This is a genomic window from Glutamicibacter sp. AOP38-B1-38, assembly GCF_052377485.1.
Lineage (GTDB): Bacteria > Actinomycetota > Actinomycetes > Actinomycetales > Micrococcaceae > Glutamicibacter.
On the sequence record NZ_JBQSWU010000001.1, the window covers coordinates 173,015 to 230,685 of the forward strand.

A 57,671-nucleotide genomic window follows, 5' to 3' on the forward strand; every position below is an offset into this window, starting at 1 on the left:
TGCATCCTGGCTTGGATCGAATGGGCTCGTGGGCGCGGCACCATGGCCATCGCTTTGATCGATCGAGTCCTTAGCGAGCGGGGAGACTACCGGCTAGCCCAGCTCCTTCGAGAGCTAATGAATCGCGGATCGATGCCCGAATGGGCTACGGACGAACTGCGTGCATGGCGTGCCCAGCTGGGTTAGCAGACGCGCGGGTGACCGGGTCAAGTGGTGTCTGTGGGCGAATTAGTGGATAATGAAAAAACAGACCCGGTTAGGTTCGAGTTGTCTAGGTTCCAGAAACGTAGTTTTTGGGAACATTAGACGTGGTTGGTGCGTTGTAATCAATGTACCCACCGTCGCGTTGAGTCACTGATACAGCGCATTCGGACTTGACAGGGTCATAGTGGTGTTACCGGCAGGTGCATCCGGAACGCATCGTTAGAAAGGTTATTCGTGTCATCTTCTGAGACGAACGCTAATCGTAAGGTTACTGAGGCTGAGGCCGCAGAGGCCGAGGAAACGGCAGAAACTCCTGTCGCGAAAAAGCGCGCTACCCGTGCGAAGGCTAAGCCTCGCGCAAAGAAGACTGCAACTTCCGAGGAGTCGGACGTCGAGCAGGGTTCTGAAGAGTCCGAAGACGATGCTGAGTCGGGTGCCGCTGACGCAGCTGGCGCCAAGGACGGCTCGGCAAAGCCGGAAGAAGAATCCAAGGGATTCACCTTGTCTTCCGCCGATGATGATGCTCCGCAGCAGCAGGTCATGGTTGCAGGTGCAACCGCCGACCCGGTCAAGGACTACCTGAAGCAGATCGGTAAGGTCGCACTGCTGAACGCAGAGCAGGAAGTCGACTTAGCTCTGCGTATCGAAGCAGGGCTTTTCGCTACCGATAAGCTTTCCAAAGATGACGGCTCAATCGACCAGCGCTTGCGCTGGGACTACGAGCAGATCATTCACGACGGAAAGATCGCAAAGAATCACCTACTTGAGGCGAACCTTCGTCTCGTTGTCTCGCTGGCAAAGCGCTACACCGGACGTGGGATGCTCTTCTTGGACTTGATCCAGGAAGGTAACTTGGGTCTGATCCGTGCAGTCGAGAAGTTCGACTACACCAAGGGATTCAAGTTCTCCACCTACGCGACGTGGTGGATCCGCCAGGCCATTACCCGCGCCATGGCAGACCAGGCACGTACCATTCGTATCCCGGTCCACATGGTTGAAGTCATCAATAAGCTGGCACGCGTACAGCGACAGATGCTTCAGGATCTGGGCCGCGAACCGACTCCAGAAGAGTTGGCCAAGGAACTGGATATGACCCCTGAAAAGGTTGTTGAAGTTCAGAAATACGGTCGCGAACCAATCTCGCTACACACCCCGCTGGGTGAAGATGGCGACTCTGAGTTCGGTGACTTGATCGAAGACTCCGAAGCGGTCGTTCCGGCCGATGCGGTTTCCTTCACCCTGTTGCAGGAACAACTGCACTCGGTTCTGGACACCCTGTCCGAACGTGAAGCAGGCGTTGTAGCCATGCGCTTTGGCCTGACCGACGGTCAGCCGAAGACCTTAGACGAAATCGGCAAGGTTTACGGTGTCACCCGTGAGCGTATTCGCCAGATCGAGTCGAAGACCATGTCGAAGCTGCGCCACCCATCGCGTTCACAAGTTCTGCGTGACTACCTAGACTAAATTTTTCACGTCATGCGGTCGCAATATCCCTAATGAGGATACTGCGACCGCATTTCTTTTTAAGCTGTAGCACGGGAAGCAGGCGCTTAAAGCAAGAAGGGTGATCCAGCATCGGCTGGATCACCCTTCTGTTGAATAGGACATAGGTCCCACTCGTTTAGTCGTTGATGTCGACCTTTGGCTTTTCGTAAAGTCGTGCCGACTCGTCCTGCCAGACCGAAGTGATTGGGCGCAGCTTGGGTTCCACGGAGCGTGCGTGGTGGGCACAGAAGAGTAATTCTCCGCTGTTAGAAGCCAGCACAGCCCGTACATAAGCCTGTGCGCCGCATCGGTCGCACCGGTCGAGGGCATTTAGTTCACGACTAGTGGTAGTAGTAGTCATTGCCAGCCTCCTTAAATCGATGTTCAATCTATACAACCAGCTTTGGCCTTGACTTTATCCCTAAATCGGGGCGCTTTCGCTCACCGCGTAGCGCTTGTGGAGAACTTTTGCTGACGACTCGGGAGAATTACCGACCGGGCGATAGCACCAAGTTCGAACACATAAACGAGTAGAATGGTATGTAGTTCATTCTTTTCCCGCGTCAGTAGGAGATTGCAGCCCCGTGGCCTCAGCCGATAATTACAATGCACGTCATCTCTCCGTTCTTGAGGGGCTCGAAGCCGTACGCAAGCGACCTGGCATGTACATCGGGTCTACCGACTCTCGCGGCTTGATGCACTGCCTGTGGGAGATCATTGATAACTCGGTCGACGAGGCGCTCGGCGGTTTCGGGCAATCCATCAATGTCATCTTGCATGCCGACGGTTCGGTCGAGGTCCATGATGACGGTCGTGGCATTCCCGTAGACATCGAGCCAAAGACCGGTCTGAGCGGCATGGAAGTCGTCTTTACCAAACTGCATGCCGGTGGCAAGTTCGGCGGCGGCTCCTATGGGGCTTCCGGTGGCTTGCACGGGGTAGGAGCTTCGGTGGTCAATGCTCTTTCGGCCCGGCTAGATGTCGAAGTTGATCGCGGCGGCAAAACCTATTCGATGCAGTTCCGCCGTGGCGAGCCAGGCAAATTCGCAGATCGTGGCCGGCCCAAAGCCGATGCCCCGTTCGCCGCTCATGAAAAAGCAACCGTTCCGGAAATCATCGGCAAAGCAAAGCGCGGGGTGACCGGCACCCGTATCCGTTATTGGGCAGATGACCATATCTTCACGTCGGACGCAAAATTCTCATATGAAGAACTCCAGAACCGTGCCCGTCAGACCTCTTTCCTGGTTCCTGGTCTGCGGATCACCTTGCGCGACGAACGTGCGCTGGCCGGAACTCAGGGAGCCGAAGGGCCGTACGAGGAAGTCTTCCAGCACGACGGCGGCATTAGTGAGTTCGTCGAGTACCTGAGCAGCGATTCATCGGTTACCGACGTGTGGCGCGTCCATGGCAGTGGTTCGTTCCACGAGAAGGTTCCGGTAATCGACGAGAACGGGCGGAGCCATATCGAAGATGTTCAGCGCGTGTGCGAGGTCGACGTCGCGTTGCGTTGGGGGATCGGATATGACACCACCATCCAAAGCTTTGTGAATATCATTGCCACGCCTAAAGGCGGAACGCATATTTCCGGCTTCGAGCAAGCGCTGCTGAAGTCTTTCCGCAAGAACGTCGACGCAAATGCTCGCAAACTCAAGTTCGGTCAAAAAGACAAAATTGAGAAAGACGATGTGATGGCCGGGCTGACCGCGGTGCTCACCGTGCGACTTGCCGAGCCGCAATTCGAAGGACAGACCAAGGAAATTCTTGGTACCTCGCAGGTCCGGCAGATTGTCACGAAGGTCGTCGAAAAGGCGCTGAACGAGCGCCTGGCATCCACCAAACGCAATGAAAAGGCCGAAGCGTCGACGCTTCTTGAAAAAGTTGTCAACGAAATGAAGTCCAGGGTTTCAGCTCGGATGCATAAGGAAACTCAGCGCCGCAAAACCGCGCTCGAGTCGTCCTCGCTTCCTACCAAGCTGCTTGATTGCCGGAGCAAAGAAGTCGGGCGTTCTGAACTCTTCATTGTCGAGGGCGACAGCGCATTGGGTACTGCGCGTGTGGCGCGTTCCAGCGAATTCCAGGCGCTACTGCCAATTCGAGGCAAGATCCTCAACGTGCAGAAGGCCTCCATTTCGGACATGCTATCGAATGTGGAATGCGCTGCCATGATTCAGGTGATTGGCGCCGGATCGGGACGTAGCTTCGATATTGAGCAGGCCAGATACGGCAAGATCATCTTGATGACGGACGCCGACGTTGATGGGGCGCACATTCGAACGCTGCTGTTGACGCTGTTCTATCGATACATGCGACCAATGATCGAGCACGGCCGCGTCTATGCAGCCGTGCCGCCATTGCATCGTATTGAGGTGATCAACCCGGGTTCGAAGGCCAACGAGGTAATTTACACTTATTCCGAGGCCGAGATGTCTGCCCTGCTGGCCAAGATTGAAGCCGAAGGAAAGCGCTATAAGGAACCGATCCAACGCTACAAGGGACTTGGCGAGATGGACGCTGACCAGCTGGCCGAGACGACCATGGATCCACATCATCGGATGCTTCGGCGCGTGGGCATCGAACACGCTCAGGCGGCCGAGGAAGTCTTCGACTTGCTGATGGGCTCGGACGTGGCTCCGCGCAAGAACTTCATCATCGCCGGCGCCGAAAACCTTGAACGGGACCGCATCGACATGTAGTCGACCATGATGTTTATGCACGAGATAGCCCTCCCGGATGACCTGCCTAACCGCAAGTCCGGGAGGGCCTTGTCGCAGCTTGTAGCGCTGGCATGCGCCCGCTTGCGTTGGCTAGTTACCAGGACAGCAAACGCGGGGCAATGAGCAAGACGGTGGGGCACACCAGGAGCAGCACCGTGCAGGATAGAACCACAAAATTCTGCAATCGATTCAGCGGAGCTACCGGTGACAGCAGGCGTTGCAGCCGCCGCGAGGAAACTTCACCGCCGGGCATCCCTACGACTTCGCCGGTGGCTCCGCTTGAGGCATCCTTGGGCGCCCCAACCGAGGCAATAGAGGACGCTACGCTCACTATGGCGCGAAGCAGAACCGGTCGGTCCACTACCTCGAGTGCTTTGTCATCGGCGAGCATCTCGATCAGTTGCCGCACCGCATCCAGTGACAGACGCGAGGTCGGCAGCCAGGGCAATGCTTCGTGCCAGGCGGTAAAGGCCAGAATCAGCAGATCGTGCCGCTGATCGAGATGCGAATTCTCATGCGAGATGACGGCGCGTTGTTCCTCGGGGGAGAGCTGGGTCAGCAGGCCCTTTGACAGCACCGTAACCGATCCGTTGAAGCCCGGCACGCAATAGGCCACCGGAAGGTCGTGATCGAGCACGAGCGTATTGGGCCGGGTCTGCGAGGGGTTGCTCAACAATCGCAAGAGCTGACGGTGCCTGGCTCTTTGCAGGGTCGTGCGCCACGAAGCTCTCACCAGGGTGAGCACCAGATGGAAAGCGAAGAGCAATGCTGTACTGAGCGCAAATAAGTGAACGACGCCGGGGTACTTAATGCTGGGATCGCCGGTGACCAGAAGCCAACTAGCGTGCAGCGCGGAGATGAGGTCGTTGCCGAGCGGGGTCAGCCCCCAGACAAGCATCGAGCCGATCATGGACAGGCCACCGCCCAGGGCGATCGCTTGCCAGAGCAATACCGCCGCCACCGGGGCGCGCGCGGTCCATTTTGCTTTAGACAATGCCAACGGCGTCGGCCACGCCAAGACGATAGCCAACGCCGCTAGGAAATATGAGGTGAGAAGCACTCAGTCCCCGAAGTTCATGTTACTCAGACAGTCCTTACAGAATCCAAGATAGCACGCAGGGAGACTGCTTCATCAGCCGAGATTCCTCCGATAAATCGGGCGAGGACGGCTTCGCGATCTTGAGCGGTGCCCAAAGCGTCGTTTAGCAGTCCAACAGTATGGTCCTCGCGAGACGAGGACGCGGTGTAACGATGTGGACGAGTGGAGCGTTCCCGCGCCACAAGTCCTTTCTTCTCCAGTCGGGCCAACACGGTAAGTACCGTGGTAACTGCGAGTTCTTTTGCATCAGTACCGAGTGCCGCTAGGGCATCACGAAGATCGTTAGCGGTAAGCGGTTCTGCAGAATCCCACAGCAGGTCCATGACGGAGCGTTCCAGATCGCCAAGGCTGGCCACCAGGTCTTACCTCACTTGCTTTAGTGCTGATGCAGTGCTGCCAACCTCCACAGGGTGGGGAAAGCATTCTGCTTGGAAATTTCATTATATAGGCGTTTGTCCGATATTTCTACGTGGCGTAAAAATATCGAGTGATGACTGGGTTTGCGGATAACCGCCTTGGGTCGGCCAGCGGGTGGTGCTGCTTGGTGTTGACTTGGGGTTTTTTGTTTCAGAAAGTCCTTTCTGTGTCAATGCTAGGAATCTTGGCTTTTTCATCCCTAGGAAACTGCCGCCCTTCCGGTGGTCCACGAGTTCTACAAGCTGTCGAAATTGGTCTATTCTGGCAATACGGGCATTTTCTACGACATGTAGAAAATGAAGTATCGACTTCTCGGGACAGTTGAGGAATCCATGGATGTATTAGAGATTGCTCGGTGGCAGTTTGGCATTACCACCGTGTACCACTTCCTGATGGTGCCGCTAACCATTGGCCTCGGACTCACCGTTGCCGTGATGCAGACGGTCTGGCACCGAACCGGCAACGAACACTGGCTGCGCATGACGAAGTTCTGGGGCAAGCTCTTCCTCATTAACTTCATCATGGGGGTAGCTACGGGCATCGTCCAGGAGTTCCAATTTGGAATGGCATGGAGCGAATACAGTCGATACGTGGGCGATGTCTTCGGCGCACCCCTGGCCATGGAGGCGCTGCTCGCCTTCTTCGTCGAGTCCACCTTCCTCGGGCTGTGGATCTTTGGCTGGAAAAAACTACCTCCGCGGATACACCTAGCCACCATCTGGTGCGCCTCGCTGGCGGCGATCCTTTCGGCCTACTTCATTCTGGTCGCCAACTCCTGGATGCAGCATCCGGTAGGCACTGAGCTCATCGACGGGCGCGCGGTGATGACCGACGCCTGGGCGGTATTCACCAACAACACCGCACTGGTGACCTTCCCGCACACAATTTTCGGAGCATTCGCGGTCGCCGGAGGCTTCCTGCTGGGCATCTCCTGGTTCCACCTCTACCGCCGCCGCAAGGAAGGCATCGACAGCGTTGATGCCAATGGACGAGTCATCGTCGGCGAGGACCCGGCTAAGGGCCGGGTGCGAGATCGAAAGGATCACAAAGTCTGGATCACTTCATTGCGCATCGGCGCAGTGATCGCCGTGGTCTCCTTCGCTGGAGTTGCGCTGTCCGGCCATGAACAAGCAAAGCTCATGTTCGAGCAGCAGCCCATGAAGATGGCTGCCGCCGAAGCCGCATGCCACGACGGAACCGGGTTCTCGGTACTCACGCTGGGCAACGTGAGCACCGAAGGGGCGACCACTTGTGACGACGTCGTTGCGGTCTTCGAACTGCCGGGGCTTTTGTCCTACCTCGCCAATGGCGACTTTGAGACTCCGGTCAAGGGCGTGAACACGCTGATTCCCGAATACCAGGAAAAGTACGGAAGCCACTACCCAGATGACCCGGCCTTCGGGCAATATGCAGGCGAAGAGATCAGCTACCTTCCGGTGATGGAAGTAACGTACTGGGGATTCCGGCTGATGATCACCCTCGGCGGGCTTTCGGCGGTCACTGCGGCCCTGGCGCTGTGGCTCACCCGCAAGGGGACTGTGCCCGACAGCAAATGGCTTTCACGGCTAGCGCTGCTGAGCATCGCAGCCCCCTTCGGCGCGAACTCGGCGGGCTGGATCTTCACCGAAATGGGCAGGCAGCCATTCACCGTGGCGCCGAACCCTCAGATGGGCGGGGTGGACCAAGTGTTCATGTACACCGCCGCCTCGGTTTCCCCCACCGTGAGCGCCGGAGAAATGCTGTTCTCCTTGATCACGCTGACCTTGGTTTATGGGGTGTTGCTGGTGGTGGAACTGGTGCTGCTCACCCGATACATCCGGGGAGGCACCGGATCGGCCATGCCGGAACTGCGGGATCACGAGCAGACATCGGACAAAGACCCTAGCGACGACGAGGGCGACGTACTCGCCTTCGCATATTAGACAGGCGATAGCAATGGATTGGCTTCCTACTCTCTGGTTTATCCTCATCGCCGTGCTCTGGACCGGCTATCTATTTCTGGAAGGTTTCGACCTCGGCATCGGCATGCAGATCGGTCTGGGCCGCGGCGGCGAAAAGCACAAGCGGGTGCTGCTCAACACCATCGGCCCGGTCTGGGACGGAAACGAGGTCTGGCTGCTGACCGCCGCGGGGGCAACCTTCGCGGCCTTCCCCTACTGGTATGCGTCACTGTTTTCCGCGCTGTACCTCCCGCTGACCCTCGTGCTGGTGGCATTGATCTTCCGTGCGGTAGCCATCGAGTACCGCGGAAAAGCCGTAAGCAGCAGAACTCGCGGACTGTGGGATCTGGCCCTGGGCTGGGGGTCGCTTGTTGCGGCTTTCGGGGTCGGCGCAATGCTCGCCCTGACCACTCTCGGCCTGCCGCTGAACGAAAATGGCGACCGGGTCGGCGGGCCCTTCGCCTGGCTCACCTGGTCCGCAATACTCGGCGGTGTAGCGGTGGTGGCCTTTAGCTGGATCCACTCGATCGCCTTCCTGCGGCTGAAGACCGACGGGCCAATCCGTGCACGTTCGGGCAGGCTCTTTGTCCGTTGGCTCCCGCTGTGCATCGCACCATTGCTGCTGTGGTCCCTGGTCGTCCTGCTCGGGCAGCGCTCACCCGTTGCCTGGGGACTCCTCGGGCTGGCCCTGATCGCGGCGTGCGGCGCATGGATGAGCGCACGGTCGGGACATGAAGCTCGCTCCTTCATCGCCCTGGGCATCACGCTCTTGGCCGCGGTGGCGGCGATCTTCGTCGCAGCCTTCCCGGTGGTGCTTCCCTCGACTCTTGACGCAGCCTTTGATTTGACCATCGATAACGCGTCGAGCTCGCCCTACACGCTGAAGCTGATGAGCATCGTGGCCGCCTTCGGCGTGCCCCTGGTGCTTGCTTACCAGTCCTGGAGCTACTGGGTATTTCGCAAACGCATCAGCGAAAAGCATATACCGGAGGATCACTTGGTGACCTCGGTCGTGAAGTAATTTAGCCAGCTCGAAAGGAACCGATCATGTCTGCGCCCCGCTTTTTGCCTCGCGACCTGCTGCCCCGCCGACAGGTTGCCCTGCTGGCGGCCTTCTCGGTGCTCAAAACCAGCGGGCTGATCCTCGTGGCCTACACGTTGGCCACGTGGATTACCCAGATGTCCCTCGGGCAGCCGCACCAGCAGTTGCTGCTCTGGTTGGCGCTGGGCGGGGCGGCCTTGCGCACAGTGGGAGTCTGGGGACTCAACGCAGGCTCCCGGCGCATGGGGGCCGGAGCGAAAGAGCAGATGCGCGCAAATCTGATCGAATCCGCCGCTTCGCGCCCGGGGATCCTTGCAGATCAGCGAAATGACCTGTCGCTGGCGGAGGCTTCGACGTTGGCAGGCCATGGCATTGAAAAGCTCGATGACTACTTCACCAAATTCATTCCCGCGCTGATCGGCGCCACGGTTGTCCCACTGCTTCTGGGGATCTACATCTTGCGGATCGATTGGCTCAGTGCCCTGGTGCTGCTGCTGACAATTCCGCTGATTCCGGTATTCATGGCGCTCATCGGGATGCACACTCAAGACACCATCGAGCAGTCGCAGGCCAAGCTCGACGCCCTAGCCAATCAACTCTATGAACTCGCCCAGGGGCTGCCGGCGCTGCTCGGATTGGGGCGTGCCCGCCACCAAGGGCACGCCATCGCGCAGGTCAGCGAACGCTACCGGGCCGCGACCATGCAGAACCTGCGGACCGTTTTCATGTCCAGCTTCTGGCTGGAATTGATCTCAACGCTTTCGGTTGCGGTGCTCGCCGTACTCATCGGTGTTCGACTCGTTGGCGGAAACATGGATCTGGCCGCCGGGCTGACCATCTTGATCCTCGCGCCCGAACTGTTCATCGCTTTGCGTGAGGTCGGTTCGGCCTACCATGCGGCCGATGACGGGCTCGCAGCCTACGAACGCTACCGCAAACAAATACAGGGCACGCCCGCCAGCTCGCTGCGCGCCCCAACCGGCCCGATGCGCAAGGCCAATGTGCTCGAAGTGCGAAAACTGTCGCTTCGATACCCGGGGCAGAACCCGATCTATAGCGATTTCAGTATGGACCTGCGCGCCGGAGACCGCCAGCTGCTGAGCACCGCAAGCGGTAGCGGAAAAACCAGTCTGCTCAAGCTCATCGCCGAGGCGCAAACCAGCAGCAATGAGTTCGCCGCCGAGCTGGTGAGCGGGGAAATCTTTGTGGCCGGAGAATTGGCATGCATCAGCCAGCACCCGCAGTTCAACGCCCAGACGGGAACCGAGCAGATCGCACAAGACGCACCAGACGCGCCCAAAGAGCTGACCGAAAGGCTAGCTGCCGAACTGAACCTGCGCGCCATGCTGCCTCGTGCCATAGCGGAGTACTCGCCAGGGGAACTCCGCAGGCTCGAGGTGCTGCGCGCGCTATTGCGGCTGCACTCGGTGCCCAGCTGCCGGCTGCTGCTGGCCGATGAGCCCACGGCCCATCTGGACGAACAGAACGCGGCCGCGGTCCGCCGGCTGCTCGCCGAACTGCCTGAGGATTGCGCCATGCTGGTGGCCAGCCACGACCCGCTCATCACCGAAACCGGCCCCACGCTGAGCACCCGCCAGCCAACGCCCGACCACCTGCGCGCAGTATCCCAGGCGCCGATGCGCGGCGGGGCCGCGCCCCAGGGGAAACCAGAGGGCAATCCCCGGTGGAACCCACGCCGGGAAGTCATGGGCAACTATCGGGCCGCCCGCAAGGCGCTGTGCTACGGGGCGCTCTCCATCCTTTGCGCCGTTGCGCTCGCCGGGCTCAGCGGTTGGCTCATCGTCGAAGCCAGCTACCAGCCGGCCATCCTGCACCTCACGGTCGCCTTTGTCATGGTGCGCACCTTGGGCATCGGGCGCGCGGTATTCAGGTATCTGGAGCAACTCGCCATCCACGACGCGGTGCTCGGCTATGCCGGGGCCTTGCGTGAAAAGCTGTGGAACGCCATGGTCGCCAACCCCGCACGCTGGGGCATGATGAGCCGCTCCTCGGTGGTGCTGCGGTATCTGCTCGCCGAAGTCGACGAATTACGCGACGCCCTTGCCCGAGTGCTCTTCCCACCCTTGCAAGCACTGATCGTGTGGGCTCTTGGTACCGTGGTGCTTTTCCAGATCCAGCCAGAGTTCGGCTACGCAGCACTTGGCGCCGGGCTCTTTCTGGCCTTCCCGGCGCGCTGGCTGGTGAAACTCGTCGAGGGGAGGCACCTGGCTCTGGCGCTGCGCCATCGCTTGCAGCTGAACCAACTGGTGCTATCCACTCTGCGCAATAAGGAAGCGCTACGTGCCTACGGCAGCCTCGGTCCGGTGCTCCACAAGCTTGCCCGGGCCGAAAGCCGGAATACCGCCCGGGCTCGCCGCCACGCCTATGGCCAAGGCACCGCCCCGGCCCTGGCCGCGCTAACCACGGTGCTGCTTGCCACGGCCTTGGTGACCCTCTCACAAAGCAGCGCATCGTTCACCGCCCTGGCCGTGCTGCTGGCCCTGTCCCTGGCAGAACCGGCAGCTAGCGCACTGGGCGCGATCCAGCAGGGACGAGCCTTGCACGAGCTGACCGATCAGCTTGCCGGCCGCGGGGTAGGGGAGCAGGGAACTGCCCGACCAGGCGCAACCGCAACGCAACCTGGCTACACGGTCCACGGCTACCGGCTGGCCGGGCTGGAACTGGGCTACGTGCCCGGTAACCCGGTGATCAGCAACTTGGACGCGCAGATCCGCCCCGGAGAGTGGACCGCCTTGACCGGAACCTCAGGCTCGGGTAAATCCACGCTGCTCACCGCCTTGCTCGGTGCCCTGCCCGCGAGCGGGGGACGCCTGGAAAGCATCGATGAGCACGGCAACTACCGCGCCCTGGAGCAAGGGGCGATGGATTCGGTGGCTTGGTGCCCGCAAGAAGCGCACCTATTCGATTCCACTCTTCGACGGAACCTGAACCTGGCAGCCAACAGCGCGGCGCCGGCGTCCGACGAAGCGCTCATCGGAATCCTGCACCGGGTAGGGCTCGCCGGCTGGTATGCGGCACAACCTGCCGGGCTCGAGACGCGGATCGGCAGCGGCGGGCACCGGCTCTCCGGCGGGCAACGCTGCAAACTTGCGGTCGCCCGAGCCCTGGTCGGCGGGCAGCAGGTGATCCTGCTCGATGAACCGACCGCGCACCTAGGCGTTGATGAAAGTGCCGAACTAATCCGCACGCTGCGTGCCGCGCTCGCCGGGCGGACCGTCGTGCTGATCACCCACGAGCCGAAGCTGGCCGAAATCTGCGAGGGGTCGATCTGCTTGGACCGAACCCTCGCACCCGCCAGCTAAAAGCAGCCGCCTGTCAGAGCAGCACGCCGCCATCGGAGAACGGCAAGGTGTCCTCTCCGGGATGCAGCTCTGGTTTCACCCGGGGCTTGGCGGCCGGGGCGGCGTCGCTCTGCTGCGGAGCAGGCGCGCCCGGCTCACTGCCGGCCACCGTACCGGCCGGAGCTTGGCCCGGCAGGGAACCGCCGAGAATGCTGATCGTCTGCGCCAGCGGGGCGCCGGAACCATCACGCTTGGCGAATTCGGTCGGCAAGGCGCGCACCACCCCGGCGGCCGAACTGGCGCGGGCCGGCCCATAACCGGCGTAGCCCAGCGCCAGGTAGTCCTCGCCCTTGGCGAAGCGGTGTGCCCGCACTCCGGCCGTCGCGCGTCCCTTCACGGGGAACTCGCTGAAGGAACTGAGCTTCACCGACTGGCCCGAGGTTCCCGGAAGGGTCTGCGATCCGGAAGCTATGGTCGCCACGACCGCGTCCTCATTGGCCTGGCCCACCACGCCGAAATGAATGACCCTGTCCTCTCCGGCCAGCTTGATACCTGCCATGCCCGAGGCGGTACGGCCCTGCGAGCGCACGGCGGTGGCGGGGAATCGCAATAGCTGGGCCTGGCGAGTCAGGAAGACCAGCTCATCGGAGTCCTCTGCCGGTGCGGCCGAAACGACGACATCGCCGTCCTTCAAGGTGATCACCTCGAACTCTTCGCGATTCAACGGATAATCGGGGGTGACGCGTTTGACTACGCCATTTTGCGTGCCCAGAGCGAAGACCCGGTTCAGCGGCAGCAACGCCACCACGCGTTCGCCCTTTTCAAGCTTCAGGAATTCGCCGACCGGAACACCATTGGCCAGCTGCGGGAAGCCATGAGTTTCGGGCAGCACCGGCACATCGATCAACGAAATGCGGATCATCCGCCCGGTGGTTGTCAGCGCGCCGATCTCTCCGCGGGCGGTCGAGGGGACTTGGGAGGAGAGCACATCGTGCTTGATGCGTGCGGAGGAGAAGTCCAGCGGGCTCCGGTCATGGGTGCGGGCGATCTGCCCGGTGGCCGAGAGCAGCACGAAGCAGGGCGAATCGGAGACTTCCAGGGCCAGTTTCGCTGTTTTTCCGGTGCCTACCTCTTCGGGCAGAGCGGTGCCCTTCAGCGGTTCGAGGGCGGAGGACTTGTTCAGCTTGGTGCGCCGCGGCGTGCCGAAGGTCTCCGCCATCTGCCCGAGCTCCGCGGAAACCAGGGCGTGCAGCTTCTGATCGTCGCCCAGGATTTCGCGCAGTTCGGCGATTTCAGCGCGCAGCTGTTCGGCCTCGGCCTCCAGCTCGATCCGCGAGTACTTGGTCAGCTGGCGCAGGCGCAGTTCCAGAATGTGGCTTGCCTGTGGTTCGCTGAGATCGAAGACCGTCATCAGCCGTTCGCGGGCTTCGGCGGTCTGCTCGGAGGAACGGATGATTGCGATGACGTCATCGATGTCGAGAATCGCGATCAGCAGCCCCTCGACCAGGTGCAACCGGTCTTCGCGCTTGGCCAGACGGTGCGCGGTCCGCCGGCGGACCACATCGATACGGTGCTCCACATAGACGGTCAGCAGTTCGCGCAATCCCAAGGTGCGCGGCTGCCCCTCGACCAGGGTCACATTATTTATCCCGAAGGAGTCTTCCATCGGGGTGTACTTGTAGAGAGCGGCCAGCACGGCGTTCGGGTTGAAGCCGTTCTTGAGCTCGATCACAAGCTTCAGCCCATGGTGGCGGTCGGTGAGGTCAACGACATCGGAGACGCCAACGATCTTCTTGTTGTTGACGCCGTCCTTGATCTTCTCGATGACTTTTTCGGGCCCTACCGTGTAGGGCAGCTCGGTGACCACCAGCGCGGATTTGCGGGCGGAGATCTTTTCCAAGCTCACGGTGGCGCGGGTGCGGAATGCGCCGCGGCCGGAGCGATAGGCGTCCTTGACGCCGTCAAGTCCCACAATCGTGCCGCCGGAGGGCAGATCCGGACCCGGAACGAACTTCATCAGTTCTTCAACCGGTGCATCCGGATTCGCGATCAAGTGCTGCGCCGCGGCGACTACCTCATTGAGATTGTGCGGTGCCATATTCGTGGCCATGCCCACCGCGATACCGGTGGTGCCGTTAACCAGCAGGTTGGGGAACGCCGCAGGCAGAACTTCGGGCTGCATGAACTGGTTGTCATAGTTGGGGACGAAGTCCACCACGTCTTCGTCGAGGTTTGCGGTCATCGCCACCGCGGAGGCCGCGAGCCGGGCCTCGGTATAACGCGGGGCGGCCGGTCCGTCATCGAGCGAACCGAAGTTGCCGTGGCCATCGATCAGCGGCAAGCGCAGCGAGAAGCTCTGCGCTAGACGAACCATCGCATCGTAGATCGCGGTGTCCCCGTGCGGGTGGAGCTTGCCCATGACCTCCCCGACCACACGAGCGGACTTCACGTGGCCCTTCTCCGGGCGCAGGCCCATTTGGGCCATCTGGAAGAGGATGCGTCGCTGCACCGGCTTCAGGCCATCTCGGGCATCCGGTAGCGCACGCGAATAGATCACCGAGTAGGCGTACTCCAAGAAGGAGGATTCCATTTCGCTGGTGACATCGATATCGACGATGTTCTCGACGAAATCCTCGGGAATCTCGGGAGTTTTTTTGCGAGCCATTACTCTGCCTTCGCCCTTCATCTGCTGCTTCACGGCCTAAAATGTCGGATTTCGTGTTGCAGCTGGGCGCAAACGCGAAAGCGCGACTATTCTAAGCCTATGGTGGATCGTAAACTTTCAGCGGCATATCCAGCCCACTGGGAAGCAGATGTTGTTCTTCGCGACGGCACGACCGCGCATCTTCGGCCAATTACGCCCCAAGATGCTCAAGCCTTGCAAGACATGCATAAACAGCAATCTGAAACTTCGGTTTACCTACGCTATTTTACGTACAAGTCGTCGCTGACTCCTAAAGAGCTTGAACGGTTCACCAATGTCGATCATCGCAACCGGGTGGCCTTCACCGTGCTGCGCGGTTCGAAGATCATCGGGGTAGGCCGCTACGACAGGCTGGAGAATCCGGCCGAAGCCGAGGTCGCCTTCAACGTCTCGGACGAATACCAAGGCACCGGCATCGGTTCAATCCTGCTCGAGCACCTTGCCGCCGCCGGGCGGGAAAACGACATAGTCAAATTCACCGCCGAAATCCTGCCGGAAAACCGCAAGATGCTCACCGTGTTCTCGGATGCCGGCTATGCGGTGGCCCGGCACTTCGAAGATGGGGTGATCATGCTGGAATTCCCCATCAGCCCCACCGAGAAATCGAAGGAAGTCACCGAAGCACGAGAACACCGTGCCGAAGCGAGCAGCGTTGCCGGGGTCCTCGCACCGTCCGCCGTAGCGGTTATCGGTGCCAGCCGCGCCTGGGGGAGCATCGGCCACGACGTGCTGGACCGGCTCGTCGAAGGCGGATTTACCGGGACCATCTATGCCGTCAACGAGCAGGCCTTCGAGGTCGGCGGGCTGCCGAGTTATGGAAATATCACCGAGGTCCCCGGCCCGGTGGACTTGGCAATTATCTGCGTGCCACGAGAACGGGTTCTGGAAACCATCCAGGACTGTGGCGCGCACGGAGTGAAAAGCCTGATTCTCATGACCGCCGGTTATGAGACCGCCGACGGCCTAGTGGCCCAACGCAAGCTGGTGGCGCTGGCCAGGGCAAACGGCATGCGCGTCATCGGCCCAGCATCCTTGGGAGTGCTCAATACCGATCCGCAGATCCGCCTCAACGCCTCGCTGGCCAGCGAATTGCCGCAGGCCGGGCCGGTCGGTCTGTTCAGCCAGTCGGCAGCTATGGGCATTGTTTTGCAAGGCGCGGCGATGCAACGCGCGGTCGGCCAAAGCAGCGCCATCTCAGCCGGGCTGCGCGCAGATGTGTCAGGCAATGACGCGATGCAGTATTTCGAGGATGACAAGCGCACCGGCGTCGTGGCGATGCATTTGGAATCCTTCGGCAATCCACGCAAGTTCTCCCGCATCGCCCGTCGCCTGGCGCGCAGCAAGCCGGTGATCGTGGCTAAATCGGACCTGATGGGCCGGCGGATACCACCGGGGCACTCGGTGCGCTTGGGCGAAGCCCCGCCGGCGGCGTTGAATGCGATGCTGCGGCAATCCGGGGTGATCCGGGTGAGGTCCATCGAAGAGCTTATGGACGTCGCCTCGCTGCTGTCGGTATTCCCGGCCCCTGCCGGACCACAAGTAGCGGTGCTCTCAAACTCTTTGGCCCTGGCCGAAATCGTCGGTGATGTCACGGTGGGACGCAACCTGTTCGCCACCGCGCAGAGTGAAGAATTGGATTACTCGCTCGGAGAATCACGATCGATTTCGAAATTGCGTGCGCGGGTGACCGAACTGGTGCAAGACCCGCAGGTGCACTCGGTGATCGTGGCGCATCTTCCGGCCATCGGGATAAGCGCGCAATCGGTGATCAAGGTGCTGACCGAATTCAGTGGGCAGGACAAGCCCGTCATTGCCCTCATGCCAGGCATCGCGGATCCGAAATTCCGTGAGGGTGTGCATCAAGGAATTCCGGTGTTTACCTCGCCTACCGAGGCCGTTGGCGCGCTGTCCAAAGCGTACGGCTATAGCCAGTGGATGAATGTCCCTTTTCAAGCCCTGCCGGAACCCACAGACGTGGATGTCGCCGGCGCGCATGAGTACCTTGAACAGCTGGTCGGCGACATCGTCGGTACCGAACTGAAAGAGCTGAACCACAAACAGTCCAGTAAACTCCTTGGCTACTATGGCATCAAGGTATTCGATTCGACGGTGGTCAGGTCCGCTGAACAAGCGTTGGAGGCTGCCGACCGGCTCGGTTGGCCGGTCGCGCTGAAAGCCAACGATCCGGATATGCGCCAACGCCTCGATCTGGGCGGCGTTCGATTAAACATTCCAGATGCGCAGAGCCTAGAGGCAAACTTCAAACATATGAGCGCCCTCATGGCCTCGTACGACGTGACCTCGCTCGAAGTGCAATCCATGGCACCGGCCGGACAAGCCTGCGTGATCAAGGCGGTGGAAGACCCGCTGCTCGGACCGGTGATCTCCTTTGGGCTGAGCGGCGATCCGGTGAACCTGCTCGACGATTGGGCCCACGGCGTGGCGCCACTGACCACGGAAGACCTCGACAACCTGATTCGGCGCCCGCGTAGCAGCGTTCGGCTCCTTGGCTATCAGGGTCTGCCGGCGGTAGACCTGGAATCCCTGAAAGACTTCATCACTCGCGTCTCGATGCTCAAGGACCATCACCCAGCGGTGACGATTATGAACTTTGCGCCGGTTAGCGTGGCTCAGGATTCGCTGAGTGTCCTGGGGGTCAGCATGAAGATCGGCAATACCGAACAGCGTACCGATAGCGTGCGACGGGCCCTGCGAAGTTGAGCTGAGGGGTGGCTTGGATGAATTGGTCCGTTGCACTCGGTAGAATTAGGTTATGAACTCACCAACGTATTCCACTACCGCTGGTGCTGAATTGCAGCACGACCTGGTCAGGGCCGGCTTCTACCCGCAGATGGTGCAGGACGTCCTAGCCGAAGCAATGATGTCCCAACCGGTGCTTGACCACTATGTCCATCTGGAGACGCACTTCGACCACACCGAAGTGCACCGCCACATCACGGTCTTGGTGCTCAGCGAAAAAGTCTTGTTCATCATCCACGTAGACGATCAGCAGCTCGATGACCACGGCAATAATGTCGTGGCTCAGGTCTCGACCGAAATGATCTCTTTGCGACGTATCGCCTCGGTCGCTACCAATTATGTCTATCACCAGCCACAGCATTACCGCACAGGTGATGAGGTGCGTGAGTTGACCTTCGGCATGTCATGGAACGGGACGAGCCGAATCGACCTCGCCCCTGCTCCCTGCACCGATCCGCAGTGCGATGCAGATCATGGGCTGAACGGAACCGCGCAACCCGAGGACTTGGTGATTCGGGTTAGCGCAGAGGCCGACGGGCAGCGCGCGGTCAACAAGGCACGCGAGTTCGCGGTGCGTTTGCGACAAGAAACTATCTGATTGCGTATGAGCCAAATTTTGAGTGACCCCGCTTTGCCTACGCCGCCGCAGGCCCTGCCTGCGGCCCCTGCCTACGGGAAAACGACACTGTCGGAAATCCTCCCTTCCGCCGCCCACGCACTAGGCGTTCCCGGCTACCTGAATCCGCTGGGGCTGAAACCCACTAAACGGGTCAGCATGATCATGGTTGATGGGCTGGGTTGGAATCAGTTCAAATCTCACGCGGCGCACGCCCCATTCCTACGTTCACTCTTTGAGCGAGCGCAGAAGCTGGGCACCGGTTTTCCTTCGACGACCGCGACGAGCCTGACCAGCCTGGCCACAGGTGTGGCACCTGGCGAGCATGGCATGCTCGGCTATGACGTGGTCGATCCCGAGCGCCGGCGAGTAGTTAACCAACTTGGCGGCTGGCCCGCGGACCTGAAGCCAGAATCCTGGCAGACCGTTCCCACGGTATTTGAGCGAGTCCATGAACACGGCATCCATGTTGCTTCGGTTTCATTGCCCCTCTTTGCGAATTCTGCATTGACCCGTGCCGCCTTGCGCGGACCGAAATTTGTGGCGGCAAAACAAATTACCGCACGGGCCCGGGCCACTCAAGAAGTTTTTGCCAGCCACCGCAACGCACTGGTGTATACCTACTTTAATGAACTAGATAAAGTCGGCCACAAATTCGGTGTGGATTCCAGCCAGTGGCGCGACACCCTCGAAGAAATTGACTACGTCATCAAATCGCTGGTCTCCCGATTGCCGGAAGAGACCACCGTGCTGATCACCGGTGACCACGGAATGGTCGACGTCCCTGAATCACAGCGCATCGATTTCAGCCTCGAACCGGAACTCATCGAGGGAGTCGAGCTCACCAGTGGGGAACCGCGCGGCGTGCATTTAACTTTTGCCGCGGCGACCAGCGACGGGCAACGCCAGCAGGTACGCGACGCATGGCAACGGGCCTACGGCTCGAAGGCCTGGGTGCTCAGCCGCGAGGAAGCGATCGATCTAGGGTACTTCGGCAAGATCCCTGATGCCCATGCCGCTCGCATGGGCGACTTGATCATCATGGCAGCCGAAGCGATCGCGTTCTACGATGGGCGGCGGGTGGCTCCGATGGCCTTTGACATGATTGGCCAGCATGGCTCGCTGACCGCCGGTGAGCGCTTCGTGCCGCTGTTTACGCATCGCACCAAGTAATTCGCTGAAAAGTCGATTTCAGACCAGTAAAGCTAGAGGCACTGCACAAAGTTGAAAACTTTTGTGCAGTGCCTCTAGCTTTGTGCGGAAGCGGCTCGTTTAAGAGTCGGTGTCCTTCTTGCGCTTTCCAAACATGATGTCATCCCAGCTTGGAACCGAAGAACGCTTCGGCTTGCGCGGGGAGGAATCCTCGGCAGAAAGTTCGGGTTCCTGGCTTGCGTCGTTGGAGTCTTCCCTGTCGGTGACTACCGTCAACTGCGAAGTCCGAGATGAGATGCCTTGCGACAGATGGGGGAATGACTCCTCATCGTCGTTCTCATACTTGCTCATGCTGCGTTCAATAATCTCGTTCAACCGGTCATCCTTCGCAGGATCCTCCGGGGCACGCTGGCCACGACGGGAATTGAGCAAGCTGACTAATTCTTCGGAGTCGTTATTGTCTGCGCTGCCAATTGGTGTGGCCGGCTGCTCGGCCTGACCTACGGCTGCGATGGGACGAAAATACTCTGGTGCCTGCTGCTCGCTGAGCGTTTGCGCCCAACGATTAAGGTTCTTCAAGGACTTGCGCGCCGGGGTGAAAGCCCACTTGGCGACATTTTCCTTGCCGTCCGCCGAACCGTTGGCCAGCGACTCGACGTTTTCTGATGGCAACGGAGAATCAAACTCCACCGTTACGATCCACTGGCCCTCAGGGTCCTTCCAAGAGTTCCAGCGTGCGTGTTCGGCGTCGATATTGAGCTGGTGCAAACGATGTGTCACCATCGAACCAAGGTCCGCCGGTTCTTCACCGAAAATCTCGCGGTACTCGGCATCGGTTTGGGGCCCGGAAACCTCTACCCGACGAGCCAATTCAGCGATGTGCTCACGTTCTGCTAACACTGGGCCTTCATACTTGACGATCTGTTCAACCGGAACATTCCATTCCAAGGACAGATCGTAAGCGGAAGCTCCAGCACGTACTCGTGCCTGGATCTCACGCGGCGAATGAACCGAAGACTCATCGCGGTTTCGCGGCGCCCGAGCTCGGGCGATTTCGGCCATTGCACTGCGCAGCGCATCGTCGACGGAAAGCTCAAAGCTCATCCCATCGTCGCTGCTGACCTGCAGGCTGGAACCATTTTCATGAATTCCTACCAGTCTCAGCTGACGCATTACTACCCTCCACACGGTCTATTTCCTGAGTGAAACTCTGCCACTTATGACCCTGATTTCCTATTACCGCCCCGGGTGTGGCGCAAGAATACTCGCAAGTTCATATCACTTTGTGGCTGATGTGTCACTGGCGGGAATGTTCGGCGCAGTTCAACGTTATACTTTTAGGCCGGTACTGGTGTTTACCAACAAGTGCCACGTATCGAGATTACCGCCAGCGGAAAAGAGTGAAATACGATCATGGCCAACGAAAATGTTGCCTCACGTGAGACCAGCCAAGACCAGTCCCGCGCCGAGCAGCTGGCCGCAGCGAAAAAATTGGGCACCGCCGCGACCGCGAACCTGATCGATGAAAGCGAAGCCGAGCTTGCCGAAGCCTATGTTTTGCCCGGGGGAGAAGCCGGTCAAGACGAAGCAAATGTGGACATCATTCCGGAGCAAGCCGACGAATTCACCTGTGCCTCGTGCTTCATGGTGCGCCACCGTTCCCAGCTTGCCCGCGAAGATCAAGGACAAAAATATTGCACCGAGTGTGAGGGCTAAGCCCCAACACTCGATGCAAGAAATAAACTTTTTGGGGCTACGGGTTAGGACTGTTCTTCGGTAGATTCCGGAGCGCGAAACTGGGTTGCCTCTTTGGCCTCCTGTGCTGTGGATTCACGCTGAGCCTCCTCGGTGAATTCATACATCACACCGCCCAGAGCCGCGGTGAGCTCTTCGGGGCGACGGGTGGAAGTGATCCAGTAGGGGGTCTCATCACGCGGGTCGGTGACCTCCATGCGAACTACCGCATCGAGCCAGCCGCGCAAGTTCATGAATGCTAGTCCATGCAGCTTCTGGCCACGCTGCTTAAATGCTTCTTCGCCGCGATAGCCGATCGCCTCGCCGACGAATTTTCGCTCAATGGTAGCGCGGCCCACGGTGAGACTCTCTTCGGTGACTTCCAGGGTAGGGACCTTAAGCAAGAAGATCACTGCGATGCCGACCAAGACAAAGAGCCCGATGGCTATACCCCAAGGGACACTGATCGGGGCGACCGCTATGCCGGCGGTGATCGCGATTAGTAAAGGCCAAATCCATGTGCCGACCGAAGGCCATAGCTTTTCACGAAATAGAACATTTGAAGCCTCTGGGCTGGGAGTACTCATACCAACCAGTTTAGGCAATTTTTCGGAGTTGAATAACCGCTCGGATTCACTGGCGCAACCGTTTGGCGGCGCGCGATAGAGTTGGACAGGTGGAAAACGACCAATCGATTTACCGGGAGATTAGAAAAACTCATGAATGAGCCCACGATTTCAATCAGAATCAAGATGCTCGATCCGCAGCTCCCGGCCCCCAGCTACGCTCACCCTTCTGATGCAGGTGCTGATCTGCATGCCCGTGGTGACGTAGTGCTCCAGCCGGGGGAACGCGCACTGATCCCTACCGGGCTCGCCTTGGCACTTCCGCACGGATATGTCGGCCTCGTTCATCCGCGAAGTGGTTTGGCCGCGAAGCACGGTATTACCGTCGTCAACGCACCGGGTACTGTTGATGCCGGATACCGTGGCGAGATCATGGTCACACTGTTGAACACGGACAACTCCAATGCCTTTGAAGTTCGCCGCGGCGATCGTATCGCCCAGCTGGTTATCCAGAAAGTCGAACTAGCCCATTTTGAGCAGGTCGAGTCCCTCGACGAGACGTCTCGCGGTACCGGCGGTTTCGGTTCAACAGGCGGATTCAACGCTAAGTAAGTACCCTTGGTGTAAGAGCGCAAAACTTTAAGGACATCATGTTTTTCAAGCGTAAGAAGTCGGTAGAACAGCCGGTCGAAGAGCCAACCGTCGAGGAAAGCACTCCGGAGCCCACCTCTACCAGCGGCCCATTCGACATCAGCGACGTGCCCGAAACCGATAGCTACCTCGACTTTGGTTCGATTCTCGTCAAGCCGATCCCTGGCATGAAGGTGCGCATGGATGTCGAACAGGCGAATCAGCGGGTTGTGGCGGTTTCGCTGGAGATCGCCGAATCGCGCGTTCAACTGATGGCTTTCGCTGCCTCGAAGTCGGACTCCTTGTGGCCCGGTATCCGTGAAAAGATCACCGGCGACATCCACGGACAGAAGGGTGAGATCTTCACCCGCGAGGGAGAATATGGCGAAGAGCTTCTCGCCAAGGTTCCGCAGCAACTGCCGGACGGACGTGCCGGACACGTCGCCCTGCGTTTCGTGGGCGTCGACGGTCCGCGTTGGTTCCTGCGCGCTGTCGTTGGCGGCGCCGCAATTGCCGATGAGGAAGCTACCAAGATCGTTGATGAACTGCTGCGTAGCGTCGTGATCAACCGCGGCGACAAGCCGCTACCGCCGGCGGAGCTACTTCCACTGAACGTGCCGAGCAATGCCACAACCCGCGCCGAGACACCTGAAGCCGAGACAGCTGAGCCGGGAATCACCCGTCCGGAACGTGGCCCTGAAATTACCCAGATCGGCTAATGGCATGTCCTGCGAGCCCGGCCCTTTGGAGGCCCACCTTGGCAGCAGGGAAGTCAGGCCGGCACATCTGCGTTTGGAGTCCCTGTCCGAGTTGCCGGTAAAGGGGCGAGTGGAGCACCTCGGGTACATCCAGTCGGTCAGCTACTCGGCCCCCAACACGCCACCGCGTCTGACCGCCGTCGTGGTGGACCGGCTGGCTGGAGTTGGTGGGCGCCGTGGCACCGTTCCGCATGTAAAGCTGCTGTTCATGGGCCAAAAGCAGGTACCCGGGATTAAACCCGGAGTAAAAATCAAATATGCGGGCATGGTTGCGCTGGTGGATCACGTCCCCAGCATCTTCAACCCGCGGTACCTGATCGTTCCGGTCAACCGCCGCTAGGTTGTGGGTTCTATAGTTGCCGTATATGCAGGTCCCGCACCGTGACCGAGGCAGAAGTGAGAAGCATGAACAACGAAGAACAGCTGAACGAGCCGCAACGCCACAAGGAGCACTCGTTCGCTTCGAATCTCGGACAGAACGCAAAGCTGGCGCAAAATGCCGATGGCGGGATCGATGTCATCGCCAGCGTTGGCGGTCCCCGCGGCATCGTTGAGACGGTGCTTCCGGGTTTCGTCTTCGTCATGGTGTACGCGCTCAGCCTAGAGCTTTCGTGGGCGTTGATCGCCTCGATCGGGCTCGGTGTGCTGTTCATGATCGTGCGCCTAGCGAAGAAGTCATCGCTGATGCAGGCCGCCAGCGGACTCATCGGGATTCTGATCTGCGCCTTCGCGGCTCGTGCCACCGGTGAAGCCAAGGACTACTATGTTCCAGGCTTCTTCATCGGCGCCGGTTATCTGCTCGCACTGCTGATTTCGATCATCGCCAGATGGCCACTGGCCGGGGTGCTCTTCGGATTCATCCGCAACGAGGGAACCGCTTGGCGTACCCAGCCGGCAAGGTTGCGCCGCTACAGCGTCGCGACGTGGATCATCATCGGTGTATTCATTGCACGCCTCGCGGTGCAGCTGCCGATGTACTTCGCCGACAATGTGGTGGCCCTGGGCCTTGCCCGCGCGCTGATGGGCGCCCCACTGTATGCCGCTGGGCTCTGGTTCGCCTGGCTGGTATCCCGTCCGGCCAAGGACATTCAGCCGGAGCAGCCTCGGCAGCAGAACTAACGGGCCGCTCCGCGCAGGGTGCGCCGCAACGGGCTTTCAGCCTCGGGAGTGGTGATGAAGAAGATTTCGTCTCCGCCCTCGATCACATCATCATCGCTGGGCGGGAACGGCGCCTTATCACGCACCACCGCCACGATGGTGGTGTCTTGAGGCCAGGTGACACGTCCCAGGGTGCGTCCAATCAGTGCCGAGTCGTGCGGCACGGTGAATTCGACCATATGCACCTCACCGCTTTTGAGCGTCAGCAGCCGTACCAAGTCTCCAACTTCTACCGCCTCCTCGACTAGGGCAGTCATCAGCCGTGGGGTGCTCACCGCCACATCCACGCCCCAGGCGTCGTCAAACATCCATTCGTTCTTGGGGTGGTTTACGCGCCCCACGGTTCGACGCACACCAAATTCGCTTTTGGCCAGCAACGAGACCACCAGGTTGACTTTGTCATCGCCGGTGGCCGAGACGACCACATCGAATTCTTCGAGCTTGGCTCGTTGCAAGACCGCGAGTTCGCAGGCGTCTCCGATGAGCCACTGGACGTTTTCCAGATCTTCGCGGTCAGCCATCTCGGCCTTCGGATCGACAATGAGCACCTGATGGGAATTCAGTACAAGCTCACGGGCGATAGACGAACCAACGGATCCGGCCCCGGCAATCATTACTTTCACGTGTTTAGCTCTCTCGTTCAGTCGCTGACGGGAATCGGCGCGTTGGCAAGGACTTTTTCCACATCTTTGCTTTTTTCAAGGCGCATCATGACATGGACCAAGTCACCGCCTTGGAGCCGTGTGCGGCTTTCTGGGATGGTTCCTTCGCCGAAACGGGTCAGGTAGGCGACCCGAACCCCGGCCGCTTCTTCGAGCTCCTTGACCAGGTGCCCGTACCAGCCTCGATGCAAGGCCACTTCGGTAAGCATCAGTCGTCCCGAGGGCTCGCGGTAATCGCCACGGATGGAATACTCGGGAAGGATGCGCCGCAGGACCTGATCGGTGCTCCAGCGGACCGCTGCCACCGTGGGGATTCCCAAGCGTTGATAGATCTCGGCGCGTCCCGGGTCGTAGATTCGCGCCACCACATGCGGCACGTTGTAGTTTTCCCGGGCCACGCGAGTGGCGAGAATGTTGGAATTATCACCGCTGGAAACGGCCGCAAAGGCATAGGCCTCGTCAATTTTCGCCTCCACCAGGGTGTCCCGGTCAAAGCCCAATCCGACAACCTTGGTTCCCGAGAATTCTTGTCCCAGCCGGCGGAAAGCCTCAGGATTCTGGTCGATGACCGCCACCGAATGTCCGGCTTCGTCTAGCGTATGGGCCAGCGCAACGCCTACGCGTCCGCAACCCATGATCACAAAGTGCGCCACCGCCAACTCCTTGTTTCCTTGCCACCAGTGCAACTTCTGCGTGCTGCGCAGTTCACAGCCACGCAAGTAACAATAGCGCGCCGCGAACCACGCGCCTGAGACGAGGGTACTGCCTATGGCGCGCCCTGCGATAACGTTATCTCGTGCCTGCTTTATTTGATGGTCTTAAAAGGATCCTCGTGGGCCGGCCGTTTAGCACCGAACAGCTCAAACGTAGGCCGCTCCCACCTAAGATCGCCCAGCCGATCTTCTCTTCCAGCGCGCTATCTTCTTTGGCTTATGCGCCGGACGAAATTCTGCTGACCCTAGCCATGGCGGGCATTGCCGCGACAATGCTCTCGCCGGCGGTAGGCGTGGCGGTACTTGTCGTGCTGCTAGTCCTCGTGCTGTCCTACCGGCAATCCGTGGAGGCCTACCCCTCGGGCGGCGGCGACTATGAGATCGTCCGGAAAAACCTCGGGCCGCGCTCCGGGACGACCGTGGCCTCGGCCCTCCTGGTTGACTTCGTGCTCACCGTTGCGGTGTCCAGCTCTTCGGCCGCACAGTACCTCTCGGGCGTTTTCCCTGCTTTGGAAGAGCATCGGGCCTGGGTGGCCTCGGCGATCGTGGCATTCTTGGTCGTCGCGAACCTCCGCGGTCGCGGACAGGGGCGTTGGTCCCTGGCCATCCCGGTGTACCTATTCGCCGGCGGAATGCTGGCAATGATCGCCATCGGCGGGGTTCTGGCGCTGACCGGAAACCTGGGGCTGGCGCCGAGCGCGGAGTTCAACATTGTTCCGGAACAGGAATTTGAGACCGGCATGCACGGCGTATTTGGCGCCTTGCTGATCTTGCGCGCCTTCTCCACCGGTTCGGCGGCGCTGACCGGTATCGAAGTGCCCATTTCAAATGTGCATCACCTGCGCAAGCCCCGTGCCCGGAACGCCGGGCGCATTCTGTTGGTGATGGGTCTGCTCTCCGGGGTGCTCACGCTTGGAACGCTGATGCTCGCGCGAGCCACGGGAATCAAGGTCGTCGCCGATCCGCAGGCCTCATTGATGCTCGCCGGCCAGCCAATCTCGCAAAATTACGTGCAAGTCCCGGTCTTGGGGCAGTTGGCCCAAGCCGTCTTCGGAGACTTCTTCCTCGGTACCGTTGTGGTGTCCCTGCTGACCATCGCAGTCTTGCTGCTCGCAGGCAACCAGGCATTTAATTCATTCCCCAACCTCGCCAGCCATTTGGCTGGCGATGGCTACCTGCCGCGTCAGCTACGCACCCGTGGCGACCGCTTGGGTTTCTCGAACGGAATCCTTTCCCTCGGCGCCGCTGCGATCGTGCTGATCTTGCTGTTCAGCGGTGATGTGACGATTCTGGTGCAGCTCTACGTGGTCGGGGTGTTCGTTTCCTTCACGCTCAGCCAGCTCGGGATGCTCAAGCACTGGTCTCGCGTGTTGATCACCGTCACCGATCGCAAGGTACGCGCCGCAAAGCAACGCAAGCGCCTACTGAACCTGATCGGGTTGATTCTTTCGCTGCTGGTGCTGGTGGTTGTGCTCGCGACCCGATTCGTTCACGGCGCCTGGCTTGCGGTGCTCGGCATTGTGGCGCTGACCTTGATCATGGAGTCCCTGCAGCGTCACTATCAGCAGGTTGACGACGAACTGGCGGTCTCCGACGAGCATTCGGCGACCGCGTTGCCAGCCCGAGTCCATGCCCTGGTGCTGGTGTCCACGGTGCGCAAACCGGTGCTGCGTGCGCTCGCTTTCGCGAGAGCCTCACGCCCCTCCAAATTAGAAGCGATCATCGTGGATATCGAAGCGGAGAAGACCGAGCATACGTTGGCCGACTGGGACCGTTTGCGCATTCCCGTGCCGATCACCGCGCTTGCTTCGCCCTATCGCGAAATTGCCGGACCGCTAATCGAACATATTCGGTCGATCAAGCGTGAATCTCCCCGCGACCTCATCGTTGTTTACATTCCCGAATATGTGGTCGGGCACTGGTGGGAACAGCTGGTGCATAACCAGACCGCGCAGCGAGTGAAGAACCGCCTGCACTACGAACCTGGAGTGCTCATCGCTTCGGTGCCTTGGCGCCTGCTGAGCTCATCCGAAGCACTGATCGGTGGCCCGACCGAGGAATCCTCGGCACACCGGCATTCAACACCTCACGAAGGATAACTTTTATGAACGCCACCGAAACCCTGCAGCTGCGGTTAGGTTCGATTGCCCATGGTGGACACACCGTAGCTCGCCATGAAGGGCGGGTAATTTTCGTCCGCCACGGCATCCCCGGCGAACTGGTCAATGTACGCCTGACCGATTCGGGCGAGAGCGCCAAGTTCTGGCGTGCCGACGTCGTTGAGGTGCTCGAAGCGAGCGAGCACCGGGTGTCGCACGTCTGGGAACAGGCCGACGCGTTGAAGTACCGTGACCCGGTTGGGGGAGCGGAATTCGGACATATGTCCCTGGACTACCAGCGCGAGCTCAAAGCCCAGGTGGCTGCCGAACAGCTGACTCGCTTAGGCGGCTTGAAGGCGGAAGACTATAACTTCCCGGCGGTACAGGCCGTTGCGGGCGACTCCACCGGTCTGGGCTGGCGTACCAGGATGTCGTACTCGGTCACCGAAGACGGGCGGCTGGCGATGAGCGGTTTTCGCAGCAACGAACTCACCGCAATCAGCCAAATGCCCTTGGCGCATCCGGGAATCGAGGCCATCGGCTTGTATTCGGTGGATTTCACAGGGATTGACCGGGTGGAGGCGGCGGTCTCCAGCGAGGATGACTCAACCGTTCTGGTCTTGCTCTCGGAGCTGCGTCCGGGTGCCGCAAAGCGGGTGGCGCAGCAGCTGCCCGAAGGGGTGAACGTTGCGGCGTTCAGCCAGATCGGTGGTTCTGCCGCCGATGGCAAGGGCGAGCTGCAGACCATTGTGGGCAACAGCTGGTTGACCGAAAAGGTGCTTGGCAAGACTTTCCGGATCACCGGCGAGGGATTCTGGCAGGTGCACCGTCAGGCGGCCACGTTATTGACCGAACGAGTGCTGGACCTGACCCAGCCGGAACCGGGCGAGGTCATTGCCGACCTCTATGCCGGTGCGGGCTTGTTCTCGCTGCCCCTGGCGGAAGCTGTGGGTCAGCACGGACGAGTGTTCAGCATCGAAGGTGCGCCAGGAACTCATGCGGATGCGAAAAAGAACCTGGCCGAGGTGCGTCAGGTGACGGTGACCCGTGGACGCGTGGAACGGCTGATGCGCCAGCTGGCTCGCGAAGCAGATCTGGGTGCGGTTGTTCTCGATCCTCCGCGCACCGGTTTGGACAAACAGTCCGCCGCGGAACTGGCAGCAAGCGGTGTTCCACGCATTTGTTACGTCTCCTGCGACCCGGCTGCTTTTGCCCGTGATACGGCTCGTTTGATGGCACGTGGCTACGAATTAGATCACATGGAGATTCACGATTTATACCCGCATACTCACCATATGGAATCGATAGGCCTGTTTGTGCGCCGCTAAACGATGGTTTGCGTCCGCTGGAACACGAATTTGCGGGTAACTTTCTGCGGATCCGGCATTTTCTTTCAGGAACGGATAGACTGTTTTTAGCACTGCAGCGATACAAGCATGACTAACTCAGTTAGGAACGCCTAACTGGAATTATGTTTACGTATGCATAAAGAATGAGTGTCTGGCGAGAGGAGTCCCAATGAGTAAAGTGGACAGTTTCGGTGCCAAAGGCGTACTTGACGTCAAGGGAACCGAATACGAAATTTACCGACTGAACAAGGTCGAAGGCTCAGACAGCCTTCCCTACAGCTTGAAGGTTCTTCTGGAGAACCTGCTTCGCACCGAAGATGGCGCGAACATCACCGCAGATCACGTCAAGGCCCTGGGCCAGTGGGATGCATCGGCTCAGCCGAATACCGAAATCCAGTTCACCCCGGCGCGCGTCCTGATGCAGGACTTCACCGGTGTGCCTTGCATCGTTGACCTTGCCACGATGCGTGAAGCCGTACAGGAACTCGGCGGCGATCCTACCCGCGTGAACCCGCTGGCACCTGCCGAAATGGTCATCGACCACTCCGTGCAGATCGACACCTTCGGTTTCGCCGGCGCCGTCGAGCGCAACATGGAAATCGAATACCAGCGCAATGGCGAGCGTTACCAGTTCCTGCGTTGGGGCCAGACCGCATTTGACGACTTCAAGGTCGTCCCACCGGGCACCGGTATCGTGCACCAGGTCAACATCGAGTTCCTGGCTCGCACCGTGATGACCCGTGAGGTCAACGGCGTGCTTCGTGCCTACCCGGACACCTGCGTCGGCACCGACTCGCACACCACCATGGTCAATGGCATGGGCGTGCTGGGCTGGGGCGTTGGCGGCATCGAGGCCGAGGCAGCAATGCTCGGCCAGCCAGTGTCCATGCTGATCCCTCGCGTTGTCGGCTTCAAGCTCGCTGGCTCGATCCCAGCCGGCGCAACCGCAACCGACGTGGTGCTGACCATCACCGAAATGCTGCGTAAGCACGGCGTGGTTGGCAAGTTCGTTGAGTTCTACGGCGAAGGCGTGGCAGCAGTGCCGCTGGCTAACCGTGCAACCATCGGCAACATGTCCCCAGAGTTCGGCTCGACCGCCGCAATGTTCCCAATCGACGACGTCACCTTGGACTACCTGCGCCTGACCGGCCGCAGCCAGGAGAACGTGGACCTGGTCGAGGCATACGCCAAGGAACAGGGCATGTGGCACGATCCAAACCGCGAGATTCGCTTCAGCGAATACCTCGAGTTGGATCTGTCCACCGTCGTACCATCGATCGCCGGCCCGAAGCGTCCGCAGGACCGCATCGAGCTATCGGGCTCGAAGGAACAGTTCCGCAAGGACATCCACAACTACGTATCGAACGCCGAAGACACCCAGGGTGTTGGCCGTCCATCGACCGCAGTTGAGGTCACCAAGGAAGATGGCGAGAAGTTCACCATCGACCACGGTCTGGTTTCGATCGCTTCGATCACTTCGTGCACCAACACCTCGAACCCTTCGGTCATGCTTGCTGCAGCGGTACTTGCACGCAACGCCGCCGAAAAGGGCCTTGCCTCCAAGCCATGGGTCAAGACCTCGGTCGCCCCAGGCTCGAAGGTCGTCACCGAGTACTACGAGAAGTCCGGCCTCATGCCATACCTGGAGAAGCTCGGCTTCTTCGTCGTAGGCTACGGTTGCGCAACTTGTATCGGTAACTCCGGTCCACTGGATGCAGAGATCTCCGAGGCCATCAACGCCAATGACCTCGCAGCCACCGCGGTGCTCTCGGGTAACCGAAACTTCGAAGGCCGCATCAACCCAGACGTGAAGATGAACTACCTGGCTTCCCCGCCACTGGTCATCGCTTACGCACTGGCCGGCACCATGGACTTCGACTTCGAAACCGATTCCCTGGGCAAGGACAACGAGGGCAACGACGTCTTCCTGAAGGACATCTGGCCATCGCCTGTCGAGGTCCAGGAAATCATCGATTCCTCGATCGACGAAGGCATGTTCGCCAAGGGCTACGAAGGTGTCTTCGAGGGCGACGACCGCTGGAAGGCGCTCGACACCCCTGAGGGTGCGATCTTCGAGTGGGACGAGAAGTCGACCTACGCACGCAAGGCTCCGTACTTCGATGGCATGACCGCCGAACCACAGCCGGTCTCCGACATCGACGGCGCTCGCGTGCTGCTGAAGCTGGGCGACTCGGTCACCACCGACCACATCTCGCCTGCAGGTTCATTCAAGTCGGAAACCCCGGCCGGACAGTACCTGATCGCCAACGGTGTGGATCGCAAGGACTTCAACTCCTACGGCTCACGCCGTGGCAACCACGAAGTCATGATCCGCGGTACCTTCGCGAACATCCGCATCAAGAACGAGCTGCTGGACGGCGTTGAGGGTGGCTTCACCCGCGACTTCACCCAGGACGGCGCTCCGCAGTCGTACGTATACGACGCAGCGGAGAACTACAAGAGCGCCGGCACCCCGCTGGTCGTGCTTGGTGGCAAGGAATACGGTTCGGGCTCCTCGCGTGACTGGGCTGCCAAGGGCACCGCGCTGCTGGGTGTCAAGGCCGTCATCACCGAGTCCTTCGAGCGTATCCACCGCTCGAACCTGATCGGCATGGGCGTTCTGCCACTGCAGTTCCCACAGGGCGAGTCCGCTGAGTCGCTGGGTCTGACCGGTACCGAGAGCTTCTCGATCTCCGGCGTGACCGAGCTGAACAACGGCACCACCCCGAAGACCCTGAAGGTGACCGCTACCGCCGAAGACGGCAAGGTCACCGAGTTCGACGCCGACCTGCGCATCGATACCCCGGGCGAGGCAGACTACTACCGCAACGGTGGCATTCTGCAGTACGTCCTGCGCCAGATCGCCGCTTCCAACTAAGGTTTCTACCTGAAGTCGGTTCCGGTTCCTGGAACAACCCGAAGGCCCCAAAGCAAACGCTTTGGGGCCTTCGGGCATTTAATGCCCTCCGGCAAGGAACTAAGCTGAACCTATGAGCGCTAACTGGCATCGCGGACTGCTCACCGGCCCGCAGGCGGCATTGGTGGAGCAGTGGCTGCACTGTCCGCTGCTGGTTGAAGATCTTTCGTGGGGCCTGACGGACACGCGCGTGTTGCGTCTTCGTTCGCTCGGACGGGACTACATCCTCAAGACGGCCGGATCGGCGAATCTTCATCTCGGCCGAGAATTCAAGGCCCACGCAAGTTACACCGCCCCGTTGCTGGAACACGGGCTGACTGCCGCGATGCGTCATGAAGACCGGGCGCAGCGTCTGCTGCTCCTGGATTATTTACCCGGTGTCTTATGCGAGCAGACTCCCAGCGCCAATAATCCGGATATACACGAACAGGCCGGTCGGGCGTTGCGCCTGCTGCACGGGCAATACGCCAAAATGGATGACGGATACGAAAAGAATTTCATAACCAGCGGATTGAGCTGGCTGGAGGCAGAGCACCGGATTGATCCGCCCTCCTTAGCCGCCGCCCGTCGGATCTTCACAGGCTATCGCCCTGCGCCCATCGTCGTTGTGCCCACACACGGTGACTGGCAACCACGGAACTGGGTGGTCGAACAAGGGAAACTGCGGGTCATCGACTTTGGCCGCTTCGCCTTGCGGCCCGCTCAGAGCGATTTGGCCAGGCTCTCGGCCCAGCAGTGGCGCGAGCATCCTGAATTAGCGACAGCGTTCTTTCACGGCTACGGGACGGACCCGCGAGAGCCGCGTAGCTGGCCTATCACGCAACTGCGCGAGGCGATCGGCACCGCAGTTTGGGCCTTTCAGGTCGGCGACACGGCCTTTGAAACCCAGGGGCACCGTATGCTGCGCGACGCGTTGGAACTATTCTGAAAATACCGGCGGTGGCCCCAGCCATTCGGGCTACCGCTAACAGTAGCCAAGGTCATTGCGGGTAAATTCGCACCTCACCGAAAGGTGACGGATAATGTAAATAGTCCTGCGAAAGCTACACTAAGAGTTTCGGATGGATCGACCGGTCCGTAGCGGGCGAACAAGCAAAAGGGGATGACAGTGTCTTTGTTGGAGACCATCAACAAGCCTAGCGATCTGCGGGCGCTTACCCTGGAACAGTTAGAGGACCTCGCGGGGGAAATTCGCGCATTCCTCATTGCCAACGTGGCCCGTACCGGTGGCCATCTCGGACCGAACCTCGGCGTGGTCGAACTGACCTTGGGCATCCACCGGGTCTTCGACTCTCCCACCGACTCGATCGTCTTCGATACCGGTCACCAGTCCTACGTGCATAAGCTCGTCACCGGTCGCCAAAACTTCACCACCCTGCGTCAGCAAGGTGGACTTGCCGGTTATCCGGACCGCGCAGAGTCCGAGCACGACATCGTCGAGTCTTCCCATGCCTCCTCCTCGCTCTCTTGGGTCGATGGCATCTCGCGGGCCAACAAGCTGCGCAATAACACCGAGCGCTACGCGATTGCGCTGGTCGGGGACGGCGCGCTGACCGGTGGCATGGCCTGGGAAGCGGTCAACAATATCGCCGCCGACAAGGACCGCAAGGCGATCATCGTGGTCAACGACAATGGACGCTCTTATGCGCCGACCATCGGTGGACTCGCCAACCAGCTCTCGGGCCTGCGCCAGCAGCTGGATAAGTTCCGTACCCACCCGTACTACGAAGATGCCATGAGCAAGCTCAAGGGCAGGCTCAAAGACTCGGGGGCCGTAGGAAACTTTGCCTACAAGTCCCTGCACGCCACCAAGAAGGGCATCAAGGACTGGTGGGCTCCGCAGGGCTTATTCGAGGATCTGGGACTGAAATACATCGGTCCCATCGATGGGCACAACCAGGGCGCCGTAGAAGAAGCATTGCTCCAGGCCAAGCAGTTCGGCGGCCCGGTGCTGGTGCATGCGATGACCGAAAAGGGCCACGGCTATGCGCCGGCCATTGCCGACGTGGCGGATCAGTTCCACGCCGTGGGCGTGATCGACCCGGAGACCGGCACCCCGGTCTCCAGCGGGGGAGCGCAGAGCTGGACCAGTGTCTTCGGCGATGAAATCGCCGTAGTGGCGGATGAACGCGATGATATCGTCGCGATCACCGGGGCCATGCTGCAGCCGGTAGGCCTGAAGAAGATGGCCGACAAGTACCCCGAGCGCGTCATCGACGTGGGAATCGCCGAACAACATGCCATGACGGCGGCAGCGGGACTGGCATTTGGCGGCCTGCACCCGGTAGTTTGCGTCTACGCGACCTTCCTGAACCGGGCCTTCGACCAGCTGCTGATGGACGTGGCGCTGCACAAGGCCGGGGTCACCATCGTGCTGGACCGGGCCGGTGTCACCGGACCCGACGGTCCAAGCCACCACGGCATGTGGGATATGGCGCTGACCCAGATCATTCCGAATCTGCACCTGGCCGCCCCGCGCGATGCCTCGCGGCTGCGCGAAGAACTGCGCGAAGCGCTGGCCATCGACGACGCGCCGAGCGTCGTGCGTTTCTCCAAGGGCTCGGTGGGCGAGGAAGTCGAGGCGATCGACCGCTTGCCAGATGGGGTGGACGTGCTGGCCCGACTCGGTGACCGGGCGGCCCCGGATGTGTTGATCGTCTCGGTAGGCGCGATGAGCGAGCTCTCCCTGGACGTCGCACACCGGCTGAACAGCCAAGGTATTTCGGTCTCCGTCGTCGACCCGCGCTGGGTGCTGCCGGTACCGGCATCGGTGGTTTCACTGGCCGCCCGCCACCGCATCGTGGTCTGCATCGAAGATGGCGTGCGCGCCGGGGGCGTCGGTTCCCGGCTGCGCACCGAAATGCGCGCGGCAGGGGTCGACACGGCCTTGAACGAGGTTGGCCTGCCCACCGAGTTCCTGGCTCACGGCAGCCGCGCCCAGGTGCTCGAACGCGTGGGGTTGACCGCCAAGCAGGTAGCCCGCGACACGCTGGCCCAGGTGCTCGGCACGAAGGTGCCCTTCGCCCGGCCGCTGCCTGGCCAGGATCTTCCCACCGGGCAGATTCCCAAGCTGTGAGCGGACCGATGCCATTCCCAACCGGGTTAACGCGGAACCCGGAATCGGTGGAATTCGGCTCGCTGATTGTCAGTCGCGCCTGGAAATACGACGGCAGCGCCCACTGGGTGGTCCCCGGTTTTTACCTGGGCTCCGATGAACACGGCCATTGGCTGCACCAGCCGGCCGGTTCCTTGGTCGCCAGACCCGGAACCGCGCATCTGGCGGCTACCGACGCGCTGTGCCTGATCCCGCACCGGGGTTACTGGGTAGCGACCCTGTATTCAGATGCGTCCGATGACTTTGATGTCTACATCGATCTGGCTACCTCCATCGGCTGGCAGCCACTGCGCCGCGGCGGGTGGGAAGTGAATTCCGTGGACATGGACCTCGACGTCATCCGATCGCGCACCCGCGGCACGTTCCTGGACGACGAAGACGAATTCGCGGAGCATGCGCTCAGCATGAAATATCCCGAGGAACTGCAGCGCCAGATGCGCGAAATCAGTGCCACGCTAATGCACGACGTCGCCGAGAACCTGCCGCCCTTCACCCACGCACACCGACAGATCTGGCTGGCCAAGGTCGCGGAACTCCCGCACTGAACCCAGCACCCAAACCTACCTAGAGGAAAAACGATGGCGATCATCCGCACCTACCGTCTTGACGAGAAGAACGAACTGCAGTTCCGCGAAGCCTGGTACCAGCAGTTTGAGGACGAGGAACTCGGACAGTTCGTGATCAACCACGGCACCGTCGGCCACATGTCAAAGACCAACGAGGTCCAAGATGTGAAGGCCGAACGCGCCGACGAACTCTTCGCCGGATTCCTGGCCACCTGCGCGGAGGACGGTTTCTCGGAGATCCCTACCGAGGAACAGAGCTGGGTAATCGTGCAGTACGCGCTGAAGACGGTGGAAGGCACCGAACGCGACCGCTACATGGAGAAGAAGGCGACCGAAGCACTGACCGGACACCTCGCCTGGCGGGGACTTGGCACCGTGGAATCCAGCGACTTCGCGCCGCGCAAGTTGAATATCCGGGTACTCTCACCGGCACCAAAGCTTGCCGTCGCGGCGGTCAAGGTGTGCATCCGTGACGCGAAGCTGGACTTCACCAAGATGAGCGTGGGCATCGCGCCCTATGACAACGTGGAGGCCGTCAAGATGGCTCACCCGATGCCGGCGAAACCATTCTCACTGAGCTAAAAGCGACGGGGCGGCACGCTGACCCGCGGTAGCTGCGCCCGCGAAAGCGATGGTGAAGCCAGACTTCTGCGCCATCGCCCCAGAGGGCCGGCCGCCACCCGATGGCGGCCGCACTAAGCACAAAGGACAAAGGACAAATGATTCCACAAGAGGATCGGGACGAATCCCCCGGAGCCACGCGCAAAACATCACAGATCGGGGCCACCCGAACACCACTTCACTTAGTGTTCCAAGCCTGCCTCGGTGTGATTGTTGGTATTGGCATTACCTCGCTGCTCGGCGAGGTTCCCGGTGCCCAGCTGGCCCTGGGCGGCGTCTTCGTGGTGCTTGCCGCGTGGATCGTTGAGCAAGGTTTCCGGCTGCCGGCCCCGACCACTAAGCCCGGATCGCGGATCCGTCTGGTCTTGCGCCTGGTTTCGCTGATCGGCTTCACAATCGCCGTCAGCCCGCTGCTGGCTCTGATCGAAGCATGAGCGCAGGCAGCTAGCCCCAACAGCAGGTTTTAGCATGCAGCGCAAAGCGCAAGAGCCGGCCGGAACAATCCCGCAAGGGAAAAGTTCCGGCCGGCTCTTTTGGCTTGCCGTGACGCTTAGTCGGTGCCGGAGTCGAACGCTGCGGACTCGATGGCGCGGTCCTGCGCCCGTCCGGAATCATCCACAGGCGAAGCGTCAACGATATCGTTGGCGCCGCCGTTCTCCAACGAGCCAACGAGCTTTGCGGTGGATCCGCCGACAAGGCCCATGCCAGCGTACTGTTCCAGGCGACCGCGCGAATCGGCGATGTCCAGGTTGCGCATGGTCAGCTGGCCGATGCGATCCAGTGGGCCGAAGGCTGCGTCGCCTACGCGCTCCATGGACAGCTTATCCGGGTGGTAGCTCAGGTTCTCGCCTTCGGTGTTCAAGATGGTGTAGTCGTCGCCGCGGCGCAGACGTACCGTCACGGTACCGGAGATGGCCGAGCCGACCCAACGCTGCAGCGCCTCGCGCAGCATCAGCGCCTGCGGGTCCAACCAGCGGCCTTCGTACATCAGGCGGCCCAGGCGGCGGCCTTCGTTGTGGTAGCTGGCCACGGTGTCTTCGTTGTGGATGGCGTTGACCAGGCGCTCGTAGGCGATGTGCAGCAGCGCCATGGCCGGAGCCTCGTAGATGCCGCGCGACTTCGCCTCGATGATGCGGTTTTCGATCTGGTCGCTCATGCCCAGTCCGTGACGTCCACCGATGATGTTTGCCTCGTTGACCAGGGCCACCGGATCGGTGTACTCCTTGCCATTGATGGCAACCGGACGGCCGGCGGAGAAGGTGACCGAAACATCCTCGGCCTTGACCTCTACGGATTCGTCCCAGTACTTCACGCCCATGATCGGCTCGACGGCCTCGAGGGAGGTGTCCAGCAGTTCCAGGGTCTTCGCCTCGTGGGTTGCACCCCAGATGTTGGCGTCGGTCGAGTAGGCCTTTTCGGCCGAGTCGCGGTAAGGGAAACCGTGCTCCTGCAGCCATTCGCTCATCTCCGAGCGTCCGCCGAGCTGAGCGACGAATGCCGGGTCAAGCCACGGCTTGTAGATGCGCAGCTTCGGGTTGGCCATCAGGCCGTAGCGGTAGAAGCGCTCGATGTCGTTGCCCTTGTAGGTCGAACCATCGCCCCACACGTCAACGCCGTCTTCGCGCATGGCGCGCACGAGCAGGGTGCCGGTGACCGCACGGCCCAGCGGGGTGGTGTTGAAGTAGGCTTTTCCGCCCGAGCGAATGTGGAAGGCACCGCAGGAAAGCGCGGCGAGGCCTTCTTCGACCAGAGCTGGCTTGCAATCGACCAGGCGAGAGGCTTCGGCGCCGTATTCCAGGGCGCGGTCCGGAACTGCATCGATATCCGGCTCGTCGTACTGGCCGAGATCGCCGGTGTAGGTGTACGGGATGGCGCCCTTGTCGCGCATCCAGGCAACTGCGACCGAAGTATCAAGGCCGCCGGAGAACGCGATACCTACGCGTTCGCCTACAGGGAGAGAGGTGAGGACTTTAGACATGTTTCCATCCTAATGGATAAATATGCAACACAGTGAATTGAGGCGTGAAATGTTCCGCACACCGTCCTACCCGATAGCCTATGGGTAAGTAGCCGTTGCGTGAAGCGGCCCCATGAAAACAATCAAAGAGGTGCTTATGGAATTTCGTCAGCTTGGCCACAGCGGCCTGAGTGTTTCCGTCGTCGGACTCGGTTGCAACAACTTGGGGCGCCCCGGAACCGCCACGGAATCCCAAGAGGGAACCGATGCGGTGATCCACGCCGCCCTCGACGCAGGAATCACCCTCTTCGACGTGGCCGACACCTATGGGCGCGAACCCGGATTGTCCGAAGAACGCCTGGGCAAGGCGTTGGGCACCGCCCGCAAGGACGTGGTCCTAGCGACAAAATTCGGCATGGATATGAAAGGCGTCAACGGGCGAGACTTTGCGGCTCGCGGCTCGCGGCGTTATATCGTCAACGCCGTGGAAGCCTCGCTGCGCCGGCTTGGCACCGACCATATCGACCTGTATCAATTCCACACCCCGGATGCGAAGACCCCGATCGAGGAAACCTTGCGTGCCCTGGATGACCTGGTCACCAGCGGCAAGGTGCGCTACCTCGGCCATTCCAATCGGTCCGGCTGGCAGATCGCCCAGGCAGAATATGTGGCCCGCGAGCTGGGAACGGAGCGATTCATCTCGGCGCAGAACCACTACAATCTGATCGACCGCCGGGCTGAACTGGAAGTGCTGCCCGCAGCCAAGGAGTTCGGGCTCGGAGTCCTTCCCTACTTCCCGCTGGCCAATGGATTGCTCACCGGAAAGTACGCCAAGGGCTCGGCGCCCCAGGGCAGCCGGTTGACCCATGCCCGCCAGCAGCTACTGGAAACCAGCGATTTCGAACAGCTGGAGAAGTTCTCCGCCTTTGCCGCCTACCGCGATCTGGCACCGGCCGAGCTGGCCTTCTGCTGGCTGGCTGCACAAGAGCCGGTGGCATCGGTGATCGCCGGTTCCACGCGTCCGGAGCAGGTCAAGGCCAACGCACACGCGATCCGGTGGGTGCCTACCACGGAGGAAAGCGCTGAAATCAACGCGATCTTCCCTAGCCCGCAAAAGGTTGCCCTGTTTTAGTGGAACACCGCCAAAGACGCGGAGCTAGGGTGCGCCGACCCAAGAAGGGATCGGCGCACCTTTGCTCCGTGAACTGTCAGCTGCCCGTGGTTCAGGAATCTTGCGGCGGGAAGACGAGGATATTCTCGCCCTCGATGGCCGCCGCGTAGCGAACTAGCGGACGCGGGGCCGGCCCACCGAGCACGGTACCGTCCTGGTAGGCATAGCGCGACCCGTGGCAGGGGCAATAGAAGTTCGCCTCATCGGTGTCCGTGCCGACCGCGCAACCTTGGTGGGTGCAGATATTCGAGTATGCCAGCACCGTGCTCGCGTCGGCGCGATAGAGCAAGACTCCTAGGTCCTTGCCGCTTGCTGGACCGCGCACGATCACTTCGGCCTTGCCGTTCTCGGGCAATTCTGCCGTGCCGAGCACAATTTGCCCTTCCCCGGTGGGGCTGGGCGCCTCGCTCGCCGAGATAGCGGGCTCGGAGGAGGATCCGCCGCTGCAGGCGGTGAGCGCAACGATGGTTCCTGCGGCACCGGCCGCCCCGAGCAAGTTGCGGCGCGTTGGTGGGATAGATCCATTCATAGGCCAATTGTTGCAGACGATGGACCGGCTGGCACTAGCCCAAGGGCATTTATTCGCCCGCCGCTCTTCGCTAGGCCTGGCCCAGATACACCACGATCTGCTCATCTTCGATGGTGCAGGCATAGCGAGGCAGGGCGGCAATGGCCGGACCGGCGGACACCGCACCGTCGGCGGGTTGGAAACGCGAGCCGTGGCAGGCGCAGTAGAAGTCATCTTTGGAAGATTTCGTAGTCACCGCACATCCTTGATGAGTGCAGATATTCGAGTAGGCATGCACGGTCTTCGCATCCTGGCGGAAAAGCAAGACGCCTATTTCTTCACCGGTAGCCGGGTCCTTCGCCACGACCTGAGCGCGGGATTTCTCGGGAAGGTCCGCCAATGGCAAGACGTTCTGCGCTTCGCCGGCTGGTTCGGGCACTTGCTCGGGCGTCGGATTCGGGGCGGCAGATTCTCCGTTGCCGCAGGCGGCGAGCAGGGCGCTGGATCCTAGCAGCGCGGAGGCGCACATCACCGTGCGGCGGGCTGGGCGTGCAAATTCGGTCATACCGGGATTCTCTCAGATGAACCTGTGCCATAGCTAAGCCGAAGATTTCTCTCGTCTCTAGTCAGCGCCGATTGCGTCCGGCAAGGACAACGCCCCGTGTTGCCAATGACTCCTTGGGGGAGTCAGCAACACGGGGCGTGAACTGCCGGAGTGCTAGGAATTGAATTTCTTCCCGTTCACCCGCTCGGAGGCTCCGACCTGATCCAGATACGGGGTGATCCCGCCCAGATGCATCGGCCAACCCGCACCGGTGATCATGCACAGATCAACGTCGGCGGCCTCGGCGACCACGCCTTCGGAAAGCAGCAGGCCGATTTCTTCAGCCAGCGCATCCTGCACCCGGGTGAGGATCTGATCCTTGGTCGACGGCTTGCCGCCGAAGCTCAGCAGCGCCTGGGCCGCGGGGTCCAGCATCGGCTGGCCGTTGCCGTCCTTGGCCCATAAGGTGGCGATCTTCGCGTCGACCAGTTTGCCCAGGTTCTCGGACACCGCGAATCGATCCCCGAAGGACGCGTTGAGCGATTCGTTGACGTGCTGCGCGACGGGCAGGCCAACCATGGACAGAAGCGTGAACGGCGTCATCGGCAGGCCCATGGGAGCCAGCGCGGTATCCGCGGTCTGCGCGTCGGTGCCTTCGTCGAACGCGGCCTGGACCTCGCTCATCAGCCGCAAGAGCACGCGGTTCACCACAAATGCCGTGGCGTCCTTGGTGCGCACCGTCGTCTTGCGCAGGTTCTTGCCCAGGGCGAAGGCGGTGGCTACGGTGGTTTCATTCGTCCACTGCGTCGCCGCGATTTCCAGCAACGGCATCACCGCTACCGGGTTGAAGAAGTGGAAACCGACAAGGCGTTCGGGATGCAATAGGTCCCGTCCCATCTCGGTGACCGAGAGCGAGGAGGTGTTCGTGGCCAGGATGCATTCGGGGGAGACTACCGCTTCCACCTCGGCGAAGACCTGCTTCTTGACAGTGAGTTCCTCGAAGACCGCCTCGATGACGAAGTCTGCATCGGCGAACACCTCCTTGGTGACCGAACCGGAGACCAAGGCCTTGGCGCGGTTGACCGCGTCCTGGCTCATCCGTCCCTTGGCGTGCAACTTGTCGATCTCACCGTGAATGTAGGCCAAGCCCTTGTCGATGCGTGACTGATCCAGATCGGTGATGATCACCGGAACGTTCAACTTACGCACGAAGAGCAATGCCAGCTGGCTGGCCATGAGGCCCGCACCGACCACGCCGACCTTGGTAACCGGTCGGGCGAGCTTGGCATCGGGTGCTCCGGCCGGGCGCTTGCCGCGCTTTTGCACCAGCTCGAGGAAGGCATACACGGTGTTTTTGAACTGGTTGGTGGCCATCAGCTCGGTGAGTGCCTGGATTTCCAGTTCGGCCGATTCCTTTTGGGTGAGCTTCAAACCCTGGCGGAAGACTTCGAGCACCTTGTAGGGCGCGGGGGCGGCCCCGGAAAGCTTCGCGTCGACAAACTGTTCGGCCTTGTCTGCCGCCTGCAGCCAGCGTCGGGCTACCTCTGGATCGCTGGGGTCTACCGAATTCTCTCGTTTGACCTCGATGTCGCCGCTGAGCACTCCGTCTGCGAACGCGACCGAGCGCTCGATGAAGTCGGCGGGCTCGAATAATGCATCGGCCACACCGAGTTTGTAGGCCGCCGGGCCGGAGAGCGTGCGGTTGTTGTTCAGCGGGTTCTCCACCATGACCTTCAACGCGTTTTCTGGTCCGATGAGCCGCGGCAGTCGGTAGACGCCGGCCCATCCAGGGATCAGGCCCAGGAAGGCTTCGGGCAGCCCCAGCGCTCCGGCTGCGGTGCTCACCGTGCGGTAGGTGCAGGCCAGCGCGATTTCCAGGCCGCCACCTAGGGCAAGCCCGTTGGTGAACGCAAAGGTCGGCACGCCTAGATCTGCGAGCAATGCGTAGGCTCGGTGTCCGAGGGTCGCCATCGCGGTCGCCTGCTCCGGTGCGGAGAGCCGGGTGACCGCCGAGAGGTCGGCGCCGGCGATGAGGAAGTAGGGTTTGCCGGTGATGGCCAGTCCGTGGATTTCCCCGGACTTGGCGCGGGCCGCCTGCTTTTCGAGCGCGGCGTGCAGCTCCAGCAGGCCGTTGGGGCCCAGCGTGGTGGGTTTCTTATGGTCCAACCCGTTGTCCAGGGTGAGCAGTACCAGGGTTTTGCCGCTCGGTAGGGCTACATCCTTGGTGAACGAGTGGGTGATCGTTTCATCGTGCATGAGTTCGGCTACGGCCGAAAAGTCCTGAGTCATTTCTTGCTCCCTAAGCCTTTGCGCCAAATTCTGGGTGGTTTGGATTCTCCCAAATCACCGTGCCACCCATGCCGAGGCCGATGCACATGGTGGTAATTCCGTAACGCACCGTGTGGTCCTCTTCGAACTGGCGGGCCAACTGAGTCATCAGGCGCACGCCCGAGGAAGCCAGCGGATGGCCAACGGCGATCGCCCCGCCGTAGCGGTTCACCCGCTCATCGTCTTGTGCGATGTCGTAGAAGTCGAGGAAGGAGAGCACCTGCACGGCGAAGGCCTCGTTGATTTCGAACAGTCCGATATCGGTGATGCCCAAGCCGGCCTTGGCCAGCGCCTTTTCGGTGGCCGGAACGGGGCCGTATCCCATGACATCGGGCTCCACCCCGGCGAAGGCGAAGGAAACCATGCGCATCTTCGGGGTCAGTCCCAGCTCACGCACCGCCGCGCCGCTGGCGAGCATAGCCGCGGTGGCGCCGTCGTTCAGTCCCGCCGCGTTGCCGGCGGTCACCCGGCCGTGGGCACGGAATGGGGTGCGCAGTTCGGCTAGCGATTCCAAGCTGGTGCCCGGCCGCGGTGGTTCATCAACGGTGTTGACCGCCCAGCCTTCGCCCGGCCGCTTCGCGGAGACCGCCACGAGATCCGGCTGGATCTGGTTGTTCTCATAGGCGCGAGCCAGTTTGTTTTGCGAGGCTACCGCGTAGCTGTCGGCGCGTTCCTTGGTGATTTCCGGAAAGCGGTCGTGCAGGTTCTCCGCGGTGTTGCCCATGTTCAGGGCCTGCGGATCGACGATCTTCTCGGAGAGGAAGCGCGGGTTCGGATCCGCGCCCTCACCCATGGGGTGGTTTCCCATATGTTCGACGCCGCCGGCGATGGCCACGTCGTAGGAGCCGAAGGCGATGCCGCCGGCCAGCGAGGTCACCGCCGTCATGGCGCCCGCGCACATCCGGTCGATGGCGAATCCGGGCACCGACTTGGGGATCCCGGAGAGCAGGCCCACGGTGCGCCCGATGGTCAGTCCCTGGTCGCCGGTCTGGGTGGTGGCCGCCATGGCGATCTCATCGATCTTCTCGGCGGGAATTTCCGGGTTGCGGCGAAGGAGGCCACGGACCGCCTTGACCGCGAGGTCATCGGCGCGGGTGCCGTGGTAGATTCCCTTCTCGCCTGCCTTGCCGAAGGGGGTGCGTACCCCGTCGATGAAGACGACATCGCGGTCGTCGAGCGAGGTGTGCGCGTTTCCGGGCACGGTCGAGGTGTTGACACTCACCGTCGGGCTCCTTGGGGTAGTTTCAGGCTGCCCCGAGAACCGGGGCAGTGGCCAGCATCACTGTGACCTAAACCATACGTTACTCATGAGTAACTTGAAGTGCAAGTGCTGGTTCCACCCTCCGGGGCCCGCTAGTGCTATTTTGCGCTAGCCGCGCAGCGCCTGGGCGAGTTTTGCGCTGAGCAGATCGCGTTGCCAGGGGCGCGCACCGAGTTCTTCCAACGCGGCATCGATCGATCCGGCGCTGTATATGGCCGGGGGATTCCAGCACAGCGCACGCAAGAACTTCGGGGTCAGAAGATTTTCTCCCGGAATGTTCCATTCTTCGCTGACTTCCGAAAGCACTTCTCGAGCAGCCGTCAGCCGGATCGCGGCCTGCGGGTTCTTCTCGCCCCACAGGCGCGCATTCGGCAGTTCCGAACCGCCGGACCGCAGGTCTGGGAGGTCCGTGGAATTTCGCCCACGCTGCATCGCATCCAGCCAGCGCGGGGCGTCGCGCTTGGCGCTGCGTCCGTGGAAGCCGGAAATCTGCAGCAATGCGGGGACGCTGTTCGGCCGGTGGTCGACGGCTGCCATAATCGCAGAGTCTGGCAGCAAGCGGCCCGGAGCCACATCACGGGATTGGGCCAGGGTCTCGCGGGACTGCCACAGCTCACGAGCCACCGCGAGATTGCGCCGGTTTTTGATCTTATGGATTCCGGAGAGCTTGCGCCAAGCTTCCGGTGGGGCCACCGGGTCCGGCAGCTGGCGGACGTACTCGAATTCCTGGGCGGCGAATTCCATTTTGCCCTGCTCCTCAAGCAGCTCGGAAATCTTTTCGCGCAGTTCGAAGAGCACCTCGACGTCCAGCGCCGCGTAATTCAGCCAAGACTCCGGCAGCGGCCGGGTGGACCAGTCCACCGCCGAGTGCTCCTTGGCCAGCTGCAGTCCAAGCAGTTCGCCGACCATGGTACCCAGGGCCACGCGGGGGAAGCCGGCTAAGCGTCCGGCCAGTTCGGTGTCGAATAGACCGGTGGGGGAGAGGCCCGCGTCGTGCAGGCAGGGCAGATCTTGGGTGGCCGCGTGCAGGATCCACGGCAGTTCGTTCATGAGTTCCAGCAGCGGGTCCAGCGAGTCGAGGCTCTCCGGGTCGATCAGCCAGGTGCTTGCGCCTTCGCGGCGGATCTGGATGAGGAAGGCGCGTCGTCCATAGCGGAATCCGCTGGAGCGTTCGGTATCGACTGCCAGGTCCCCGGTGCCAGCGCGCAGTGCGCGCACCGCTCGATTCAGCGCCGCCGCGGTGTTGATGACTTCCGGAATGCCGTCTCTCGGGGCGGTCAGTGGGGTCAGGGTTGGCTGGTCTGCGGCTGGCTCTGAAGTAGTCATGGTCCTTCTATTCTAGGACCGATGGCGCGTAATTTTAGCTTAGGCGACGGTGCGGCAGCTGCTGCACGCCCTCGGGAAGCGGCGGCATGCCGGCAAAAGTGCACACCATATCGGCCCAAGCGCTCAGGTGCGCCCCGAGCTCCTCGCTCTGTTGCGGGGTCCAAGAAGCGCGCAGTTCGATGTCGATATGGTCTTGCTCGCCTTCCAAATTGCCAAAGGATTCTGAGATGACCCGCGTGGCGGTGCCACCGGCCGAATGGTGGGATGCCTGGCGTTCACGCAAGGCATCTTCAAGCCAGCTCCAGGCAACCGAGGCCAGCATCGAGTCCTGGCCCATTTCGTGATCCAGGCGTGCCCGGATGTAGCTCACGACGCGGAACTGGCCGCCCCATAATTCCTGGCCCGCAGGGTCGAAGAGCAACACGAAGCGTCCGGTCGCCAGCGGGGCTTCGGGCTGCAAAAATGGGGTGCGCGTGTACTCCTGGCCGTGTTCTCCGTGGCCGGGCCCAGAGCCTTCGAGCACATCACCGCTGAGCGCCAAGGCGAACGGTGCCAGCCGTGCTGGTGCGGGGATTTCGGTGATCTTCAATTCCTTGCGAACGGCGGCATGCGAAAGTTCGCCCAGGGCCTTGGAAAACGCCGGTGGGATAGCTGCAGTTGCACGATCGTTGGTCACAGGTCGAGTCTAAAACGCGCCGCACCGCGGTGGCGGTACGGCGCGCCGAGGCGGCTCAAGCGGCGCGGTAGGCAGCCAGCAACTCGCGAAGTTTTGCGGTGAATGCGCTGACATCTTCCTCGGTGGTGTCGAAGGAGCACATCCAACGCACATGGCCTGCTGAGCGGTCCCAATCGTAGAAGCGGAAGTGCTCACGCAGCTGATCGGAAACCTCGGTGGGCAACTGCGCGAAAACTCCGTTGGCCTGGGGCGGGTAAACCAGTTCTACGCCGTCGATCTCTTCGACGGCGGAAGCCAGCTTTGCAGCCATCGCATTTGAATGCCCGGCCAATTCGCGCCACAGCCCGGTCCCGTAGAGTTCGAGCAATTGCGCTGAGATGAAACGCATCTTGCTGCCAAGCTGCATGTTCATCTTGCGCAGGTACTTCAGATCTTGGGCCAACGCGGGATCAAGGGTCAAGATCCCTTCGCCAAGCAGCAACCCGTTCTTGGTGCCGCCGAGCGAGACGATGTCGACCCCGACGTCGGTGGTCAGCTCCCGCAACTCGACACCGAGCGCGGCAGCCGCGTTGCCTAGGCGTGAACCATCCAGGTGGACTTTCATGCCCAGTTTGTGGGCGTGCTCGGTGATGGCTCGAATTTCATCCGGGGTGTAGATCGTGCCTAATTCTGTGCCCTGGGTGATCGATACCGCCAGCGGCTGTGCCCGGTGCTCATCGCCCCAACCCCAGGCCTCCTGATCGATCAGTTCGGCGGTGAGCTTGCCATCGGCGGAGTCGACCTGCAACAGCTTAAAACCGCCGACGCGTTCCGGCGCGCCGTTCTCATCAACATTGATATGCGCGGTGCTCGCGCAGATCACCGCACCCCAGCGGGGCAGCAGGGACTGCAGGGCGGTGACATTTGCGCCGGTGCCGTTGAAGACCGGGAAGATCGCAGCCTGCGCACCGAACAGTTCTCCCGCCATCGCGTCCAGCGCGGCGGTGTATTCGTCATCTCCGTAGGCGCTCTGGTGCCCGCCATTGGCGCGGGTAATTGCCTGGAGGATGCGTGGGTGCACCCCGGAGTAGTTGTCGGAGGCGAATCCGCGCACCGCAGGGTCGTGGCTAAAAGTCATGAGATTTTTGGTCCTTCGTAATGGTACTGAGGAGGTGATGTGCCCAGTGGAAAACGCTACACCAGCTGCGCCAAATCGCGTTTAGGCCTGGGCCAGCGGTAGTCGCTGTCCGTTGTGCCCGAGCGCCGCGGCGTCCAGAAGCTGCACCGCTGCCTGGGCGACGGTGTCGACGGAGGTATGCCCTGTCGGAATCTCACCGACAGACTTGTCGCTCAGTGCCTTGACAACCCAACTCAGGGCGGCTGCCTGCGGGGCCTGCTTGCTGAATAGCCGGGCGATCGCATTGATCCAGTGCTCGGCGGCGGCCTTCACCGCACCGTAGTTCGCGTTCGACGGGGTCGGATTCGTCACCGCCTGGGCGCTGATGATGGCCAGCCGTCCGGCCTCCGAAGCCACCAGGTCATCAACGAAGGCGCGGGTGGTGTTGCGCAGCGTGGTCAACACGTTGGTGTGCAAGAAGTCCCAGTCGGAGTCTGTCTGCCCGGTGATCGACTTGCCGCCGCGCCAGCCGCCGACCAGATGCAGCAGCACATCGATCTGGCCGTGCTGTGCATGGACCTGCTCGGCCAAGTCGTTGACCGCTTGGCGGTCGGCCAGGTCGCATTCGTAGCGTGCGGTGGCGAATCCAAGGCGTTCGTCCAGGCGTGCGGCGTTGCTGCCGACCACCAGCACTCGCGCCCCGGCGTTGAGGAGTTGGCGTGCCGTTGCGACCCCGGCGGCCGAGGTGGCCCCGGCGATCAGCACCAGCTGATTTTTCTGTACTTTGCTCACGGTATCGATCCTAGATGCTGGTGGCGCCGGTCATGCCGCGGGTGGACTCGATCACCGCCGCCATTTTTTTGTTCAACGCCTCGTAGAACATCGACAGGGGGAACTCATCGTCCAGCACCTGATCGGTGATTTCGCGCAGTGGCGCGTTCAGCGGCAAGGCTTCGGGGCCCTTGGCCCACGCCGAGGCCGGGTTCGGGGTGACGGTGGCGGAGACCAGCTCATAGGCCGCCAGCCAATGGGCGAGCTTCGGGCGGTCAATGGACTTCCAGTACAGTTCGTCGATCGCATCCCCCAAGGCTGCAACCACCTCGGGTACCTGATCCCAGTCGATGCTCAACTTGGTGTCGGTCCAGTGCAGCACGTGGTGCTGGTGCATCCAGGCGAAGAGCAGCTGCCCGCCCAGTCCGTCGTAGTTGCGCACGCGGTTGCCCGTGATGGCGAAGCGGAAGATCCGGTCGAAAATGACCGCGTACTGCACCAGCTTCGCGGTCTGTGCTGCCTTCGGATCGCTTGCCGGGTCCGCGGCGATCTTCATGGATTCGCGGAAAGCCGTCAGGTCGCAGCGCAGCTCTTCGAGCGAGTAGAGGAAAAACGGCATGCGCTGCTTGATCATGAATGGGTCAAAGGGCAGGTCCCCGCGCATGTGCGTGCGATCGTGGATCAGATCCCACATGATGAAGGTTTCTTCGGTCAGCTGCTGGTCGGTGAGCAGCTGCGCCGCATCGGCGGGCAGCTGCAGGTTGGTGATCGCCGCAGCTTCCTTGAGCACCTTGCGGAAGCGGGCCGCCTCGCGGTCCTGGAAGATGGCGCCCCAGGTGAAGGAGGGGGTTTCGCGGATGGCGACCGATTCGGGGAAGAGCACCGCGGAATTGGTGTCGTAGCCGGCGGTGAAATCGATGAAACGCAGCGGCACGAACAGCGCGTTGGAGTAGCTGCCCGCCTCCAGCTGCGCGATGAAGTCAGGCCAGATGACCTGCACCAGCACGGCTTCGAGGTGCCGGTTGGTCGAGCCGTTCTGCGTGTACATCGGGAAGAGCACCAGGTGCAACAGCCCGTCTTCACGCTGGGTCTGCGGCTGGAATTCGAGCAGCGCATCCAGGAAGTCCGGTGCGCCGAAGCCGCTGGCTTCCCACTTTTTCAGATCTGCGATCAGCACCTGCAGGTACGTCGCGTCATGGGGGAAATGCGGCAGCAGGTCATCAATGGCCGCGACGATAGTGCCGATCAGTTCGCCGGCGCGTGGGCGCATCACGGCCTCGGCGAGGGAGCCGTCCTTGGACTGCAGGCTCTGGAATTCACTGGCTGACGCCTTCAGTGCCAGCCATGCCTCATGGGTGGTCAGCATCTGTGCGGTTGCCTGTGGGTTGTGGGAGATCTGGGTCATCGTGGGGCACCTCTGCAAGTTCTTTGGTCGTTTGCTTCGCTTAGCTATCACGCTACGCCCAAAGAACAGAATTAGTGTTGCTCAGTCATTCATGACTAAGTATCCCTAATGCTTGATGTGAGGTGCACCCCACGACGGTCAGAGCTCTTAGCCCTCCGTTTCGCGCAACGAAAGGCTCAACGAATTCATGCAGAAGCGCAGGTCCGTTGGCGTCTTAAAACCTTCCCCCTCAAACACGTGACCCATATGCGAATCGCAATTCGCGCACCGCACCTCAACGCGTTTCATGCCCATCGACTCGTCGGTAATGTAGCGCACCCGATCCTCGGCCAACGGTGCATAGAATGAGGGCCACCCGCAGCTGGCATCGAACTTCGTGCTGCTTGCGAACAGCTCCGCCCCGCAGGCGCGGCAGGCATACACGCCCTCGGTCGTGGTATCCCAGTACTCGCCCGTAAAGGGGCGTTCGGTTCCGGCCTGGCGCAAGACATGGAACTCCTGCGGGGAGAGGATCTGCTGCCAGTCGATTTCGGTCTTCTTCGATTCTTCGCTCATACTGATGCAAACGAATTGCGTCGCTAGATGATTCCCGAGAGCGCATTTGAGAGTATGGGGTCATGGCCCGGAACATTGTTGAAACCTTAGAACCGCGCAAAACGGTGCCCGCGACGCTGATCGGCGTGGGCCTAGGCGTTGCGGCCGGCTCGCTGCTGGCCGCGAGCGTTTCCGCGCTGGCCGGGTATTTTGCCCGGCGCGTGGTCACTCCCGAAGAACGCCGCACCGGCAACGCGGTGATCCGCGAGATCGTGACCGACGCGGAAGGCCAGCTCTGGCTGCACTTCCTCAAAGATGCGGACACCGCCGATCCTGGCGGGTGCACGCTGATCTCCGAGGCCGATACCTGTGCCGCCCGGCTCTCGGCGCCCCGCGCGGTGCCCGGCAAGCCGCGGCTGATCGCCCGCAAACTGGAGCATATCTACCGCGGGAGCCTGGACGGGGTGCGCCGCGGCTACCTCTCCGGCGCGATCTACGAACGTCCCGAAGACCTGGGCATCGCCGCGCAGGATATCGACCTGGAGCTGGCAGGCGGCCCGGGACCAGCCTGGCTGGTGCCGGGCACCAGCCACAAGAACCTGTGGGTGATCGGGGTGCACGGGCGCGGGGCCCGGCGCAACGAAACCATCCGCGCGCTGCCGGTGCTCACCGAGATCGGCGCCACGGTCCTGCTGATGAGCTACCGCAATGACGGGCTCGCCCCGAATGCGGCCGATGGCCGCTACGGGCTGGGGGATACCGAATGGCACGACGTGCAAACCGCCGTGCACTACGCCCGCGAGCACGGGGCCACGCAGATCGTCTTGCTCGGCTGGTCCATGGGCGGGGCGATCAGCCTGCAAACCGCGGACCGCTCCGAGCTAGCCCGGTACATCGATTCGCTGATGCTCGTCGGCCCGGTGATCAACTGGGTGGATGTGATCTCCCACCAGGCGCGGCTCAATAAGATCCCGCAGACGGTGGGGCTCTTCGCCGGCTGGCTGCTGACCAACCGGGCCGGACGCTGGGTCACCGGGCTCGCGGCCCCGGTGAACCTCAAGCGGCTGAATTGGGTGGAGCGGGCCAGCGAACTGAAGCACCCGACGCTGATCATGCACAGCCAGGACGACCAATTCGTCCCCTACGGACCTAGCCTGAAACTGGCTGCGCTGCGCCCGGACCTGGTCACCCTGCGGGTCTTCTCCGGGGCTGGGCATACCCGCGAGCCCAATAGCGACCCACAGGGATTTGCCGCCGCGATCCGCGATTTCCTCACCGAACGCCTGGCCGCTCAGCGCTGAGTGGAGATCGGCGCCAGCAGCGCGCCGAGGGCCTTCACCGCATCCTGCGGGCGCAGCTGCAGGCTGAAGCCGCGCCGCCCGCCGGAAATGAAGATGCTCTCGAAGCGCTGCGCACCGGCATCGAGCACGGTCGGCGAGCTCTGCCGCTGGCCGAAGGGGGAAATCCCGCCGAGCACATAGCCCGAACGGCGCTGCGCGGCCGCCTTATCGGCCAGCTGCGCCTTCTTCTTGCCCAGCGCCGCGCCCACCGCCTTCAGATCCAAGGCCGCATCCACCGCCACGATCGCCACCGCCAACTCCAAGCTGGCATTCGCGCCGGTGGAGACCATCAGCGTTTTGAACACCCGATCCCCGCCGACGCCCAGCGCCGCGGCGGCCTGCGCGCCATAGCCCTCGGCCGAATCGCCCGGGCTGTAGCTGTGCGCCACATAATCGATGCCCGCCGCGTCCAGCGCGAGCGTTGCCGGGGTGGAGGCACCCTTCGATTTCTTCGCCATTTTCCTGTTCTTTCGCTGGGCGCCGAGTCCCGCGCGGCTACGCGGCCAGCTGTTCGGAGACCTGGCGCTTAATCCGGGCGAGCATCGCGGTCATCCCGCGCATCCGCAACGGCGACAACGCCCGGGACAGGCCAAGCAGCGCCGGCATATCCTCGGGAACCGCCAGGATCTCGGCGGCCGGGCAGCCATCCAGGCCGGCGGCCAGCACCGAGGCGAACCCGCGGGTGGTCGGCGCCTCGGGCGGCGCGGAGAAGAACAGGTTCACCACCCGGTCGGCGTCGACCTCGACGATCAGGAACAGCGGCGACTGGCACTCCACCACCTGCTCGAATAGTTCCGGGTGCTCGGCCAAACGCGTGGGCAGCTCGGGCAGCTCGCGGGAGAAGTCCAGCAGCAGTTCCAGCCGATCGGCCTCCGGAACCTCGGTGAACTCCTCGACGATCTCGGCCAGCGCCGGAGTCAGCGCGCTCATGCGCGGGCCCCGCGCTTGGCAGGCAGTGCGCCGGCAGCTTCGCCGCGGACGATCGGCACGCCCACCGCGTTGCCCCACTCGGTCCACGAACCGTCGTAGTTGCGCACGGTCTCAAAGCCCAATAGGTGCTTGAGCACGAACCAGGTGTGGCTCGAACGCTCACCGATGCGGCAGTAGGCAACCACCTCATCGCCCGGCTTCAAGCCGGCCTCGTCCAGGTAGATGGCTTCCAGCTCCGCACGCGGCTTGAAAGTTCCATCGGCCGCCGCGGCCCTGCCCCAAGGCACCGAGGCGGCGGTGGGGATATGCCCGCCGCGCATTGCGCCCTCTTCGGGGTAGTTGGGCATGTGGGTGCGTTCGCCGGTGTATTCCTCCGGGGAGCGCACGTCGATCAGCGGGCTGCCCAGGTGCTCCAGCACCTGCGGCAGGTAAGCTCGAATCACCGAATCGTCGCGTTCGACCACCGGGTAGTCGGTGGCCACCACCGCGGGCTTCTCGGTGGAGAGCTCGCGGCCCTCGGCGATCCACTTATCGCGGCCGCCATCGAGCAGGCGCACGTCTTCGTGGCCGAACAGGGTGAACACCCACAAGGCGTAGGCAGCCCACCAGTTGGACTTGTCGCCGTAGAGCACCACCGTGGTCTCGCGGCCAATGCCCTTCGCAGCCATCAGCGCGGCAAAGTCCGCCCCTTCGACGTAGTCGCGGGTGACCTCATCGTTCAGCTCGGTGAACCAATCGATCTTCAGGGCGCCGGGGATATGGCCGGTGGAGTACAGCAAGATGTCTTCGTTGGATTCGAGCACCACCAGGTTCTCGGCCCCCAGATTCTCGGCCAGCCAGCCGGTGGAGACCAGCCGTTCGGGGTGGGCATACTGTGCGTAACTCGGGTTGTGCTCAACAGGCAGCGACATGCGCGATCACGTTCCTCATAGTTCGGTTTCTGGCCGACGCGCGAAGCGGCGGCCGCATTCTCACCTTCTAGCCTAGTCCCCGAGGCCGCGCATTCGTGTGGGGTGCGACATTCTTCTCCATTTTCGCGTCCCCGCCAAGGTAAACTGGCCGATGGGCCAAGGCAGCGGCCCCGCATCATCACCCGCACCTCAACCTAAAGGACACCTTCGAACGCATGGCCAAGATCATCCACCTGACACAGACCACACCGAACCTTTCGGTCGATGAACTGTTGGCCGGCTTCCACCCGTCCTACCGTTTCGGCGAGGTGTCCTTCGATACCTACCGCCCGGACCCGAACCAGCCCTCGCAGGCCGAAGCGGTCACCAAGCTGAGCAATTTCGCTCAAACCGTGGGCAAGAACAACGGCGGCGGCCTGTTCTCCAAGCTCTTCGGCAAGAAAACGGCCACCAAGAACGGCTACTACCTCGACGGGGGCTTCGGGGTGGGCAAAACCCACCTGCTCGCCTCGCTCTGGCATGCCAGCCCCGGCCCGAAGGCCTTCGGCACCTTCGTGGAATACACCAACCTGGTCGGCGCGCTTTCCTTCCGCCGCACCGTCGACGTGCTCAGCGAGTACAAGCTGGTGTGCATCGATGAATTCGAGCTCGACGATCCGGGGGACACCGTGCTGATGTCCCGGCTGATGCGCGAGCTCTCCGATGCCGGAGTGAAGCTCGCCGCCACCTCCAACACCCTGCCCGGGGCCCTCGGCGAGGGCCGCTTCGCGGCGGTGGACTTCCAGCGCGAAATCAAAACCCTCTCCGAGCAGTTCGACGTGCACCGCGTGGACGGGGTGGACTTCCGCCACCGTGGCCTGCCCGATGCGCCGGCGCCCCTGGAAGACGAGACCATCGAGGACTTCGCGGCCGAACGCTATGCGGATCAGACTCTCGCGGTTGATGATTTCGCCGAGCTGGTCGCCCACCTGCACAAGGTCCACCCCTCGCGCTACCGCCAGCTGCTGGCGGAAACCGACGCACTGGTGCTGCACAATGTGGACACCATCACCGATCAGTCGGTCGCGCTGCGCTTCGTGGTGCTCGCGGACCGGCTGTATGACAAGGACGTGCCGATCATCGCCTCGGGCAAGCCGTTCAGCGAGCTGTTCACCGACGAAATGATGTCCGGCGGCTACCAGAAGAAGTACTACCGCGCGGTCTCCCGGCTGACCGCCCTGGCCCGCGAGGGGCAGGCCGGCGAGCCGGCCCTCTAAACGCCGCACGCTGCACCAGCAAATTCATCGTCGAGCCCCGCGCTCGACGATGAAGTGCGTTAACAGCCCGGCGACCAGCGCCCAAAATGCGCCGCCGATGCCAAAGAGCGTGAGATTGCCTGCGGCCACCAAGACGGTGACCAGTGCGCTCAGCCGCCAGGACGGATCGGCCACCGCCCCGAGGAGCGAATTGCCCAGCGTAGCCAGCAGGGCCAAGCCCGCCGCCGCCTGGAACAGCCCCTCCGGCGAGGCGCTGGCCACGGAGACGATCAGTGCGCTGAGCGCGGCGAAAATGAGATAGAACACCCCGGAACTGGTGGCCGCCCGCCAGCGCCGCGAGGCGTCCGCTCCGGCCTGCTCGCCGGCCGCGAGCGCCGCGGTAATCGCCGCAAGATTAATTGCATGCCCGCCAAAGAAGGCGCCGAGGGAGGAACCTGCCCCGGTGACCAGCATCGAGGAGCGCCAGGGCAGTGCATAGCCGAAGGACCCGAGCACCGCGACCCCCGGAATATTCTGCGAGGCCATGGTCACGATGAACAGCGGCACGCTGATGCTCGCGATCGCCTGCCAGGAAAATTCGGGGGAGACCCATTCCAAGTGCGGCAGCAGCTCAAGCTGGCCCCACAAGCCGGCGCGTCCAATATGCCACAGCCCAAAACCGAGCGCAGCGAGCATGCTCAATGCGACGGCGAACTTGGGCAGCAGCCGCAGGCCGAGGAAAAACACCAGCAGGATTCCCAGCGCCGGGACCGGAATCGTGCCCAGAGCGGTAAAAGGCGTCAGGCACAGCGGAATCAGCACGCCGGCGAGCATGCCTTGCGCGATCGGTACCGGTATGCGCGTGAGCATCCGATGCAGCACCGGAATCAGTCCGGAGAGCATGATCATCACGCCACCGACGATGAACGCGCCCACCGCCTGGGCAAAGCCGAATGCCCCGGGAGCCAGCGCGGCGAGCATCGCCGCACCGGGGGTGGACCACGCAATGCTGATCGGCACGCGGTGGCGCAGGGAAAGCACGATGGTGCTCAGGCCCACGCATAGGCAGAGGATCAGCAAACCGGAGGCCGCCTGCCCAACGGTTGCGCCCACCTGGAATAACCCCGCCAGCACCACCGCGAAGGACGCAACAAATCCCACCATGGTGGTGATCAAACCGGCGATGATCGCCTGGGTGATGCCGTCGGCCTGGACCGCTGTGCTTCGAGTCATACTCATTTTCTACAGGCTGCGGCTGCCCCTGCGGTAATCGCCGCACGTCACGGCCCGCAGATGACGTTAAAACCAGAAAGGCACCGACCAGCGGCCGGTGCCTTTCAAGGATGCTCGGGCAAGGCCAAAGCAAAATCACAAGGGGATTAGCCCTCGTTGTTCTCGCCTTCGTTTTCCCCGGCGTTGCCACCGAGTCCACCTAGGAAGTCTCCGGCGCCCTGCTGGACCCCGTCAACCTGATCAGCGAACTTGCCACCGGTCTTGTCGTCGACAAAGTCGCCGGCCTTTTCGATGCCTTCGGAAACCTGATCCGGGTTCTGCTTTGCGAATTCCTCTGCCTTGCCACGCAGATCATCAAATCCTGCCATGCTGCACCTCCATTCGACGGTGGGAACCCCTTTAGCTCCACAACTGGTCTCCACACTAAAACGAAACTCCCGGTCAGGGAAGAGTTGAGGTATTCCCGGGCGTGTTGTTCATCTGGAAGTTAAACAAAAATGGGAATCACTTGGAGTGATTCCCATTTTTTATGGAGCGGTCAACGAGGTTCGAACTCGCGACCTCAACCTTGGCAAGGTTGCGCTCTACCAGCTGAGCTATGACCGCATGAATACCGGTAAAACCGTTATTCAGTGCGCGATACTGGGATCGAACCAGTGACCTCTTCCGTGTCAGGGAAGCGCGCTACCGCTGCGCCAATCGCGCCGAAGGATTCCGAAGAATCTCGACAGAAAACAAAGTGAAACTCTGATTTCTCAGAGCGGACAACGAGGTTCGAACTCGCGACCTCAACCTTGGCAAGGTTGCGCTCTACCAGCTGAGCTATGTCCGCATATTTGAGTTTTGGTCCGAAAACCAGAACTCCGTGCGCGATACTGGGATCGAACCAGTGACCTCTTCCGTGTCAGGGAAGCGCGCTACCGCTGCGCCAATCGCGCAAAAAGATTTTTACCTCTTTGCGAGGTGGGGACGGGATTCGAACCCGCGTAAACGGCTTTGCAGGCCGCTGCCTCGCCTCTCGGCCACCCCACCATACTCGGCCGAAGCCGAGGTGACTAATTTTACTTAGTCGATGAATCTTTCTGCGAGCGGACAACGAGGTTCGAACTCGCGACCTCAACCTTGGCAAGGTTGCGCTCTACCAGCTGAGCTATGTCCGCAAAAAGTGCTTGTTTTCGCGCCGTTTCCGTTCGCTCCAACGAGTAAAAACTCTATACGAGTTTCCGCAAGCTGCCAAATCGAGAGCGTGAGATCTGGTTCACAAGCCCGGAAACCCGCGGAACTACGCGGAAAATTAGTTATTCTCGTGCGGACTAGGAGCAAAGCGTCCGCCGCCCGTGCCATGATCGTGTGCATGACGTCACCAAAACTTGCGATTCAAACCGATCTAGGACGAATGTACAGCCGTCAGGTGGGAGCAGAAGCCACAGTCCCGTCGATCACCACGGTGATCGGCATGGACAAAATGGATCTTTCTGGTTGGGCCGGATATATGGCCGCCAAGTCCCTCTCTGAAGATCAGCGTTTGTCCGATGCGTTGTCGCAACCGGGCAAGATGCGTTCCCTGGTGCGCGACTCCGCGGCCGCCGCAGAGCGCTATCGCGATGCCGCCGCCGACCGTGGGGACCGCGTGCATAACTACGCCGAACATTTTGCGTTGCGCGCGCTGGGCAAGTCCGATGAGCTAGCTGCTGCGCGCTCGGCCCTCGAGACCAACGACGAGCTGGGCTTCGCGGCGCATTTCGAAAAATGGTGGGAGCAATACCAGGTGGAACCGCTGGCAACCGAGGTGACCGTCTGGAACGAAAGCGTAGGTTATGCCGGAACCATCGACCTGGTCGCCCGCATCGGTGGCAAGGTGTGCCTGCTGGATTACAAAACGAAGGGCACCGATCGCCAGGGGTTGGTGAAAACCCCAGACGACAAAGTCATCATGCAACTTGCTGCCGCGGCCAAAGCCGAAGAGCACGTGGTGGATGCCGAGGCGGGCAGCTGGGAGCCCTGGCCCTACGGCACCGATTCGATGCTTCTCGCGGTGGCCCTCGGGCAGGGCGGTACCCGGACTTTCATGGCGCCTCCGGCCGCCTTGCCCGATTATTGGTCCAAGTTCTATGCGCTGCGC

Annotated in this window: 50 protein-coding genes and 6 tRNA genes (2 of these 56 running past the window's edge); 26 read left to right on the plus strand and 30 right to left on the minus strand. The window is 61.5% G+C overall.

Annotation, left to right across the window (positions count from 1 at the left end; translation table 11 throughout):
* Positions 1-186 carry the 3' portion of a DUF4192 family protein gene (locus ACT3TP_RS00765; protein ID WP_444618809.1) on the plus strand. It extends 918 nt beyond the left edge of the window, so 186 of the gene's 1,104 nt are visible here — the last part of the coding sequence; its start codon lies off the left edge, out of view; the stop codon is at positions 184-186.
* Positions 187-438: 252 nt separating this feature from the next.
* On the plus strand, positions 439-1,668 hold the full coding sequence (locus ACT3TP_RS00770; protein ID WP_096286425.1) for an RNA polymerase sigma factor: 1,230 nt from the start codon (positions 439-441) through the stop codon (positions 1,666-1,668).
* A gap of 157 nt (positions 1,669-1,825) precedes the next feature.
* Here the strand turns inward: ACT3TP_RS00770 and ACT3TP_RS00775 are convergent, their stop codons facing one another.
* Positions 1,826-2,050 (minus strand): DUF7455 domain-containing protein, encoded by a 225-nt coding sequence (locus ACT3TP_RS00775; protein ID WP_096286423.1) that lies wholly within the window; start codon positions 2,048-2,050, stop codon positions 1,826-1,828.
* Positions 2,051-2,273: 223 nt separating this feature from the next.
* On the opposite strand from ACT3TP_RS00775, the gene ACT3TP_RS00780 reads away from it, so the two are divergent.
* Entirely contained in the window at positions 2,274-4,382 is a 2,109-nt protein-coding gene (locus ACT3TP_RS00780; RefSeq protein WP_444618811.1) for a DNA gyrase/topoisomerase IV subunit B, read from the plus strand.
* 115 nt (positions 4,383-4,497) lie between these two features.
* Here the strand turns inward: ACT3TP_RS00780 and ACT3TP_RS00785 are convergent, their stop codons facing one another.
* Both ACT3TP_RS00785 and ACT3TP_RS00790 read right to left on the minus strand, forming a co-directional pair.
* Positions 4,498-5,463 carry a M56 family metallopeptidase gene (locus ACT3TP_RS00785; RefSeq protein WP_096286419.1) on the minus strand — a complete coding sequence of 322 codons (966 nt, stop codon included), beginning with the start codon at positions 5,461-5,463 and terminating at the stop codon, positions 4,498-4,500.
* A 23-nt stretch (positions 5,464-5,486) separates the two neighbouring features.
* Positions 5,487-5,858 (minus strand): BlaI/MecI/CopY family transcriptional regulator, encoded by a 372-nt coding sequence (locus ACT3TP_RS00790; RefSeq protein WP_444618813.1) that lies wholly within the window; start codon positions 5,856-5,858, stop codon positions 5,487-5,489.
* A 393-nt stretch (positions 5,859-6,251) separates the two neighbouring features.
* Here ACT3TP_RS00790 and ACT3TP_RS00795 point away from each other — a divergent pair, with 393 nt between their 5' ends.
* Genes ACT3TP_RS00795 through cydC form a run of 3 tightly spaced genes read left to right on the plus strand, consistent with a single transcriptional unit; the run spans position 6,252 to position 12,224 of the window.
* Entirely contained in the window at positions 6,252-7,841 is a 1,590-nt protein-coding gene (locus ACT3TP_RS00795; RefSeq protein ID WP_444618815.1) for a cytochrome ubiquinol oxidase subunit I, read from the plus strand.
* A gap of 13 nt (positions 7,842-7,854) precedes the next feature.
* Positions 7,855-8,880 carry a cytochrome d ubiquinol oxidase subunit II gene (cydB, locus tag ACT3TP_RS00800; RefSeq protein WP_444618817.1) on the plus strand — a complete coding sequence of 342 codons (1,026 nt, stop codon included), beginning with the start codon at positions 7,855-7,857 and terminating at the stop codon, positions 8,878-8,880.
* Between the two features lie 26 nt (positions 8,881-8,906).
* Positions 8,907-12,224 carry a thiol reductant ABC exporter subunit CydC gene (cydC, locus tag ACT3TP_RS00805; RefSeq protein ID WP_444618819.1) on the plus strand — a complete coding sequence of 1,106 codons (3,318 nt, stop codon included), beginning with the start codon at positions 8,907-8,909 and terminating at the stop codon, positions 12,222-12,224.
* Positions 12,225-12,237: 13 nt separating this feature from the next.
* Here cydC and ACT3TP_RS00810 read toward each other — a convergent pair whose 3' ends face one another.
* A complete protein-coding gene (locus tag ACT3TP_RS00810; RefSeq protein ID WP_444618821.1) occupies positions 12,238-14,868 on the minus strand; it encodes a DNA gyrase/topoisomerase IV subunit A in 2,631 nt (876 codons plus the stop codon).
* A gap of 99 nt (positions 14,869-14,967) precedes the next feature.
* Here ACT3TP_RS00810 and ACT3TP_RS00815 point away from each other — a divergent pair, with 99 nt between their 5' ends.
* From ACT3TP_RS00815 to ACT3TP_RS00825, 3 genes are read left to right on the plus strand one after another with little or no spacing between them, the layout of a single operon-like run.
* Positions 14,968-17,628, plus strand: a complete 2,661-nt coding sequence (locus tag ACT3TP_RS00815; protein WP_444618823.1) for a bifunctional acetate--CoA ligase family protein/GNAT family N-acetyltransferase — start codon at positions 14,968-14,970, stop codon at positions 17,626-17,628.
* Positions 17,629-17,680: 52 nt separating this feature from the next.
* Positions 17,681-18,265, plus strand: a complete 585-nt coding sequence (locus ACT3TP_RS00820; protein ID WP_096286405.1) for a DUF5998 family protein — start codon at positions 17,681-17,683, stop codon at positions 18,263-18,265.
* Positions 18,266-18,283: 18 nt separating this feature from the next.
* Positions 18,284-19,456 (plus strand): alkaline phosphatase family protein, encoded by a 1,173-nt coding sequence (locus tag ACT3TP_RS00825; protein ID WP_444618825.1) that lies wholly within the window; start codon positions 18,284-18,286, stop codon positions 19,454-19,456.
* A 99-nt stretch (positions 19,457-19,555) separates the two neighbouring features.
* Here ACT3TP_RS00825 and sepH read toward each other — a convergent pair whose 3' ends face one another.
* The gene (gene sepH, locus ACT3TP_RS00830; protein WP_096286401.1) at positions 19,556-20,608 is read right to left on the minus strand and encodes a septation protein SepH; all 1,053 of its coding nucleotides are present in this window, start codon (positions 20,606-20,608) and stop codon (positions 19,556-19,558) included.
* 240 nt (positions 20,609-20,848) lie between these two features.
* On the opposite strand from sepH, the gene ACT3TP_RS00835 reads away from it, so the two are divergent.
* On the plus strand, positions 20,849-21,151 hold the full coding sequence (locus tag ACT3TP_RS00835) for a DUF4193 family protein (protein WP_096286399.1): 303 nt from the start codon (positions 20,849-20,851) through the stop codon (positions 21,149-21,151).
* A gap of 44 nt (positions 21,152-21,195) precedes the next feature.
* Here the strand turns inward: ACT3TP_RS00835 and ACT3TP_RS00840 are convergent, their stop codons facing one another.
* The gene (locus ACT3TP_RS00840) at positions 21,196-21,756 is read right to left on the minus strand and encodes a DUF3093 domain-containing protein (protein WP_096286397.1); all 561 of its coding nucleotides are present in this window, start codon (positions 21,754-21,756) and stop codon (positions 21,196-21,198) included.
* A gap of 132 nt (positions 21,757-21,888) precedes the next feature.
* Here ACT3TP_RS00840 and dut point away from each other — a divergent pair, with 132 nt between their 5' ends.
* The 4 genes from dut (at position 21,889) to ACT3TP_RS00860 (ending at position 24,242) form a co-directional block, all read left to right on the plus strand.
* Positions 21,889-22,347: a dUTP diphosphatase gene (gene dut, locus ACT3TP_RS00845; RefSeq protein ID WP_096286395.1), complete on the plus strand. Its 459-nt coding sequence runs from the start codon at positions 21,889-21,891 to the stop codon at positions 22,345-22,347.
* Between the two features lie 38 nt (positions 22,348-22,385).
* Complete coding sequence (locus ACT3TP_RS00850) at positions 22,386-23,084, plus strand: DUF3710 domain-containing protein (RefSeq protein ID WP_096286393.1); 699 nt, start codon at positions 22,386-22,388, stop codon at positions 23,082-23,084.
* A gap of 4 nt (positions 23,085-23,088) precedes the next feature.
* Positions 23,089-23,463: a hypothetical protein gene (locus ACT3TP_RS00855; protein WP_096286391.1), complete on the plus strand. Its 375-nt coding sequence runs from the start codon at positions 23,089-23,091 to the stop codon at positions 23,461-23,463.
* Between the two features lie 65 nt (positions 23,464-23,528).
* Positions 23,529-24,242: a DUF3159 domain-containing protein gene (locus tag ACT3TP_RS00860; protein ID WP_444618827.1), complete on the plus strand. Its 714-nt coding sequence runs from the start codon at positions 23,529-23,531 to the stop codon at positions 24,240-24,242.
* Here ACT3TP_RS00860 and ACT3TP_RS00865 read toward each other — a convergent pair.
* Together ACT3TP_RS00865 and ACT3TP_RS00870 are read right to left on the minus strand one after the other, a co-directional pair.
* A complete protein-coding gene (locus tag ACT3TP_RS00865; RefSeq protein WP_096286387.1) occupies positions 24,239-24,904 on the minus strand; it encodes a potassium channel family protein in 666 nt (221 codons plus the stop codon). The genes ACT3TP_RS00860 and ACT3TP_RS00865 overlap by 4 nt on opposite strands.
* Before the next feature lie 17 nt (positions 24,905-24,921).
* On the minus strand, positions 24,922-25,596 hold the full coding sequence (locus tag ACT3TP_RS00870; RefSeq protein WP_444618829.1) for a potassium channel family protein: 675 nt from the start codon (positions 25,594-25,596) through the stop codon (positions 24,922-24,924).
* 143 nt (positions 25,597-25,739) lie between these two features.
* Here ACT3TP_RS00870 and ACT3TP_RS00875 point away from each other — a divergent pair, with 143 nt between their 5' ends.
* The 8 genes from ACT3TP_RS00875 (at position 25,740) to ACT3TP_RS00910 (ending at position 36,757) form a co-directional block, all read left to right on the plus strand.
* A complete protein-coding gene (locus ACT3TP_RS00875) occupies positions 25,740-27,755 on the plus strand; it encodes an APC family permease (protein ID WP_444618831.1) in 2,016 nt (671 codons plus the stop codon).
* Between the two features lie 5 nt (positions 27,756-27,760).
* On the plus strand, positions 27,761-29,083 hold the full coding sequence (locus tag ACT3TP_RS00880) for a class I SAM-dependent RNA methyltransferase (protein ID WP_096286385.1): 1,323 nt from the start codon (positions 27,761-27,763) through the stop codon (positions 29,081-29,083).
* A 190-nt stretch (positions 29,084-29,273) separates the two neighbouring features.
* Positions 29,274-31,982: an aconitate hydratase AcnA gene (gene acnA, locus ACT3TP_RS00885; RefSeq protein WP_444618833.1), complete on the plus strand. Its 2,709-nt coding sequence runs from the start codon at positions 29,274-29,276 to the stop codon at positions 31,980-31,982.
* A gap of 112 nt (positions 31,983-32,094) precedes the next feature.
* The gene (locus tag ACT3TP_RS00890) at positions 32,095-32,949 is read left to right on the plus strand and encodes a phosphotransferase family protein (protein ID WP_444618835.1); all 855 of its coding nucleotides are present in this window, start codon (positions 32,095-32,097) and stop codon (positions 32,947-32,949) included.
* A 180-nt stretch (positions 32,950-33,129) separates the two neighbouring features.
* Positions 33,130-35,097 (plus strand): 1-deoxy-D-xylulose-5-phosphate synthase, encoded by a 1,968-nt coding sequence (gene dxs, locus ACT3TP_RS00895; RefSeq protein WP_096286513.1) that lies wholly within the window; start codon positions 33,130-33,132, stop codon positions 35,095-35,097.
* Positions 35,098-35,105: 8 nt separating this feature from the next.
* Positions 35,106-35,681, plus strand: coding sequence for a DUF402 domain-containing protein (locus tag ACT3TP_RS00900; RefSeq protein ID WP_444618837.1), 576 nt, complete (start codon positions 35,106-35,108; stop codon positions 35,679-35,681).
* A 33-nt stretch (positions 35,682-35,714) separates the two neighbouring features.
* Positions 35,715-36,284, plus strand: coding sequence for a hypothetical protein (locus ACT3TP_RS00905; protein WP_096286379.1), 570 nt, complete (start codon positions 35,715-35,717; stop codon positions 36,282-36,284).
* 137 nt (positions 36,285-36,421) lie between these two features.
* On the plus strand, positions 36,422-36,757 hold the full coding sequence (locus tag ACT3TP_RS00910) for a hypothetical protein (RefSeq protein ID WP_444618839.1): 336 nt from the start codon (positions 36,422-36,424) through the stop codon (positions 36,755-36,757).
* A gap of 116 nt (positions 36,758-36,873) precedes the next feature.
* On the opposite strand, the gene argG is transcribed toward ACT3TP_RS00910, so the two are convergent.
* Positions 36,874-38,301 (minus strand): argininosuccinate synthase, encoded by a 1,428-nt coding sequence (gene argG / locus ACT3TP_RS00915; RefSeq protein ID WP_096286375.1) that lies wholly within the window; start codon positions 38,299-38,301, stop codon positions 36,874-36,876.
* A 136-nt stretch (positions 38,302-38,437) separates the two neighbouring features.
* Between argG and ACT3TP_RS00920 the strand changes: the two genes are divergently transcribed.
* The gene (locus ACT3TP_RS00920; protein ID WP_096286509.1) at positions 38,438-39,412 is read left to right on the plus strand and encodes an aldo/keto reductase; all 975 of its coding nucleotides are present in this window, start codon (positions 38,438-38,440) and stop codon (positions 39,410-39,412) included.
* Between the two features lie 91 nt (positions 39,413-39,503).
* Here ACT3TP_RS00920 and ACT3TP_RS00925 read toward each other — a convergent pair whose 3' ends face one another.
* The 10 genes from ACT3TP_RS00925 to msrB all read right to left on the minus strand — a co-directional run bounded on the left by ACT3TP_RS00925 (position 39,504) and on the right by msrB (position 49,921).
* Positions 39,504-39,980 (minus strand): QcrA and Rieske domain-containing protein, encoded by a 477-nt coding sequence (locus ACT3TP_RS00925; protein ID WP_444615333.1) that lies wholly within the window; start codon positions 39,978-39,980, stop codon positions 39,504-39,506.
* A gap of 70 nt (positions 39,981-40,050) precedes the next feature.
* Entirely contained in the window at positions 40,051-40,524 is a 474-nt protein-coding gene (locus ACT3TP_RS00930; protein WP_096286371.1) for a Rieske (2Fe-2S) protein, read from the minus strand.
* Between the two features lie 153 nt (positions 40,525-40,677).
* Entirely contained in the window at positions 40,678-42,792 is a 2,115-nt protein-coding gene (locus ACT3TP_RS00935; RefSeq protein ID WP_444618841.1) for a 3-hydroxyacyl-CoA dehydrogenase NAD-binding domain-containing protein, read from the minus strand.
* Positions 42,793-42,802: 10 nt separating this feature from the next.
* Positions 42,803-44,053, minus strand: coding sequence for a thiolase family protein (locus ACT3TP_RS00940; protein WP_444618843.1), 1,251 nt, complete (start codon positions 44,051-44,053; stop codon positions 42,803-42,805).
* A 147-nt stretch (positions 44,054-44,200) separates the two neighbouring features.
* Entirely contained in the window at positions 44,201-45,418 is a 1,218-nt protein-coding gene (locus ACT3TP_RS00945; protein ID WP_444618845.1) for a ribonuclease D, read from the minus strand.
* Between the two features lie 34 nt (positions 45,419-45,452).
* The gene (locus tag ACT3TP_RS00950; protein WP_096286363.1) at positions 45,453-46,094 is read right to left on the minus strand and encodes a DUF3000 domain-containing protein; all 642 of its coding nucleotides are present in this window, start codon (positions 46,092-46,094) and stop codon (positions 45,453-45,455) included.
* A 55-nt stretch (positions 46,095-46,149) separates the two neighbouring features.
* On the minus strand, positions 46,150-47,211 hold the full coding sequence (locus ACT3TP_RS00955) for a threonine aldolase family protein (protein WP_444618847.1): 1,062 nt from the start codon (positions 47,209-47,211) through the stop codon (positions 46,150-46,152).
* A gap of 81 nt (positions 47,212-47,292) precedes the next feature.
* Positions 47,293-47,982, minus strand: a complete 690-nt coding sequence (locus ACT3TP_RS00960; protein ID WP_444618849.1) for an SDR family NAD(P)-dependent oxidoreductase — start codon at positions 47,980-47,982, stop codon at positions 47,293-47,295.
* Positions 47,983-47,992: 10 nt separating this feature from the next.
* Positions 47,993-49,366 (minus strand): DUF6421 family protein, encoded by a 1,374-nt coding sequence (locus ACT3TP_RS00965; protein WP_444618851.1) that lies wholly within the window; start codon positions 49,364-49,366, stop codon positions 47,993-47,995.
* A 147-nt stretch (positions 49,367-49,513) separates the two neighbouring features.
* Positions 49,514-49,921, minus strand: a complete 408-nt coding sequence (gene msrB / locus ACT3TP_RS00970) for a peptide-methionine (R)-S-oxide reductase MsrB (protein WP_444618856.1) — start codon at positions 49,919-49,921, stop codon at positions 49,514-49,516.
* A gap of 62 nt (positions 49,922-49,983) precedes the next feature.
* On the opposite strand from msrB, the gene ACT3TP_RS00975 reads away from it, so the two are divergent.
* Entirely contained in the window at positions 49,984-51,201 is a 1,218-nt protein-coding gene (locus tag ACT3TP_RS00975; RefSeq protein WP_444618858.1) for an alpha/beta hydrolase family protein, read from the plus strand.
* On the opposite strand, the gene ACT3TP_RS00980 is transcribed toward ACT3TP_RS00975, so the two are convergent.
* From ACT3TP_RS00980 to ACT3TP_RS00990, 3 genes are read right to left on the minus strand one after another with little or no spacing between them, the layout of a single operon-like run.
* The gene (locus ACT3TP_RS00980; RefSeq protein ID WP_444618860.1) at positions 51,192-51,698 is read right to left on the minus strand and encodes an aminoacyl-tRNA deacylase; all 507 of its coding nucleotides are present in this window, start codon (positions 51,696-51,698) and stop codon (positions 51,192-51,194) included. The two genes, ACT3TP_RS00975 and ACT3TP_RS00980, sit on opposite strands and share 10 nt — an antisense overlap.
* A gap of 37 nt (positions 51,699-51,735) precedes the next feature.
* Positions 51,736-52,170, minus strand: a complete 435-nt coding sequence (locus ACT3TP_RS00985) for a SufE family protein (protein WP_096286349.1) — start codon at positions 52,168-52,170, stop codon at positions 51,736-51,738.
* On the minus strand, positions 52,167-53,081 hold the full coding sequence (locus ACT3TP_RS00990) for a sulfurtransferase (RefSeq protein WP_444618862.1): 915 nt from the start codon (positions 53,079-53,081) through the stop codon (positions 52,167-52,169). Before ACT3TP_RS00990 ends, ACT3TP_RS00985 begins: the two co-directional genes overlap by 4 nt.
* 215 nt (positions 53,082-53,296) lie before the next feature.
* Between ACT3TP_RS00990 and zapE the strand changes: the two genes are divergently transcribed.
* Complete coding sequence (zapE, locus tag ACT3TP_RS00995; protein ID WP_096286345.1) at positions 53,297-54,337, plus strand: cell division protein ZapE; 1,041 nt, start codon at positions 53,297-53,299, stop codon at positions 54,335-54,337.
* A gap of 24 nt (positions 54,338-54,361) precedes the next feature.
* Here the strand turns inward: zapE and ACT3TP_RS01000 are convergent, their stop codons facing one another.
* From ACT3TP_RS01000 to ACT3TP_RS01035, 8 genes are all read right to left on the minus strand, one after another.
* Positions 54,362-55,549, minus strand: coding sequence for a benzoate/H(+) symporter BenE family transporter (locus tag ACT3TP_RS01000; protein ID WP_444618864.1), 1,188 nt, complete (start codon positions 55,547-55,549; stop codon positions 54,362-54,364).
* A 146-nt stretch (positions 55,550-55,695) separates the two neighbouring features.
* On the minus strand, positions 55,696-55,917 hold the full coding sequence (locus ACT3TP_RS01005; RefSeq protein WP_096286341.1) for an antitoxin: 222 nt from the start codon (positions 55,915-55,917) through the stop codon (positions 55,696-55,698).
* Between the two features lie 162 nt (positions 55,918-56,079).
* Positions 56,080-56,155, minus strand: a tRNA-Gly gene (locus tag ACT3TP_RS01010).
* Positions 56,156-56,182: 27 nt separating this feature from the next.
* Positions 56,183-56,254 (minus strand) — tRNA-Val (locus ACT3TP_RS01015).
* Between the two features lie 54 nt (positions 56,255-56,308).
* Positions 56,309-56,381, minus strand: a tRNA-Gly gene (locus tag ACT3TP_RS01020).
* A gap of 34 nt (positions 56,382-56,415) precedes the next feature.
* Positions 56,416-56,487 (minus strand) — tRNA-Val (locus tag ACT3TP_RS01025).
* 23 nt (positions 56,488-56,510) lie between these two features.
* Positions 56,511-56,581, minus strand: a tRNA-Cys gene (locus tag ACT3TP_RS01030).
* A gap of 55 nt (positions 56,582-56,636) precedes the next feature.
* Positions 56,637-56,709: transfer RNA gene (locus tag ACT3TP_RS01035), tRNA-Gly, on the minus strand.
* 194 nt (positions 56,710-56,903) lie between these two features.
* Here ACT3TP_RS01035 and ACT3TP_RS01040 point away from each other — a divergent pair.
* Positions 56,904-57,671 carry the 5' portion of a PD-(D/E)XK nuclease family protein gene (locus ACT3TP_RS01040; protein WP_141393510.1) on the plus strand. 78 nt of this gene lie beyond the right edge of the window, so the window shows 768 of its 846 coding nt (coding positions 1-768); its start codon is at positions 56,904-56,906; its stop codon lies beyond the right edge, outside the window.

Coding starts and splice junctions, on each gene's coding strand:
- ACT3TP_RS00775 (WP_096286423.1), bottom strand. CDS start 2,050: ATGACTACTACTACCACTAGTCGTGAACTAAATGCCCTCGACCGGTGC.
- ACT3TP_RS00795 (WP_444618815.1), top strand. CDS start 6,252: ATGGATGTATTAGAGATTGCTCGGTGGCAGTTTGGCATTACCACCGTG.
- cydB (WP_444618817.1), top strand. CDS start 7,855: ATGGATTGGCTTCCTACTCTCTGGTTTATCCTCATCGCCGTGCTCTGG.
- cydC (WP_444618819.1), top strand. CDS start 8,907: ATGTCTGCGCCCCGCTTTTTGCCTCGCGACCTGCTGCCCCGCCGACAG.
- ACT3TP_RS00810 (WP_444618821.1), bottom strand. CDS start 14,868: ATGGCTCGCAAAAAAACTCCCGAGATTCCCGAGGATTTCGTCGAGAAC.
- ACT3TP_RS00815 (WP_444618823.1), top strand. CDS start 14,968: ATGGTGGATCGTAAACTTTCAGCGGCATATCCAGCCCACTGGGAAGCA.
- ACT3TP_RS00820 (WP_096286405.1), top strand. CDS start 17,681: ATGAACTCACCAACGTATTCCACTACCGCTGGTGCTGAATTGCAGCAC.
- sepH (WP_096286401.1), bottom strand. CDS start 20,608: ATGCGTCAGCTGAGACTGGTAGGAATTCATGAAAATGGTTCCAGCCTG.
- ACT3TP_RS00835 (WP_096286399.1), top strand. CDS start 20,849: ATGGCCAACGAAAATGTTGCCTCACGTGAGACCAGCCAAGACCAGTCC.
- ACT3TP_RS00840 (WP_096286397.1), bottom strand. CDS start 21,756: ATGAGTACTCCCAGCCCAGAGGCTTCAAATGTTCTATTTCGTGAAAAG.
- dut (WP_096286395.1), top strand. CDS start 21,889: ATGAATGAGCCCACGATTTCAATCAGAATCAAGATGCTCGATCCGCAG.
- ACT3TP_RS00850 (WP_096286393.1), top strand. CDS start 22,386: ATGTTTTTCAAGCGTAAGAAGTCGGTAGAACAGCCGGTCGAAGAGCCA.
- ACT3TP_RS00855 (WP_096286391.1), top strand. CDS start 23,089: ATGTCCTGCGAGCCCGGCCCTTTGGAGGCCCACCTTGGCAGCAGGGAA.
- ACT3TP_RS00860 (WP_444618827.1), top strand. CDS start 23,529: ATGAACAACGAAGAACAGCTGAACGAGCCGCAACGCCACAAGGAGCAC.
- ACT3TP_RS00880 (WP_096286385.1), top strand. CDS start 27,761: ATGAACGCCACCGAAACCCTGCAGCTGCGGTTAGGTTCGATTGCCCAT.
- acnA (WP_444618833.1), top strand. CDS start 29,274: ATGAGTAAAGTGGACAGTTTCGGTGCCAAAGGCGTACTTGACGTCAAG.
- ACT3TP_RS00890 (WP_444618835.1), top strand. CDS start 32,095: ATGAGCGCTAACTGGCATCGCGGACTGCTCACCGGCCCGCAGGCGGCA.
- ACT3TP_RS00900 (WP_444618837.1), top strand. CDS start 35,106: ATGCCATTCCCAACCGGGTTAACGCGGAACCCGGAATCGGTGGAATTC.
- ACT3TP_RS00905 (WP_096286379.1), top strand. CDS start 35,715: ATGGCGATCATCCGCACCTACCGTCTTGACGAGAAGAACGAACTGCAG.
- ACT3TP_RS00910 (WP_444618839.1), top strand. CDS start 36,422: ATGATTCCACAAGAGGATCGGGACGAATCCCCCGGAGCCACGCGCAAA.
- argG (WP_096286375.1), bottom strand. CDS start 38,301: ATGTCTAAAGTCCTCACCTCTCTCCCTGTAGGCGAACGCGTAGGTATC.
- ACT3TP_RS00920 (WP_096286509.1), top strand. CDS start 38,438: ATGGAATTTCGTCAGCTTGGCCACAGCGGCCTGAGTGTTTCCGTCGTC.
- ACT3TP_RS00925 (WP_444615333.1), bottom strand. CDS start 39,980: ATGAATGGATCTATCCCACCAACGCGCCGCAACTTGCTCGGGGCGGCC.
- ACT3TP_RS00930 (WP_096286371.1), bottom strand. CDS start 40,524: ATGACCGAATTTGCACGCCCAGCCCGCCGCACGGTGATGTGCGCCTCC.
- ACT3TP_RS00935 (WP_444618841.1), bottom strand. CDS start 42,792: ATGACTCAGGACTTTTCGGCCGTAGCCGAACTCATGCACGATGAAACG.
- ACT3TP_RS00945 (WP_444618845.1), bottom strand. CDS start 45,418: ATGACTACTTCAGAGCCAGCCGCAGACCAGCCAACCCTGACCCCACTG.
- ACT3TP_RS00955 (WP_444618847.1), bottom strand. CDS start 47,211: ATGACTTTTAGCCACGACCCTGCGGTGCGCGGATTCGCCTCCGACAAC.
- ACT3TP_RS00965 (WP_444618851.1), bottom strand. CDS start 49,366: ATGACCCAGATCTCCCACAACCCACAGGCAACCGCACAGATGCTGACC.
- msrB (WP_444618856.1), bottom strand. CDS start 49,921: ATGAGCGAAGAATCGAAGAAGACCGAAATCGACTGGCAGCAGATCCTC.
- ACT3TP_RS00975 (WP_444618858.1), top strand. CDS start 49,984: ATGGCCCGGAACATTGTTGAAACCTTAGAACCGCGCAAAACGGTGCCC.
- ACT3TP_RS00980 (WP_444618860.1), bottom strand. CDS start 51,698: ATGGCGAAGAAATCGAAGGGTGCCTCCACCCCGGCAACGCTCGCGCTG.
- ACT3TP_RS00985 (WP_096286349.1), bottom strand. CDS start 52,170: ATGAGCGCGCTGACTCCGGCGCTGGCCGAGATCGTCGAGGAGTTCACC.
- ACT3TP_RS00990 (WP_444618862.1), bottom strand. CDS start 53,081: ATGTCGCTGCCTGTTGAGCACAACCCGAGTTACGCACAGTATGCCCAC.
- zapE (WP_096286345.1), top strand. CDS start 53,297: ATGGCCAAGATCATCCACCTGACACAGACCACACCGAACCTTTCGGTC.
- ACT3TP_RS01000 (WP_444618864.1), bottom strand. CDS start 55,549: ATGACTCGAAGCACAGCGGTCCAGGCCGACGGCATCACCCAGGCGATC.
- ACT3TP_RS01005 (WP_096286341.1), bottom strand. CDS start 55,917: ATGGCAGGATTTGATGATCTGCGTGGCAAGGCAGAGGAATTCGCAAAG.